Raw genomic sequence first — 57,671 nt, forward strand, 5'->3', positions numbered from 1 at the left:
GGACGGCGAGCCATATAAACCCCTAACTGGATAAGAGCTTACAGCTTAGCCGCCCTTCAACAGGCCAACAGAGTGGAATAATTACAAAAAATAAATCACGTTTTTAAAGAGCAACTCTGCTGAACTCTAAAAAACAAAACCCTAAACCGTGGTCTGACCCCTATTTCTTTCTTCAACAAGCCAACAGATTGGAATAATTACAAAAAATAAATCATGTTTTTAAAGAGCAACTCTGCTGAACTCTAAAAAACGAAAAACGTGGTCTGACCCCTATTTCCTTATATAAACCGAAGTTTCCAATAGTCATTGCCCGCCACTATCCAGTACCGCTCGCGAGCAGGGATCAAAAAGCTAAAATCAAAGCATTCAGCAGTCCAGTCCGAATAAGCTAGACTTTCATGAACACGCACGTCATCCATATGCATAAAAATTTTTCTGTCAAAATTTATGTAGAACTTGGGAAACCTGGAATGAATGATATTGGCCTTTTTAAATAGGGCCGGGGACAAACCCTCGCCGGTTAAAAAATAATGTTCAGTCTTTTCAAAAACTTCATAATCCGCTTCTATGAAATTTTTCAAATCGCTTGAAGTAAGAATTTTTTCACTTGAGTCATCTAGATACTGCGGAAAATTTTCCGAAGTCATTTTCAGAATACCGCCCCTGAAACTTTTGCAAGACTGCTCGTATTGCTCCTGGGTTATATCGCCATCTTCAAGATAGGCGCGATAGTCTTTTTCTGCGTCAAGAGAGAAATTATACTTCTCATCTATCACCCAATAACATCTTCCAGAGTGTACAAAAAAGCAGACACTTCTCTCTCCATTCCAAAGATCATCAAAAACTGTCTGGTTCACCTTCATTGCTTGAACTCCTTGAAAAATTCATCCTGTGTATAAACACGGGCGTTACTCGAGTTCTTTTCGAGTAGCGACTCCCAAATCTTGGGTAGCTCGAGGGAGTAACCGGGCTGGTCTTTGTCTACCCTCTTAGGTGCATCAGGATCCTTCGTCATACCAGCGACAGGCCGCTGAGGGACTACCCTGTCCATAATTTCCTTATGAAGGCCAGCATCAACGTCAAAAACCACTACAGAGCCATCAGGTCGCTTGTTCGTCAAGTAGTACGTAGCGTGATCAGCATTGCCAACACTTACACAAATTTGCCCTGCGCAACCTGGGTTGATGCTGATGGTTCCATCCTCATTGGCAGTAATACGGTTCTGACTGGTCTTAGTGCCAGATCCGCCGCCCTCAACCCTGAAATAGGTGGCAGTTTCTGGAGAACCGCCTTTTGCACCAGATAAATGCGCGCCTTTTCCACTTTTTTTAGGCTCAGCACGCTTTCATGCCTAATCCGATAGGGTGTAAGAAACATCTCCCGAGTCGCGCCAAACTCCATTCGCAAAGCTTATCGGCCGCTGCGGATAACATACCAACACCCCTTCGATGAACTGACGAAACGACAAGTCAAGTCGCGTTATCCAACGCATATTGTCGATTTCCAACAATCGCCAGTTGTCTCCACTGTCGAAACCGAAAGCAGTCCCGGTGCTATCCCAGCCGAACAGCCACACCTCGCCCTTAGCACCCGATTCATAGGGTCCGTCTTTATAAAACCCATCATCACCAAAGTAGTCTACCGCGGGACATAATGTGGGTTGAATCGTCAAAAGCGACAGCGCGCAGTCGTCCTCCTTTATCTCACCATGCCCCCGCTCCTGCATAAAAGCAAAGTACTCATCGGGAGCCGCTGGCCACTGCTGTCGCATCCCACTCACGTCACCAGAAGAAACAGGGTTCAGCCGCTCTAATAGCACGCATGCGAGTGCATTGAAGGCCTCTAATTTTTCGTACATGGTCATGGGCGCCTCGGAGGTTTCTGCGGAAATGCTGTAGTTGTTGGACTTGCTGGGGCATGAACGCCACCTTGGTGAGCACTTCCACCCGGCACCGGATGCAAATTCCACCATTGGTTAGGTCCACCATACTGCTGTGGTATCACATGGTGCGCTTGGAAATCCACACCACTCTCCGTCTTGTAGAAAATAGGGGTCAGACCACTATTCTTTTAAAAAATAAATCATGTTTTTAAAGAGCAACTCTGCTGAACTCTAAAAAACAAAACCGTGGTCTGCCCCCTATTTCTCTGAATAATATGCAACGGGATATCCGGCAGTAAAACCCTAGGACGGCGAGCCATATAAACCCCTAACTGGATAAGAGCTTACAGCTTAGCCGCCCTTCAACAGGCCAACAGAGTGGAATAATTACAAAAAATAAATCATGTTTTTAAAGAGCAACTCTGCTGAACTCTAAAAAACGAAAAACGTGGTCTGACCCCTATTTCGCCCCCAATCAGCACGAAAAATGGCTAACCCTTTGATCTACAAGGAAACACTTACCTCGGACGGGGGTGCGTGTTGTGTATTGAGATTTTGCTCCTGTTAAGGAGCGAAAAATCATGCTGAAAAAGAGCGTGTTGGACAGATAGACCGTAGGTCGTCAGGGTGGGTGCAAAAGGGGTGCAACTTGACTGCAGAAAGGATGCAAATAGGATGCAAATAGGATGCAAAAAGAGTGCAATCAGGGTGCAGATAGGGTGCAAAAACACCGGCGCAAGGCCGGTGTCAGCATAGAAATGGCCACCTAAAAACTAATGCAGCCAGAATGGAGGATCATTGGGGCCAAGATTATCATACTCATCTAATGGACGAAGTTTTTCCACCATGTAATCAGGCATATCACAAACAATCGTTCTGACAGGTTTGTATACTCCCCAGTCCTCATAGAATCCCTTAGCTGATTCAACGCAATATTCAAAGCCTTCGAAATACTTAATGAATACTTCCGCATAACTTAAGCATGTCGTATCTAAGCAACTATTATTTGAACTCCACCCCAAGCTTTCCAACTCAATAATGCAGTTAGAAATACCAGACAAGCACTCTTTGGACTTCAACATAAACATCGTCGCCCCCTTTAAATCCTCAAGGCGCAAATAGCGACGAAACAGTCGATCTAATATAAGAAGATCACTTCCTGACAGCTCAGTTTTTTCTCTAATCACAGAAAAAAAGCAAACCATATCCGAAGCCATGCCAAGCTCAAAAATTGAGCTACCACCTTGAAAACCTACACGCTTCATCAGTTCCTCTTAAATTCAATGGCTTCTGGCTTGATTGCTCCATTCGACTTCTGAACAATACCTTTAATTATATTTCTTTCTTGGTCTACAGTTATCATCTGGCCACGCACATCAATAACGACTTGCTGCTGCATTCCCTGCGGTAAGTTTTCAGCTCGCTGGATGGTTTGCTTGGAAACATTACTAATCAATCCGCTTTGATTTTTTTCAATGTTGTAGTTCTTCACTTCAACACTGCATACGTTACCTACACACCAGTCTGGACGAACACTACCCGAAGTGCCGTAAGGAACTTCTTGTCCATTTTTATAACTGACTTGTGGGCGAGCTCCAGCACCAAGATCAGCGCCGACATCAATTTCAGATTTTTGGGGTGTGGGACGAACAGGTGTCCCAGTAGAGGCAAGATCATCTACCTTTCCAGCAGCGCCACCAGTAGCTTTTGCACCTCTTAAATCGCAACCCTAACAATCAGCCCCCCGCACGCCGTTCAACTAAAGACTTAATATACTTCAGTTGTTCCAAGATAAAATCAGAAAAGCTTGACGCCAACACATCAACCCCATCCAACTCAGAACTAATCTCTACTACCTGCCAATTATTTTTTGCGTCGAAAGCATATAGCACATCGCTAGAATTTCCACCGAATACATAAATTCCCTCATAGCCCTCAATATCCCGGCCGCATATAGTCGAATATTTCTCCGGTCCATCATCAAGATGAAATGCCGCGTCTAACTCCCCGAAACCAAACTCGGTGAGAAATTCCAGATAGTCATCTGGAGCCTGCTGACGATGTGACTCATCAACATTGCTTAACGTCGCACTCGTGTCTGTTATGTGGTAGCCGTAATTACCCTCATAGTCATCTGAGGACGTCACAGCATCAATCAACGACTTTAACTCTTCTTTATTTTTCATAATCATTTACCAAATATTTTTTCCGCTGGCCCTTGGGCCCTGTGAATACCACCTTGGTGCTCCACACCTCTCATGGCAGGTGTAATATTCCACCATTCTGCCTTACCACCAAATTTATTCTCGATAACATGATGGGCATCGTAATTTCTTGTAGCCTGATTTCCATATTTATCGATGTACGTTTCTTTCGGCCAGCTCGCGCCCGTGTTTTTTTCCCACTCTACTCGCAGACTTGGCAACTTACTGTCAAACTCTGCCCTGTTCAACTTAACCTCTTCTTTAGATAGGCGTGAATAAGTGTTCTCTCGCAGGTCAGCTTTCAAAAGCTCCAATTGTTGGGGGGTGAACTGCCTGCCGGTCAAACTCTGGATATCCGTAAGATACGACTTTGCATCCTTGGCCAACTGAGTACTCAGAAGCCCTGTCGCGGCCTCGCCATTTTGAGCAGTGCTTCCTACAGTACTTGCAGTAGCTTTTGCACCCGCTAACTCTGCCCTAGCAACAACCTTAGCAGTGACTTTTTCGAGGATCAAGGCGCCGCCTTTTACTGCACCGCCAACCCCCGTCACAAGCGATGCCACGTCGCTTATCAACTTCCCAGTTTCACGTCCCGCATTAAAAGACCCGCCCGGCCCAGCCCTCTCATACTCCTCACTCAGCTTATTAATGCGATCAATGTACGACTGCTTGACGGACTCCGATACATTTCCCAGCACATCGCCACTATCAAACAAGGAGCTCAGCGAGCGATAGGTTTCTATGGGACTGCCGACAATATCGATGACGCCCTTCACCGTATCGACAAGCCCTTCTGGCACTCCTACCAGCGCTCCCGCCCTAAAACTGATGTCCTGACCCTTGTCGACGAGAAACCACTTCGCCTCAACGCCAGCTTCACATTTACCCGTCGGGCACGCCGCCCTTTCCTGAGCTTTCTGAGCTTCTTGTTGTTTGCTCAGATAGTTGTTCTGAACAGCATTAGTCCCCGCCTGCGCACCCGTCACTGCTCCGCTCAGGTCACCGCCAGCAATCCCACCCGCCAGCCCTGCGGCCAAACCAGACAACGCTGAAACCGTCTCTCTCTGCTCCTGCGTAAGATCCGCAGTTGCCGTGCCTGGGTAGAGTTGGTGGGCGATCAACTCGCCCGTCGCAGCCCCGGCACCGCCCGCCAAAGCCGAGTTGCCCTGGGCCTGCGCTATCACTGCACCGAGTACGGCGTGTGCCATGGTGTTGAGTGCAGCGTTATCTCCGGTGGTTTTCCTGATGACTTGCGCCAAGTACGGTGCTGATGCGCCCGCAATGGCTGAACCGATATCGCCCCCAACCAGCCCTTGCAATGCCGCTGTAACCGCCTGCGCTACACGCGGATAGTCACCGCCCACGCCGTAGTCAGCCATGACTTTTTTGTAGGCATCGCTGGCAGCGATCTGCTCCTTCGTCGGCTGATCATTGCCTTTGGCGGCGAGCTCTTTGCGACCCGCTTCTTTGGCGTTGAGCTCGCCTTGTGTGTGCACAATGTCTACTGCCTGAGTACCAATATCCGCAATCAACTGCACCTGGCGCAGGCGCTTCTGCTCTTTTTCCTTATCAAAGATCGGGCTGATGCTGCCGTTGGCGTGTTCAACATCGTGGCTCAGCGTTGCAACGTCCTGCTGCTGTTTAGCAGGGTCGCGGATGTCGAGGGTACCGTTGGAAATGGCCGATGAGGTGGTGCCGCTGTCACTGTCGCCGTGATTGAATGCGATCAAGCTGCCGGAGGGCATATTGCTGATGAACGCATTGGCGCCATCGCTGCCGCTACCGCTGCTCACACTGGCGCTCTGCAACTGGCTTGTGTACTCAGCCTTGTTCTTTAAAACGCTCCATCCCAGCGTGCCGGTGCTCAGGCGGTTTTTGTCCGGCGTGGCTGTGCTGCCGATAACGCTGCCATCGAGTTGCGTGTGGTTGCCTACGTCAATCTGGTAGCCGCCCTTACCGCCGAACAGGCCGGTTTGCTCCTGCACACTCTGGTAGTTGGAGTCGATCTTGCTTTTACTGATGCTCAGGTTTGCACTGCCACCGGTGCCGATGATGGCGAAGCTGACGCCCCCACTCACGTCCGTCTGCTTGGACTTGTAGTTATCGGTGTCTTGCAGACTTTGCAGCGTAAGGTCGCGCCCCACAGTAGCGGTAATTTTGTCTGCGCTGACCTGCGCGCCCTTCAGGGCGGTGTCTCGGCCGCTGATCAGGCTGACCTGTTTGCCCGCATCCAGGGTTGTTTCCGTCCAGGTGGTGCCGGTGCCCTTCTCGTTACCGGTGCCTTTGTTGGCATTGGCGAAAATGCTCAGGCCGCCGCCTTCGGAACCCACGCCTAGGCTGATACCTACCGCACCACCACTGCTGCTATTTTTGCCATCAAGTTTTTGGTTATTCGCCGCAGCTTCCAGGCGAATATCGCGCTCCGCCGCCAGCCGCATCTCATTACCGGCCTGAAGCTTGCTGCCTTGAACATGGATATCACCTGCGGCCCCAGGCGTACCGTTGCCGTCCGCCACGATGGTGAGGTTGTTGCCGGCCGTCAGGCTGCTGCCCTGGCTGAGTGTCTGCTCCTGGGTCTGTTTGGAATCGGATTTTTGCGAACCCAGGGAGATGCTGATCCCCACAAATTGCGAAGCGTTAGCACCGGTCATGCCGCCATTCTGCTGCGCCGCTTGCCACGCCTGCACGCCCGTCAACCCTGCCTTCACACCCTGCAGCGCCGAGAGGCGGCCGTCGTCCTCGTTCTTGGCTTGCTTGGCGGTCTTATAAGCGGAGTCCACCGCGCTACCCACGGTGCCGGACAACGCCAGGGTCAAACCACTGGTTTTGCTCTTGGAGGTCTGCTCGCTGCGGTTGTTGTTCTCGGAAGCCAGGATGCTGACATTTTGCCCAACCAGGCTGATGTCCTTACCGGCAACCACGTCAGAGCCGCGAATGGTCAGGTCTTTGCCAGCCTGAATATCCACGCTGCCCAACACACTGCCGATGTTGCTGGCCCGGGTGGTCTCGGTGCTGCTGGTGAAGGTGTTCTGGTTGCTGCTTGAACCCAACGTCACGCCGATGCCGCCGCTGCTCATCAAGCCCGATTTTTTGGTCGAGGACGAATGGCTTTGTTCAAAGGTTTCCGTCGCCCCATCAATCACCACATTGCGACCGGCAATCAGGCTGGTGGCGTTGGTGGAAACCACGTCGCTGGCGGTAGTGCCGATGTCACGGCCAGCACGCACGACCACGGTATCAGCGCTGATGGAAGAGCCCTGCTGGCTGATCTGGTTACTGCTGTCGATGCGCGTTTTCTGGCTGCTGGACAGCAACCCTTTGCTGGTTTTGGTTTTGCGGTAATAGCTGTAGTCGCTGTCTTGCGCGGCGTTCAGCGCCAGGTCATTGCCTGCGTACAGGTAGGCTTCCTTGCCGGCACTCGCACGGCTGGCGCTGACGACGAGGTCGTTGCCGGCACTCAGGGAGAGGTTCTCACCGGCCACCAACGATGTGCCCACTTGCTGGACGTGGTCTTCCTGGCTGGTGACCTTCTTGGAATTAAACGCCGAATGCTGTTCATTCGCCGCCGACGCCAGGTTCACATTGCCCTTGGCCACCAGCGCCAGATCACGCGTGGCATTGAGCTGGCTGCCGATGGCGCTGATATCCCGCGCAGCCACCACCTGGAAGTCGCGCCCGGCTTCGATCACGGTGCCGTACTGGTTTGCGCTGCTGCTGCGCATGTAGGTGCTGACGGTGTTGGCATTGCGCTGTTCGGCGGTGGCCAGGTTCACATCGCGCCCGGCTTGAACGCCCAGGTCGGCGCCGCTTTTGAAGGCGCCGCCGGTGCTGTTGACGTCGCGCCCGGCTTGCAGGGTGAGGGTGTTGGCGGCTTCGATGCGGGCGGCGTTGTCGACGAAGTCGGTGCGTTCGGTGCGGTAGCCGCTGCTGCTTTGGTGGCTGGTGACGGTGCGTTCGTTGAGCACATCGCCATTCACTGCGCTGACGCTGACGTCGCGCCCGGCGATGATGCCGCCGGCGCGGTTGGTGAGGTTGTTGCCGGCGAGCAGGTCGAGGCGGTTGCCCGCTTGCACGAGGCCGCTGTTGACCATGTTGCGCCCGGCGCTGGCCGCCAGGTTGTTGGTGGCGCGCAGGGTACCGACGTTGTTGAGGTCGGTGCCGCTGACCAGGTTAAGGTCGCTGCCGGTGATGAGTGCGCCGTTGGGCGCCAGGCGGTTGTTGGCCTGGGCCAGGTACAGCACGGGCACCAGCACTTGCTGGCCGGCGACGGTGGCGTTTTCCATCCACACGATGTCGTGGGTCAGGGCCGCGACTTGCTCGGCGGTGAGGCTCACGCCTACGGCCAGGTTAAGTGCCTGCTTGGTGCCAATGGCGTTGTCCATCAGGTACTTGAACATCGAGGCGTCGCTGGTCTGGCCATCAATGAAGCGCTGGCCGGTACGGGCGATGACCGCTTGCTGGATCAGGCGCTGTTCATACAGGCCGTCACCCAGGCGCTTTTGTGCCTGGTCCGGGTCGTAGCCCAGTTTGGACAGCATGTAATCGGAGCTTAAGAACTGGCTGAGGTTGGTCAGCAGCGGGTTGGTTTCGATCAGGTATTTCTGTGGGTTGGAGACGAACTGGCTGTCTGGCAGGCCTTGCACGCGGTTAATCACCACGCCGTCGGCCGAGGTGCCGCTGCCAGGTACGACCGGGCCGTTAACCGGCGTGCGGTCGACGCTGCCGCCGCCCAGGGTCCAGCCTTGCGGGCCGGTGCTGGCTGGCGCGCTGGCGCTTTGGCCACTGAGGCGGAACAGCCCGCCCTGGCCGGTGGGCAAGGTGAAGCCGGGCAGGCTCAGCGGGTTGATCTGCTGTTGGGCGAGGTCAGGCGGCAGTTGCTGGTTGAGGGTGACCCGGGTCGAGTAACCGGCTGCGCCACTGGCACCGGTGGCGCCGGTAGTGGTTTTGGCGCCCGCACCGATGTAGTTGTAGCCCAGGCGCACCACGCTGTTGTCGATACCGGCTTGCGCCTTGACGTCTACCGCGCCGGCGGCCTGAATCACCGCAGCGTAACGTTGGTCGTCACTGGCGATTTTGGTGACTTTGCCGAACTGGGTGTTCTCTTTCTCCATCAGGCCGACGAAGTTGGCCACGGTGGCTTCCAGGCCGCCGAGGTCATTGGGGTTGTAGCCGGCGCTTTGGTACCAGTATTTGTTGGTGAGTGCAGCGGCGGCGCTGAACCAGCCTTCCGGGTGTTTGGTGCGGGCGGAGGTAAAGAGCCGGTAGGTCTCGGTTTCGCCGGTTTCGATGCCGGTGTTGACCAGGTTGTTCAGGCGCGCGGTGAAGTTGCCACCGGCCGCAATCGAGCTGCTGCTGTTGAGCAGGTCGCCGCCCGCCAGGGTCATGTTACCGCCCGAGGTGATGCTCGAACCGGCGCTGGCGGCGGTCACTTCCAGTTTGTCGCGGGTCACAAGTTCCCACACGTAGTTGCGCGGTGTGCCACCGGCGTGGCAGTCACCGGCGTTGACGTACTCGATGCACGTGCCTAGGGTGGCGGAGGCGGTGTAGACACCTGCGTCGTTGACGGTGAGTACCGCCCGTTCATTTTTGATCGAATTGGCGGACAGGCTGAGGTTGCCGTCACTCTGGATCGTCGACGAACTGTTGAGGATGCTGCTGGCCAGGCCGCCCTTGCCGTCGCGGTCGACGCTCAGGTTGCCCATGCTGTAGAGGTCGGCATAGCTGTTGTTCAGCGCATCGACACGCAGGCTCATGTCGCCGCCGCTGAAGATCAGGCCGTGGTCGTTGAGCAAGGCGCCGGTGGTGGCGACCAGTCGTTGGCCACTGCCCAGGGTTGCGTAGTTGTTGAGCGTGCCCGCGTTGAGCAACAGGTCGGTGGCAGCGGTGATGCGCCCGCGGTTGTTGAGCGTGCCGCCGATGTTGGCGGTGGTGACGCCGCCGCCGGCAATGCTTGCCGTGTCGCTGAGGGTGGCTTGGGCCGCACTGAGGTTGAGGTTGCCCAGGCTGCTGATGCGCCCGGTACTGTTCAAAGCGCCGCTCAAGGTCAGGTCGAGTGTGCCGTCGCTGGCGATCAGGCCATGGGTGGTCCAGTTGGCGCCATTGCCGACAAAGCGTCGGGCGCCGAGCAATTGGCCGGTGGCGGTCTGGTCGAGGCTGTCGACATTGACCGTGAGTTGCCCGGCCTGGATCACGCTGCTGTTGGTCCAGTTGCCCTGGGTGATGGTCAAGTCGCCACGGGTGACCAGGCTGCCGCCCACGTCGTTAAGGTTGGCGGGTGCAATGCCGAAATTGCCGGTGCCCACGTGCAGTACATTGCCGCCCAGGTTCTGGAAGCTGCCGGCGTTGAGGGTCAGGTCGTTGTTGGCGGTTTCCACCACACCGTTGCGGTTGTCGAACAAGCCGCCGATGGCAAATTCGGTGGTGCCCGCCGTGCCCAGCGCACGCAGGCGCCCGGTCTGGTTATCGAGGCTGGCGGCGCGCACCTTGAGGGTGGTTTCGCTTTCGATGATGCCCAGGCGGTTGTTGAGCGCCCCGCTCAGGTCCAGGTCGATGTGTTGGCCGGCAATCTGGCCGTCGTTGTCGCCGCTGTTATCAAAGTCATGCCCGACCACACGCATCAGGCCTTTGGCATAGAGCCCGCCGTTGCGGTTGTCGAAATTGCCGGTCGTGACCAGCGCGTTGCCGCCCTGCGCCGCGATGCGCCCGCCATAGTTATCCACGCTGCCGGCTTGCAGGTTGAGGCTTTGCCCCTGCATCACGCCGCCCTGGCGGTTGTTGTTGAGGTCGTAACCGTTGCGCAGCACGCCGACCACTTGGGTTTGCAGTGCGGCCTTGAGGCTGGCGAGGGTGCCGCCACGGTTGTCGAGGCTGGCTGCGTTGACACTCAGGTCGCCCGCCTGGGCGATCAGTTTGCCGCTCTGGTTATCCAGCGTGTCGGCCACGTCGACGCTCATGCCGCCCTGGCTTTGCACGGTGCCTTTGCCATTGTCCACGCGGTTGGCCGTGAGGTTGAGGTCGGCGTTCTGGCTGTAGATCAAGCCATCGTTGCCGTTCTGCACCAGGCCGCTGGCGGTGAGGCTCAAGCGGTCGTTGGCGGCCAGCGTGCCACGGTTGCGGTTGTCCAGGCCGCCGGTCAGCAGGGTCAACAAACCTTGGCTGGCGATCTGGCCGCCCTGGTTGTTGATCTGCGCCGCGCGGCTGATCAGCAGCGGGCCGCCGCTGGCCAACTTGCCATTGGTGTTGGTCAGCGTCGCCAACAGGTCGAGGCTGGTGGCGGTGCCGCCGCTGATGCTGCCGGCGCTGTTGTCCAGGTTTTGCGCATTCAGGGTCAGGGCTGCGCCGCTGTCGATCACGCCGCCTTGGGCGTTATTCAGCAAACCGCCCACGGTGAGGCGCTGGCCCGCAGCGCTGGAGAGAACGCCTTTGTTGCTGTTGTCCAATTCGCCGGCGCTGACGTACAGCGCCTTTTGGCTGACCAGTGCACCGCCCGCGCTGTTGAGCAGGCTGGCGGTCAGCGTGGCATTGAGGTCGCCGTAACGGCTCGACAAGGTGCCGCTGTTGCGGTTGTCGAGGTTTGCGCCGCTGACGGTGAGGCTCTGCCAGCCGGACATCAGGCCATTCTGGTTGATCAGGTTTTCGGCATTGAGCACCAGCAGGTTATTGCTGATCAGCTTGCCGTTGCTGTTGTTCAACGTGCGACCGCTGAGGTTCAGGGTTTGCGCGCTGGAGAGTTCGCCGCCCTGGTTGCTGAGGTCGCGCAGGTGGTTGATGGTCAGGTTGCCGGCGGTGGTGATCAGGCCACCGGTGTTGTTCAGGTCGCCAGTGGCAGTGCCGAAGTCGAGGGCAATCGCGCTGCCCAGCAGTGAGCCGTTCTGGTTGTCCAGCTCGGCGCTGTTGAGCGTCAAGGCGTTGCTCGCGTTGAGCAGGCCCTGGTCGCGGTTGGCGAGGCGGCCAGCCACGTTGAGTACGGTGTCGCCACGGCTGGTGAGCGTGCCACCGCTGTTGTCGAGGTCGGTGGCCTGCGCATCGACCGAGGCGGCGGCAATCAGGCCTTTGACGTTGGCCAGGGCCTGGCCGATGCGCAGGGTCAGCGCGGCGTTGCTCAGCAATTTGCCGCGGCTGTTGTCGAGGTTGTCGGCGGTGAGTGTGAACGCCTGGTTGCTGGAAATCTCGCCGCCCTGGTTATGCACGTTCTTGAGGTTGTTGAGCATCAACAGCGGTGCGTTGATCAGGCCGTTCTGGTTGTTGAACTCGCCCCGGTTGAGGTCCAGGGTCAGGGCCTCGGCGCTGGTGATCTGGCCGCCTTGCTGGTTGTTCAGGTCGGCGGTGCCGAGGGACAGGGCCTGGCGCGCGCTCAGGGTGCCGTTCTGGCTGTTGTCGACGCTGGCGGCGTTGAGGATCAGGCTGCCGTCGGTGACCAGGCGCCCGCCTCGGTTGTCCAGCGCGCCAAGGGTGCTGAGGGTCAGCGGGCCGGCGCTGGACAGCGTACCGGCGTTGTTGGCCAGGGTGCGCGCCGAGATGCTCAGCAGCCCTTCGCTGCTGATCAGGCCCTGGTTGCGGTTGAGCAACTGATCGATATTCAGGGCTGCGCCGCCACCGGCAACCACCAGCCCGCCATCGCTGTTATCCAGTTGTGTAGCCGTCACCAGCACGCCCGAACGGCTGGACAGCTCGCCGTTGCGGTTGTCGATGCTGACGAGATTGGCCTGCACACCGCCGATACCGGCGACCAAGCCTTTCTGGCGGTTGTCGAGGCTGTTACCGGCCACGTTGACGACGCCCTGGCTGGTGACCAGGCCGCCCTGGTTGTTGAGGCTGCCGACGTTGAGGCTCAAGGCCTTGCCCGCCGTGATCAGGCCCGCAACGTTGTCGAGGGTGGCGACCGTCAGCGCTGCGGTGTCGAGGCTTGAGACTTCACCGCCCTGGTTGTGCAATTCACCGACCACCGCCGTCAGCGGCCCGTCGCTGGTGACCAGCCCACCTTGGGTGTTCTGAAGGCGATCTGCGGTAATAGCCAAGCCATTATTGCTGAGGATGCGACCTTTGTTCTGGTTGTCGACCGAGGCGGCGGTTATCTGGGTGCGCTGTTTGGCGCCCAGTGTGCCGCCCTGGTTATTCAGGGCTTGGGCATCCACGCTCAACGTGCGGCTGGCGATGACACTCGCGCCGGTGTTGTTGACGGCCTTGCCGCGCAGGCTCACATCGCCTGCTGCGTTGCGGGTGTTATCGGTGTTGACGCCGGCTTCGATGATGTCGCCGTTGGTCAAGGTGCCACCGGCGGACAGCGCAATGCGGTCACGGGCGGCCAGGCTTTGGCGATTGGTGAGATCGCCCTGGGTGTTCACGTTCAGGGCTGTACCGGCATATACCGGCCCTTTGGCGTCCAGGCTTGCGGCGTTGACGTTGACCGCACCGCTGGCGGCAGCTTGCGCCATGCTCAAATGCCCATTGGCATCGAGCTGGATATCGCCGCCACTGGCCGCCAGCGTGCCGTCGAGCTTCACGCCCACACCGGCTTCGGTGCCCACCAGTTTGATCGCGCCGGCGTACATGCCGCCCAGGGCGGTGGAGTCGATGGCCAGCTCGGGTTTGGTGCTGCCGTCGTCGGCGCGCGGGGTGGCGTTGAGGGTTTTTGCATCAACGTCGTTGCGCCCGGCGATCACCGCCAGTTCGCGGGCGTTGATCTGTGCGTTGATCTTGGCGGTACGGGTGATGATTTCGAAGCGGTCGACGTTGCTGGCGTTCAGGCCCTGGCCGTCGATGGTCACGGCGCCGCCGTCAACCTGGTAGCGCTGCAACTGGCCGCTCGCGTCGAGCACCGGTTTACCGGTGGTCAGGGTCACGTTGGGGGTGTTGATAAAGCCGCAGCCGCTGCAGGTGATGCCGTACGGGTTGGCGACGATGACTTTGGCCGACTGCCCCGCCACTTCGGTGTAACCGCGCAACTGGCTCGGGCTGCCGCCGTTGACTTCGTTGAGGATGACGCTGGCGGCGCCGCCCTTGAGGTTCGGGTTGCCGACGATGTAGCCGCCGAGCTGGGTGTTCTGCACCGCGCCGGTGGCGTTGTTGAGGATCACGCCGTTGGGGCCGACGTTGTAGTCCTTGAACTGGTTGTGGGACAAGCCACTGCCATTGGGCGCGGCGATGTTCACCACCGGCACGCCGTTGCCGGCCTGGCCGACGCTGGTGGCCGGGTTGCTCACCACAATGCCTTCGGCCTGGGCCAGCAACGGCTGCCAGAACAGCGCGTTGACCAGGATCAGCACCAGGCCGCGCTTGGGCAGGCCGAAGAACGCGTCGCGGCGCTTCAGGGCAGCAGAAGGTTGGCGGGCCAAAAAGGCAAAGTGGCGAACATCCATGGTCAAATTCTCGTTGCAGCTGGGCGTTGAATTACAGGAAGAAATCCATGCGGAAGTAGATCGGCGCTTCGCGCTCCGTTACGACCCCCGGTCTTTCTAACGAGTGGGCAAACGTCACGCTGGTGCTGACGTATTTGCCACGGGCGAACAGTTCCACGGAGTTGCTCGAGACGCGGCCGTGGTTGTCGCCGTTGTAACGGTCGTTGCGGATTACGCCCTGGTCGTAACCGAGGCTGGTGCCGTATTCGGCGAAGGCCGGGCGTAGCCATTCCAGGGTGACCGGGCGGGCCCAGCGCACTTCATTGCGCCAGTAGCCACCGCTGTCGCCGGACAGCTGCTGATCCTTGAAACCGCGTACCGACGACGAGCCGCCAAGGCTGATGCGTTGCGGCGAGAACAGCACGTCTTCACTGCGTTGCCCAGTGGCCAGGCTGGTGAAGCTGAACGACTCGCCCCACAGACGAAACGGCTGCAAATAGCTGACGGTGGCGGTGTATTTGCGGTAATCCGGGGTGGGCGTGAGGTTGCCGTACTGATCGCGATGCTGGTCGTCACGCTGGGCGTCAAAGGCGCCGATACCGTTCTGCACACCCAGGTCGACGTTGACGAAAGCACTGCCGATGCGCCGGCCGTGGTTGATGCCAAACTGTAGTTCGCTGATGCGATTACTGCTGACTTCGAGGTGGGCGTCGTTGACGTAGTTGTTGGTGCGCAGGTGAGCCACACCCACGTTGACCGAGGTCTTGCTGACGTCATCGCGGTGGATCACGCGTTCGGCGCGCAGTTGGTGGTTCTGGTTGTCGCCCGACTGTTTGAACTTGAAGGTGTCGGTATGGCCGAGGGCGCGGTAATCGCTCTCGCTGTAGGTGTACGTGAAGTTCCACCAGCCCCACGGCACGTTGTAGTAGAGCATGGTGTTTTTCGAGGTTTTCTGGTGGTCGCTGATGGCGTCGTGGCCGCCGCGCAGCACCAGTTGGTCGGCCAGGCCGAGCGGGCTGTCCCACTCCAGGCCCGCGCCCCATTGCTGTTCGCCGGTGCTGCGTTGCCCGTCGTTATTGCGCGACAGGCTGGCGCGCCAAGGCTTCTGTGGGGTGTTCTTGACCACCACGTCGCTGCCGCCAACCTGGCTGCCGGGGGTCAGTTCCATTTGCGCTTGCTTGGACGGCAGGCGGTTGAGCTGGTCCACCAGTTGCTCGACTTCACGCAGGTTCAGCGCCTCACCAACCTTGCCGGGAAACGCCATGGCCAGTTCGCGGTCGGTCACGGTGCTGCCTTCGGCGCTGCGCAACGCTTCGAGTTTGCCCTCGACCACCAGCACTTGCAGGTGGCCGCTGCCGAGGTCTTGTTGCGGCAAGTAGGCGCGGCTGGTGACGCGACCTTTGGCGATGTAATAGTCGGTGATGACCTTGAGCAGTTCATTGAGCTGCGAGACGCCCAGGCATTGGCCGACATAGGGTTTGAGCAAGAGCGTACGGTCGCCGGCGGGCAGGCTGTCGGCGCCTTTGAGTTCGATGTCTTTGATCGGGAAGCAACGGGTGTCGGCAGGCGTGGCCGGTGCCTGGGGCTTGGCCTCTTTGCCGGGCAAGTCCTGCAGTTCTTGCAGGCGACGGCTTTGCTCTTCGAGCAGACGGTTTTGCCGGTCGCGGATCAAGTCCTGATCCCCTGGTGTGGGAGCGGCCGTGGCAGTGTTCAGGCTCAAGCAGGTGAGCAGGAAAGTGCACAGCAAATACCGAGTCCGTGGCAATAACAAAGACATGTTCGATCCATCGAAAATCAAGGGGCGGCAAACTAACATCGAACTCGCGCTAGCCCAAGAAACCGGGGCAGTTGCACATTCGCCAACATTAGTTAGGCAACACTTTGATTAATAACAATAAAGAATTATCAAAAAGAGCTTGAGCCTGTCGTTGAAACTTTTTATTCCGACAAGCGGCAACTGTTTTGATAGTCATTCGGCAAAGAAGTGACAAGCGGCCATTATTTAGCCATCAACTGCTTTCCGAGTTAGCTTAGTGCGGGGGAATACAGAAAAGTTCGCGGGAGTTTTGTGAATTGGATCCCATTTATCGGAATTCCAAGCGACGCCGGTGGAATGTGGGAGCTGGCTTGCCTGCGATGGCGGCGTGTCAGGTATTTAGTGGTTGTTGGCCCACCGCTATCGCAGGCAAGCCAGCTCCCACAGGGGTCTTGGGTGCTTTGGAATTTCTAGCCCGCGCCTTTGTCTTTTTCTGCGCCGGGCACCAGGCTCAGGCCCGGGCGCTCCACGTCGCGCGAAACATGGGCCTTCACGTCCTCCACACCGCCGTCTTCGTCATTGTGGATCACCAGCACACCCGGCTTGCGAAACTGCTCCAGGTGGCCGTCGCCCAGGTTGAAACTTTCACTCAGGCTCTTGTCGCTGAGCGCATTCGCCTCGGCGCGACGCTGGGCGAACTTGCGCCCGCGACGTTGTTGATAGCGCGCCCAACTGATCAGGATCAACGCATTGAACAAGGCGATCCACAGGTAGATCTGCAAGGTGTTGAGCGCGGCAAAAATCGGCGCTTCGATGCGTGGGCCGCCATGGGTTTCCAGCATCGCGCTAATCCCGCGCGCCAACAGCCAAACCAGCCCGCCCCACGCCAATAGCGTGAGCAGCACATCGATGATCCACATCAGGGTGTTCTGGCGAGTTCTGACCAGTTTCATGATCACGCCTCCTCTTCACTGGGTTTGATGCCGCGATCCGGGCTGACCCAACGCGCACGCTTCTGATGCTGGTTAAACAGCACCTTGGGAAAGCTGACCAGGGTGGTGAGCAGGCTGATCAGCCAGAACACCATCGGGTACCACACGGTCCAGAACAGGCTTTTCCACAGGTCTTTCTCATAGCGCCGGTCGATCAGGATGCTCACCGCAAACTGCAGCAGGCAGACCATCGCCAGCACCAGGCCGGTAAAGGCCGGTGGCACCAGGGAGTCGACGGCGATCGCCTGTGGCAGCACCACGAATTTGCCCACGCCCCAGAAAATCACCGAGAGCAGGAAGGTGAAGGCCCAACCGGTGGACAGGCAGTATTCGAACAGCAGCGGCCACAGGTAGCGATGGCGCCATTGCCAGATGCCACGGATGTTCTTGAACAGCACCTCGGCACCGCCCTGGGCCCAGCGCAGGCGTTGTTTCCACAGGCCGCCGACGGTTTCGGGCATCAGGATCCAGCACAGGGCGCGGGGCTCGTAGAAGATCGCCCAGTGGTCGAGTTGCAGCTTCCAACTGACATCGATGTCCTCGGTGATCATGTCGGTGCTCCAGTAGTCGATGCGGTCCAGGGCTTTCTTGCGAAACGCCACCACCACACCGGACACCGTGAAGATCCGGCCGAACACGCGCTGGGTACGCTTGATCAAACCGATGATCGAAGAGAACTCGCCCACCTGCACCCGGCCGATTAAGGTTGAGCGCGTGCGGATGCGTGGGTTGCCGGTCACGGCGCCCAGGCGCGGGTTGTCGAGCATCGGAGCGACCATATACGCCGCCGCGTTTTTATCGAGCAAGGCATCGCCGTCGATGCACACCAGGTACTCACTGCGCGCGGCCACGGCGCCCATGCGCAAGGCCACCGCCTTGCCCTGGTTCTGCGCCAGGTGCAGCACCCGCAGGCGTGGGTGTTGCAAGGCCAGGGCGTCGAGCACCGCGGCGGTGTTGTCCTTGGAGCCGTCGTTGACGGCGATGACTTCGATATTCGGGTACAGTTGGTTCAGGGCCGCATGAATGGTGTCGGCGGCGTTATCGCCCTCGTTGTAGCAAGGGATGATGATCGAGATCAGCGGGTTGCCGGCCAGGGTTGGTGCTGGCGTGTCTTCCTTCCACGGCCAGTGACGCTCCCAGTGCAGCCAGAAATACAGGCCGCCGGCAATCCACAGTGCCGACATGAACAACGGGTAGAAAAACACGAAGTCCATCAGGAACTGCCCGGTGACCAGGAAAATCAGGCCAAGGGGCACGCCCAACACCAACGCCAACACGAATAAAGCCAGGATTCTGTCGAACATGGTCAAGGGTTCCATTGGTTGGAAAGGGCCGGACGTACTGTCTTCAGGTCCGGTGAGTTTTCCAGGAAGTTATCCGGGTAGTAGCCAAAGCTCCTGACCCCCTGGCGTTTGAGCACCCCCATCCATTCAGCCATCTGCGCGCCGCTGATATCGGGCGCCTCTTTGGTCCGCCAGTCTTTGGCTTGCAATTCGAACACGGTGCGCTGCAAGGCGTCGGGACGTGCCTTGACCGTGGCCACCAGCTTTTCCAGCCAGGCATTGGAGTTCTTCAGCGTCTCGCCTTCCATCAGCGGCATGGCCATCGGCGCGGTCCAGTCGTAGGTCTGGAGGAAGTCATCGAGGTTCTGCGCGAACCAGGCTTCGCTGCCAGGGTTGAGCATCGGCTCGGCGAAGATGTTGCGCGCGGTCTGCACCTGCGGCCCGCGAATGGCGCGGACTTTACCGGCCAGCTCCTGGGTGAAGTCGATCAGGTAGCGGCTCTTGAAGCGTGTCCAGCGCTGCATCACGGCCGGGTCGGCGCGCAATGCGCCAATGCTGCTCGGCAGGCCGTTGGCGGCATAGGCTTTGAGCGCGGCCGGGCTGGCGTCTTCGAAGTCCGAGAAGAGTGCGTCGTCGTGGAACAGCACGCCATCGATGGCGGTGTTGCGCGCCAGGTCTTCGTAGATCTCGCCGATCTGCTGGCGCACCTTGGGATCAAACGGTGACAGGCGCTTGTACTGGTCGGGGTCGATGCCGACCTGGCCGGTCTGCGGGTCCCAACGGGTAACGCGTGGCAACGCCGGGTCGAGGGCAAAGCTCAGCACCGGCATCCAGGCGAAGATGTTCACGTGGCCACGGGTGCGCAGTTGCCAGGTCACGCGGTTGAACAGGTCGCGGCGCACCGGCAGGTGGCGGTTGGGGAAGTACAGCGAGTGCACCAGGCCATCGCCCTTGGGGTCGGCGAAGGCTTGCAGGAACACGGTGCTGGCGCCCATGTCGACCACGCGCTGGATCAACTGGTCGAGGTTGCGCGCCTCTTGGGCCGGGTCGGGGTCATAGACATTATCCAGGTCGACGTGCAGCACGCGCATCGAGGTCTTGGCCTGGGTGCCGACAATCGCATTGGCGTAGTGCTCGCCATCCGGGTCGGACGCCACCAGGAAACGCGGGCTGCTCTTGAGGTTGGCGAGGTCGTCGAGGCCATCGTCCAGAGTCAGGGCCATCTGGTAGCCCTGTTCACCCACCACGGCCAACGAAGTGCCATCGGCCGCGCCGTAAGGCCACACCCACACGCGCGGAGCCTTGCCGGTAACGGCCCGCAGTTTGTTGGAAATGGCGGTTACGTCGGCGCGCATCCGCGCCTGGAACTGGGCTTCGGTTTCGTATTTGCCGGTGGCGGCATCGTATCGACGTGTCGCGGCGGCCGGCTCCAGGTTGCCCTGCGGGTTGGCCAGAATGCCCATGTGGCTGGCGTCGGTATGGGCGGCGATTTCCACCAGGTTCGATTTGGAAACTTCGCGCACTTGCTCCCAGGTCAGGAAGTCGGAACGGGCGCGCGGCGTGCCGGCAAAATCCACCGGTTTGTTCAAGGGCGTGTCGATCCAATACCCGACCGGCGCCAGGATTACCGGCCAGTTATAGGCACGCAAAATCGGCATCACACGGGTATAGAAGCTTGAGTAACCATCGTCGAAGCTGAGCATGATGGCTTTGGGCGGCAGCTCACGCCCACCGCTGCGTGCCGCCAGGATCTGGTCGACGCTGACCGCCTGGTAACCGTTTTCGCGCAGCCAGGCCAACTGGTCGATCAAACGCTCGGTGCGCACCGCCACCACGGCCTGATCGGGGTCGCGATCTTCGACGTCGTGGTAGGCGATGCCCAGGAAGTGGTTTTTCGGCCACGGCGCTTCGCGTGCCGGTATCGGCCGCTCGGCGGGGGGAGTATAGGGCGCGGGTTGCTGGGCGCAGGCACCGGCCAGCAATACACCCAGGACCAACAAGCAACGGCTGAGGACAGTCATGGTCAGACTCTTTTAGAAACGGTAAATGAGGTCGACGAGCAGGCGCAGATCGCGTTCGCGAACGCCGTCGTAAGGTCGGCTGATCAGGCTCAGGTTGGCGCCGGCTTCGAGTACGTCGTTCCAGCGAACGCGTTGGCCGTAGCCGATCAAACCAACGCCACCGGTGGAATAATCCCGCTGGCTGTACGTACCTGCACCGACCTGGAACTGCTGACTCCACTGGGTCTCGTAGCGGTGATAGAGCACATGGTTGACCGTGACGGTGGGCAACACGCTGAAGTCCGATTTCGGGTTGAAATACACCACGTCTTCCTTCGAGTTGCGGCTGGCACCGACCTCCAGGCCCAAGTCCACTTGCACGTGCGGCGAGCTGTAGATGCCCTCGCGCCCGGTCAGCAACGCTTCGAGCCGGTTGTTGCCGTCGCTGAAACGGGACGGGCTGAGGGACAGTTTCCATTCGCGGCTTTCATTCGCACGCCAGCGGATAAACCCGCTGCCGCCGTTGGCCGTGACATCGGCATTCAAGGCCCGCAGCGGCGTGCTGGCCAGGAGGTAGCCGAGGCTGCCGCCGTACTGCCAGTTGTCGTTGATATCGCGGGCAATCGACACGCTTGCGCCTTGTTTGGAGCCATAGCCGTAGGAGTGGTTGGAGACTTCGGCTTGCAGGGTCATGTCGCGGGTACGCTGCTCCACGCCGACGCGCTGCCAGCGGTGCTGGCCGGTACCTTCGGTAAAGTCGGCGGTGGCATAACCGGCTCCGGCGAAGACCCGCCAGTCTTCGTCGATGGGCGGGCTGTAGAGCACGCTTTCGATGCCCCAATCACGGCTACCGGCGACCGCGCCGACGTCGCCGTTATTGCCCCCGCCATAGCTTTTACCGGTGTAGGCCTCAACGCGCAGTTCAGCCATGTCGTGCACATCGCGCAGACGGCTGAGGCGCTGCACCTGGCGGCTGTCCGGGTTACGGGCCAGCACGTCATCGGTCAGCGCGTCCATTTGGCGCCATTCCTGAAGGTCCATGGCGGTGTAGGCCTGGGACACTTCCAGGCCGATATCACGCGGGACCTGGGTTTCGGTTTCCTTGAGGGCGCCTTCGGCCCGGCGTGGCCAATCACGGGCGCGGTACATGTCAGCCTGGGCCAGGCGCAGGCCGACGTTGCCCGGGGCTTTTTGCACCAGTGCCTCAAGGCCGGTTTCACTGCCCGGCAGGTCACCTCCGTAGGTGCCGGCCTGGGCCGCCAGCTGTTGCGCGTCCATCCAACTGTCGTTGGGGTTGCCGATGGGCAAGCCCTTGAGTTCGACGCGAGGTTTCTGAGTGGTGGCCAGGCTGTTGGCGACGTCGCGCGCTTCCATCACTTTGTCGCTTTCGAGCAGGGCGTAGAACAACGCGGTGCTGTCTTCAACGTGATCGCCAGGGTCGGCATCCGGCGCAGTCAGCACACTGCGATACAACGGCTCGGCTTTTTCCGGCTGGCGCTGGTCGAGGTAAGACGCGGCGACCCAACGCACGGCGTAGGTCGGCAATTGCACGCCTTCACCAGTGAGGGTTTCGTACTCGCGTATCACATCGGCGGTGCGTGCCCGCGCCTTGAGGGCGCCCAGGCGGTCGATGCGCCAGCGCACCACGTCGTCATGGGCGCTGGCGTCCGGGGTCCAGCGCGCGAGCAGTTTGTCGTAATCGTTGAGGGCGCGGTCGGCGACCACGTAGCGTTCTTTTTCGGTACGCGTGGCGAACTCGGCCATGCGCACACGCTCAGCGGCGAGGTCGCCTTCCAGGCGGCGCTGGGTGACCGCGTCCAGCACGCCCGGATGTTTGGCCGACAGGCGCAGAGCGGGCTCCGGCAAGCGAGCCTTTTGCAGGGCGACGATGTATTCGCGGACCACTTCGGGCTTATCACCGGCGCGGATGAAGGCTTGGTCGAATTCGAACAGCGCGTCGTAGTTCAAGCCCGCGCGCGTCAGTGCATAGCCCAGGGCCATGCGGCGGTTCGGATCATCGGGTTGCGCCGCCACCAGCGCGCGCAAGCGTTGCACCGCCTCGGTAGCTTGGCCACCGTCGGCCTGGGTCAGGGCCTGGCCCAGTTGCAGGTCGATATTTTTCGGTTCACGCAGCAATGCCTGCTGATAAACCGCCAAGGCCTGCGGCCACTGCTTTTGATTGCGATACGTGCGCGCGACCGTGGCAAGGGCTTGGGTGGTGAGGTTACGATTTTTGCCCTGAGCCTCGTACACCTTGAGCACTTCGGTGTCTTGACCGGCCCAACCGGCAATCACCAGGTGATCACTGATCTGGCCGGGTGTCTGGCGTTCGGCAGGCAGTTGGCGCAATTGGGTAAGGGCGGGCGTGAAGTTGCCGTTACGCGCCTGGATGATCAGGGCATCGTAGGCCGGGTCGGCCAACGCGAGGCTGGGCATCAGCAGTTGGCTGCACAAGGCGGCCCCGATGAGCAGTCGCAACCGGCCTGAAGCACTGATGGGTAGGTTTCGCAGCATATCGTGAGCTTCCTTACACAAGGAAAGCTGTAACGATAGGTGGTCCTGAGCAAAACGCATCAGGGTGCCGACGTCTAGTGACCCGGCCTAGCTTTCCTGTAGGAACTATCCCTCAGGAACGTAGGCAGAAGGCCAATTCAGAACAATTGTTCAGAATTGCAGGGCCTGCCGGAAATATGAATGTGGGGGCGGACTTGCCCGCGACGATAAGGTGTCAACCGGCATCAACGCCGGTCGTTTGACCCCTGTCGCGAGCCCTTCCGCCCCCACATTATTTATTTCTTACTGATGTAAGAAATCTTACTGCGCGCCGCTGACCGCACCCATTTTGGCCATGACAAAACCAATGAATTGCTCAACGGTCATCTTCTGGCCGTTGAACATCACTTCATTGTTGGCGTAGTGCAGTTTGGAGACCACGTCGGTGCCCACCAGGGTCGCCAGTTGCGTGCCGACCGCCATGCCGCTGACCATCTCGGCAGCCATCTGCGATTGCTGCTCGATGGCTTTAGGGTCGGTCACACCGCCCACTTCGGCTTGCAGGGCGGCAACATCACCAACCATTGGCTTGGACAGGGTCAGGTTGGCGTCCAGCATGGCGATAACTTGTTTGCCCAGCTCAACCGGCGGCAGTTCCATGGACGCAGGCTTGGTCAGGTCCAGCACCAGGTTGAATTTGCTTTCGCCATGGGTGGTTTTCAGCGACAGGTTTTCCACCGCCAGTTGCGGCTTGGCAGCCAGCACCTGGTTGACGTTCGCCTCTGCCAGGGTCTGCTCGGCTTCGGTCAGTTGCAGCTCAGGCACGGGCTGGCCGGCAGCGGCAGCGGCTTGCACCGGTTGCATCTTGTCCTGGTAAAGCTTGGTCAGCACCAGCATTGCCGGGATGTCGACGTTCTTCATGCTCAAGGCCATGGCCGCCGAGCCGACAGGTTTACCCTGGTAACCGATTTCGTCGATTTTGTAGTCGACGCGGCCGGCCAGGTTGTTGTCCTTGGTCTGGCTGGTGTCTTTTTGCTCGAAGCCCTTGAGGGTCAGCACCGCTTTCTGCGGGCCGAAGGTGACCTTGGTGTCGGTCAGCTCAACGGTGTTTTGCCCGGTGTAAAAACCGAAAGTGGATTTTTCCAGCTTACTGGCCACGGTCAGGCCAGCCAGTTCGGCTTCAAACGGCGCACCGTTGGCATCGATCGCGGCGACCTTGAGGCTGTTCATGTAGCCGTCGGCCTTGACCTTCTGGCCCTCGGCGGTGCTGTCGAAGTCCAGGTTGGCGCCGGAGAAACTCACCGAGGACTTGTCGTCCTTGAACTCCAGAGGCAGCAACTCGACGTTGCCGTTGACCGAACGGTTGTAGCCGATATTGGCCACGCCTTTGAGCGGCGACACGTCTTTGCTGGCGACGAACCACTTTTCGGTGGTGGCGTTTTTTTCCAGCGCGTAGTGACTGGTGGCCATGACCGGCAACCATTTCAGCGACACCAGGCGGGAAAACGGCAGCGGGCCGTGTTCGATATGGTCGACAAACAGCAGCTCAGGGTTCGGATTTTCTTCGCCGAAGACGCTGCCTTGGCCCTTGAGACGGTAATGGGCGGTGCTGCTGAACAGGCCACGATCCAGGGAGACCAGCTCCAGGTTCACGGTGCCATCGACGCCGGCCATGGAGGTTTGCAGTTCCTTGTTGGCGTTCTGGATCGCGGTTTGCAGCACCGGCTCCAGCTGCTTACCGGTGTACCAGGCGCCGCCTGCACTGACGACGCCGACGGCGACAACAAAACCCAAAAGAACAACTGCTGGCTTATTCATGAAGTGACCTGATCAAATCCTGTGAGAAGTGGGCTGTCTTCCTTGAACCCCGAGGGGGTTGGCTCAAGCCCGCCGAAACGGGGGGAAGATTAGCACTGGCGGCCGCGAACGGCCCAGCTTTTCAGAGGGGTCAGGTCAGTAGTTGGTTCACGAGTACTCCAATTCGACTTCATCGAGTTGGTGATCGAAACTCTTCAACCGGGCGGTCCAGGTGTACACCAACACCTCAAACTCGCGGTGTATGACGGCATTGCCGGGGGTGTCGGCCTTGGGGTCGCAGAAGTCCAATTGGTAACGTTCGCGGGCCATGGCGTTGGCCACATCGGACAATTCCCGTGCGTTATTCAGCCAATGCCTGCCATCAGCGACCTGCTGGTCGAGCAGCACGCATTGTTTTTTCAGGGCTTCGAGGCTTTTTTCCAGGGGGGTGCCGGTCAGTTCGCCCATGACCTCCTGGAAAGTGCGGCCGGGCTGCCAATAGCTGCCCCAGAAATAACGGTCGAACACGGTTTCAACGCGGCGTAGCGCAACCTTAGTGTCCCAGATCGCCACACGGGTCTTGCCTTGCTCAAGCAGCTTCTTCTTCACCCGTTGATTTTGATAAGACGCCCACGCCACCACACCAATAGACAACGTGCCGATCACCAGGCAGGCACTGTCGAGAAAGACCATGGCCTTGTCGATTTGGTGGGCGAGCATGACGCCGTAGAAATAGGCGGCCGATAACAGCACCAGTGCGAAGAACACGCACCAAAAAGCGGGAGCATAAGGGTTTTTCATTATTGGAATCCCCATGAGCAAACGCGAGCAGTGACAGGTAAGTCGGCCCTCATGCGAAGCGCATGGCGACTCACCTGTCAAAGCATAGCTTTTAGCTCAGGGTTTGCCGGATTGTGACGCTTGCGTTCGTCCGCTTTCCCAACCACCGCCCAACGCCAGGAACAGATCGATCTGGCTCATGGCAACCTGGGTGTTCGCCGCCGCCAGCTGCGCGCGTACATCCGTGTAGGTGCGGGTGGCTTGCAGGTCGGCCAGGAACGACGCGCGGCCGGCCTGGAAGAAGCGGTGCGTCTGCTCCGATGCCTCTTTGGCGGACTCGCCGGCATCGGCCAGCGCATCGCGGCGTTGCAACTGCGCGGTGTATTGCGCAAGGCCGGTCTGGGTTTCGCGGATGGCGTTGAGCACCACCCCGTCGAAGTGCGCCAGGGCGCCCTGGGTCGCGGCTTCAGCTTCGTGAATACGCGCACGGGCACCGTTGGTCGGCACTGACCAACTGATCAGCGGGCCAAAGCCCCAACGGTTAGTGGCCGGCGTGCCCAGGTCATCGAGAAGACCGACGGTGCCTACCGTGGCCCCAATGCTGATGTCCGGGTACAACGCGCCGGTGGCCACGCCGATACGCGCAGTGGCGGCGGCCAGTTGGCGTTCGGCCTGGCGCACGTCCGGGCGGCGTTTGAGCAACGCGGCGCCGTCGCCCACCGGCAGCAGTTGGGCGATGTGCGGCAGCTCGGCGCAGGTGTTGGTGCCTGCCGGCAGTTGGTTCACCGGCTTGGCGAGCAGCATCGACAAGCGGAACAAGCCCGCCTGGCGCGACGCTTCATAGCGCGGCATGTCGGCGCGCAAGGATTTGTATTGGGTCTGCGAGCGGGTCACCTGGGTTTCATCGCCACGCCCGGCGTCGCGCAGGCGTTGGGTCAGCTTGGTGCTCTGGCCTTGCAGGTCAAGGGATTGGTTGGCAATCGCCAGCTCTTCGTTGGCTGCGCACACTTGGGTGTAGGAACGCACCACGTCTGCCACCAGGGTGATTCGCGCGACATCGGCAGCCGCCTGCGCCGCGTCGGCGCTGGCCTGGGCGCTTTCAATGCCGCGTTGCAAGGTGCCGAACAGATCGAACTGATACGAGGTGCTGATACCAACGCTGCCGATATTCCCTACCGGGACTTTTTCCGTCAGCAAAAAGGCTTCACCGGATTCCTGCAGGCGCTGGGCTTCGGCCTTGACCCCGGCGCTCCAACCACCGGCGGATTCAGCCTGTTGCGTCTGGTAGCGTGCGCGTTGCAGGTTGGCAGCGGCCACGCGCAGGTCGGTGTTGGAGGCCATGGCCTGGCGCACCAACTCATCCAGGCGCGGGTCTTTGTACAGCTTCCACCAGTCAGCCGGCACCGGGGCCGACACGACGTTGCTGCCCTCACCCGCAATCTGCCCTTGCAGGTCGCCCCGGTTGATCGCCGACGTTTGCGGCAATTTATAATCCGGGCCTACCACCTGGCACGCCGACAGCAGCACACCCAAGCTGGCCGTGGCCAGCAACGCCGCCGGTTTCATGGTTGTTCTCCCTGCTGCGCGCGATCTTTGGCGGCGCCCCGGTCATCGATGATCGACACCGTGGCCGTGCGCCCGGCGATCATGCGAAAGTCCGCCGGCACATCATCAAAGGCGATCCGCACCGGAATCCGCTGGGCCAGGCGCACCCAACTGAACGCCGGGTTGACGTTGGGCAGCAGGTTGGAGCCGCTGGTGCGGTCACGGTCTTCAATACCGGCGACGATGCTCTGCACATGGCCCTGCAGGCGGGTATTGTCGCCGATCACGCGGATATCCACCGGCATACCGACGTGAATGCCGTCGAGCTTGGTCTCTTCGAAATAGCCGTCGATGTGGAAGGAATTGCTGTCCACCACCGAGAGCACCGGGCGCCCGGCCGTGACGAACTCCTGCGCACGCGGCGCACGGTCGTTGACGTAGCCGTCGACGGGGCTGCGGATCACCGAGCGGTCGAGGTTGAGTTGGGCGGCGTCCACGGTCACTTGCGCCTCGGCCAGGGCCGATTGGGCGCGGGCCACGCGGGACTGGCTTTCCTCCAGTTGCTCACTCGGCACCAAATTGCCGAGGCCACGGTTACGTTTGTTCTCGCGCTGGGCCTGGGCCAATGTTTCCTGACGGTCAGCCACGGCGGCCTGGGCTTGGCGCAGGGCCAGCTTGAAGCGGTCCTGGTCAACGGCGAACAGCACTTGGCCCTTGGCTACCAACTGGTTATCGCGCACGTCCACCTGCTGGATCAACCCGGAGACGTCCGGGGCGATCTGCACAATGTCGGCACGGATATGCCCGTCACGGGTCCAGGGCGCAAACATGTAGTACATGACCATGCGCCACACAACGACGACCGCGAACGTCACGATCAACAGCGTGAGGACGACACGGCCGATGGTCAAAAAAGGTTTTTTCATGTCATCAGGTATCGACTGAGTGAGTCCACCGCGCCCAGCAACAGCGCGTAGAGCCCCACATTGAACAATGCCCGGTGCCAGACCAGGCGATAGAAGTGAATGCGCGTCAACAGCCCGTGCACCACCAGAAACAACACATACGTAATGCCCATCAGCACCAACAGCGTGGGCAGGAACACCCCGCTGATATCCAGATCACCGATCATAAAGGCGCTCCATCAGGTAACGGCGCTTCCCGCTCGGTGCCGTCAATAAATTCCACGCCAGGCAGCAACGACAAGCGCAGGCCAGCCAATGCGTGCAACAGATGCAGGCGGGTGTCTTCTTCATTTTGCAGGCCCTGGCCATTGAGGGCGCGGCGTGTGCGGTCGAGGGTCATCAGCAGACCACCGGGCGCAGGCAAGCGTTCACCGGCCTTGAGGCAGGCCTTGAAGTAACCGCCGACGCCTTCGACCACCTGGTTGAGCAACACCCGTGGCACGCCGTAGATGCGTGGCGAATAGGCCAACAGGTCGAGCAGGTTCAGCGCCACACGCAAATCGCGCAGGGCACTGCCGGTGTCCTGGCCGATGAGGGCCAGGCGCGGCAGGTGCTGCATCAGGCGGTCAAGCATTTGCACGGCCATGTGCCGGTGCTCGGCCAGGGTTGCGGGCTCGGTCAGGCTGACAATGTCGCGCCAGCTGAAACGGGTCAGGCGCTTGGCCGCCAGTTCGGCGCCGAACGGCCGTGCGATCAGCGTCCACACAAAGGCAAACAACAGGCCCACCGGCCCGGCCAGGTTGACGTTGGCGAAGTTCAGGAAGTCCGCGTCGTAGGCGCCCTGAATGCTGATGAACGATGAGGTGTTGACCAGCGTCAGCAGCATGCCCAAGTAAAACCGTGGCTGCACCGTGAGCGTGCCGATGCAGATAAACGGCACCGCAAACGCCAGCACCAGCATCGGAAAATCGTGCAGGTTGGGCAGCACCAGAAACAGATACAGGCTGGCGAACAGCACCGACATCGCGGTCCAGAAAAAGAACCGATAGATCTGCGGCGCCGGGTCGTCCATTGAGGCGAAAAAGCTGCACGCCACGGCGGCCAGAATCACTGCGCTGCCGCCGTCGGTCCAGCCCAGCAGAATCCACAGCACCGAGGCGACGATGATCGCAGTGACGGTGGAAAACGCTGAATAGAACATCAGGCCATGATCGAGAAATGGCTTGAGCCGACCCAGGCGCCAATGGCGGTAGACGGCGCGCCAGGTGTCCTGGCTTTCGCACTGGATGGCGGCTTGCAGGCTGCGGCAGTCTTGCCACAGATCGACCCATTCGCCGAGGCGATACAGCGCGTTGGAAAACAGCAGCGTGTGGCGGTCGTCCAGTGCTTCGCCCTGGGGTTGGGCGGCGTCGATCTTGTCACGCAGTACGCGCCAACGCTCCAGGGGCGCCTCGTCGGTGGTGCTGTCCAGCCAGGCGCTGGCCGCTTGCAGCAAGGGTGTGAACTGATCAAGAAACTCCGGGGCGCGGTGTTCGATGGCGTAGATCGCATCGTCCAGGGCATCGATCACCGGCAGCAGGTGAATCATGCGCCCGCGCAGTTCCTTGGTATTACGCACCGTCTGCGGCCGCGCGCCCTCGTGGGGCAACTGGCCGATCATCAATTCCAGGGTGTTGAAGGTGGCGACCATGCCGCCGCGCAAGGTGCTGATTTCTTCAGGCGCCACGTTGCGCGTCAGAAAGCGCTGGCTATAGACCTGAGCGTCGGCAAACCACTTGGCCACCGAGCCATCAAACACCGGCATCAGGCGCCGCGGCCAGAACATTGCGCCAACTACGGCGGCTACAGCGATGCCGAGGAAAATCTCTTCGGTACGCGCCTCGGCCACATCCCACACCGCCAGTGGGTTATCCACCACCGGCAAGGCAATCAGCGGCAAGGTGTAGCCGGCCAACATCAACGCGTAGTTGTTCGCGGTACGCAGGTGCATGGACAGGAACAGCAAAATGCCCGTCCACAACGCAATCACCACCACCAGCACATACGGCGACTGCACAAACATCGGCACAAAAATCACCGCTGCTGCGGCGCCCATAAAGGTGCCGATAGCGCGATACAGCGCCTTGGAGCTGGTAGGGCCGACAAACGGGCTGGAGACGATATACACGGTGGCCATCGCCCAATACGGACGCGGCATTTGCATGAGCATGGCGATGTACAGGGCGATCATCGACGCCGCAAACGTACGCACACCATAGAACCAGTCGCGGGCCGGCGGGAAACCGGCAAAAAATCCGTTCAAGGCGTTGCAACCTCAGCCGCTTCAAACGCGCGCAGTACGCGCAGCGCGGCCTCAAGATCGCCGTGGGCGATATCTGCCAACACGTCCTTACGCAACCGAACCAGTTGCACTTCCACCGCCTGCACCAGCTCACGGCCACGCTCGGTAAGGCTCAAGGCCTTGGCGCGGCGGTCGTGCACGTCTTCGGTACGGCACACGTAACCGCCACTGCACAGTTGGTCGAGCAGGCGCACCAGCGACGGGCTTTCCATCCCGGACGCCTGGGCGACTTTTACCTGGTGCACACCGTCGCCCAAGCGGCCGATCATCAAGAGCGGCACGGCGCAGGCTTCGGAAATACCGTAGCTCACCAGCGTGGTCTGGCAGATTTTGCGCCAGTTACGGGCGCCCACCACCATGCTGCTGCTGAGGTTCATCTGGAGTTGTTCGAGGGTTTGAGGCACTGGATTGTTCGCATACAGTTAGTTTGCTAACTATCAATATGGTGGATGCATCCAAAGCCGTCAAGTTTTGAAACAAATTTATGGATGGGTGGCGAGAAGGTGAAGGTAAGTAAAGCGGGTTTGAGCGCGAGCGTCGGGTTTTCAGCGACACGACTTCGATGTCTGCAACACCGACGACTACCAGTGGGAGCGGGCTTGCCCGCGATGACGGTGGTTCAGTCAATGCAGATGTCGACTGTCACTGCGCTATCGCGGGCAAGCCCGCTCCCACAGTTGGATCAGCGTTGGCATCCGGCCTGCCGTTCGGCCTGAGCATTGAGGCGGCGCTGGATTTCCTCGGCCCGGAGGAAAGGTTTTTTATAGCCCGCGCCCTTTACGCAACAACACATTCAACTCATCCACCACCTCTGCCCAATCCGCATCGTCCAGAATTTCCTCGCGTAAAAACGCGCTCTGGCTGGGCGTCCAGAAAAACGCATCCGCCAGATGCAGTTCAGGCTTGAGCGGCGAATGCACGGCCACAAACTTCTCAATACTGACCGGGTCATCCGGCAGCCCAAGCTGTTTGAACAGTGACGGCAAGCTGTGCACCGGCAATTCCATGGCGAACTCCTGGGAAGACGTTTCCCAGGAGTCTAGTCCACGCGCCAGCCAGACTGACGACGAGTGAGGCTCGCCGTCAGTGCTGCCTGGCTATTTGGCGACAGCGTGCGGCGCAGGCGTGGTGATGTTGCCGGCGGCCCATGCCGATTCGCGGCTCGCCAACGCCGTGGCGATAGCTTGCACGCGGTCGGAATCCAACTGCTCGGGCAGCGGGTCGAGACCCGCGCTGGCAAAAATCTGGCCGTAGGCGTTGCGCAGGTCGGCGTAGGCCAGGTCGCGCCGCAGGTCGGCCTGCAGCGTATTGAGTTCGCCCTGGATCAGGTCAAGTTCGCCGAGGCCAGCCGCTTCATGACGGTTGCGCAGTTGGGTGAGGATCTGCCCGTCGATGTTGGCCAACTGGTCGTTGGTCTTGAACTGACGCACGGCGTCCTGGTAGTTGGCGTTGGCCACGTAGATTTGTGCCAGCACAGCGATGGACATCGCCTGGCGGCGTGCGGTGGCGACTTCCTCACCGGCCTTGGCAACGTCGATGGCAGCGGGTGCGGAAATCACGTTGAACAGGTTCCAGGTGATCTTGGCGCCGTAGTCGGCCCAGCGATTGTCGGTCAGGAACGAGTTACTGTCGTAGTGCCCGCCGGCCGAGAACTCCAGGCCTGGCAACAGGCGCAGCATGGCTTTGCGGGTCTCGGCGGCACTGATGCGGGTCTGGTAGTCCTGCTCGCGCAATTCCGGGCGGTTAGCCAGGGCTTCCTGTTCCAGGCTGGCCAGGTCGACCTTAAGCTCGGGCACGCTGTAGTTGTCCGGCGTGGCCAGCTTGAGGTCGGTGCCCATAGGCAGGTTGATCAAGGTTGCGAGCTCGGTCTTGGCCAGGGACAACGCGCGGCGCTGTTCCTGCAATTGGCGTGTGGCTTCGATCAGCGCGCGCTGGTAACCGAGGGCCTGCACCGGGTCGCCGATACGCTGCTCGCTCATGCTCTGGCTGTTGGTCTGAGCCTGGTCGACACGCGCCATCAGGCTGTCGATCTGGGTCAGTAAACGTTCGGCCGCCACCGCTCGCCAATAGGCCGAGCGCACGTCCTGGACGATGGTGTTGATCACCTTGCGCCGACGTTCCTGGATGATCAGTCGCTGGTCGCCTTGCTGCTTGGCGCTGATGTAGCTGACGCCGAAGTCGAGCACGTTCCACACCATGGTCAGGTCGGCCACGCGGCGGTCGCGATCCTGGGAGGTCGACGGTTCCAGGGATTGGGTGCCGGTGCGTACGCTTTGGCTGCTGGAGGCGTTGGTGTTGTTGCGCCCGGCGTAACCCGCCGAGAGTGCCATTCGCGGCAGCATGTCAAAACTCGAGAGGTCCGACTGGCGTTTGGCCAGGGCCTCTTCCATCACTTTCAAACGGCCTTCGAGGTTGTATTTGACGGCACGGGCCATGGCCTGGTGCAGCGTCAGCGGGCCGTTCAACGGCTCCTGGTCCTTATACATGCCTTGCAGATCGCTGCGGGCTCGCTGCTCACTGACACTGCGCTCAATCGGCTCACTGGTGACCGCACAACCGCTGATCGCCAGCGCCAGCAAGCTGGCGCCGAACAACTTATGACCTGTTTTCATCCTTGGACTGCCCCTGTTACTGCGCCTTGAATTAAGTGTGTTCAAGCCTGCATTTCGCTGATGCCGACTTGTTGCAGTGCCTGTGCCAGGTCCATCACCTGGCGTTGTTCGGTGTCTTTGAGCTGCTGCAATTGTTGGCCGAGCGTCGGCGCCCCAAATACCCCGCGCAGCGCTTGGGTCGGGTCGCCCTGGCCTTTGATCGATTTGCTGTCGAAGGCCTTGAGTGAGCTACCGTCGCCGCCGGTTTCACGGTTAAACAGGCTGGAGAGAGTGCTTGTACCAAACACCCCGCCATCGCCGCCGCCAAAACCGAGGAAGCCCTTGCCGGAACCGTCTCCGACGTTATCGGTGCTGGTAAACACCTGAGCGATAAAGCTCGGGCTGGTGGCGCCGTTGTTGATAAAAATGTCCCCCAACGGGCGAACACCGTCGCCCAGTACGCGCTGCTCAAACAGCGGCGCAAACGTCAGCGGTGAACCCAGGTTGCCGATAGGCGGGGCGAAGACACCCGGTTGCAGCGGCAGGTGCGGCATGTCAGTCACCGGCCTTGCGATACCGCCGGTGAGGGTCAGAGGGTCGGCCGTGACCGTGACGCTATTGATCGCGTAGGCGTTGGACTGGCTGATGCCTTCGCCGACGTTACCGGCCAGGTCACGAATCGTGCTGTTGTCGACCGTGATGATGTTGGCGCTGACATTGACGTTGTTGTTCGGCGTCAGGGTCGCGGTCCAGTAATAGCCGCCCTCGCCACTTTGCAGGTTGGACAGCGTGCCGTTCGGCACTTTCAGGCTGGACAGGTCAAAGCCGCGCACGGGTTCGCTGAACCAGATAAACACCTGCGTGCCCTGCCCGGCCTTGAGCTGGGTATCCGATACCTCGATGTACACCTGCGGGCCTTGGGTATCGACGGCAAAATAACTCGAGTAGGCATACGTGTTGGCTGACGAGTTGCCTGCCGCATCCGTTACCCCTTTGCCATCCAGTACTACCGTGTCATACCAGTTCTGCAGATGATCTTTAGGCGTAAGCGTGGCGGTCCAGGTGATGCCGCCATCGACACTTTTCAAGTTGCTCAACACGCCACTGGCGACACTCAGGTTGTCCAGTTTAAGGCCCGACACCGCCTCGTTGAAGGTGATCGTGACGTTGGCCGTTTCGCCGCTGGCAAGCTCGGCCTTGTCGACCACAATCGTGGCAGTGGCCGGGCGGGTATCTATCGCGTAGCTGTTCGACGTACTGGTCCCCAGGCCCGCGTTGCCGCTGAGGTCATGCACCTGGGTATTGTCCAGGCTCACCACGTTGCTGGTGTCTTCGATGTAGCGCTGCGGCGTGAGCGTGGCGGTCCAGGTGATGCCGCCGTCCACACTTTTCAGGCTGCTCAGCCAGGCGTTCTGCGCCTGTGGGCTGTTGTAGAACTCAACCGCTTCACTGAAGGTAATGGTCACTATGGCCTTCTCGCTGCCACCCAGGCTGGTCTTGTCGACCACAATGGTGGAGGTCGGGCGTTGGGTATCGACCGTGTAGTTGCGCGAAGTGGTGATACCGGCGCCGGTGCTGCCGCCGTAGTAGGTCACGCCGGCGTTGTTGAGCCGCACCACATTCTGGGCACTGGTGGTATTGGCAAATGGCGTCAGTGTTGCCTGCCAGCTGATACCACCATCACTGGTGCGCAGGTTGGACAGCACGCCGTTGTCGGCACTGAGGTCGCTCAGGTCAAAGTTGCTGACCGCCTTGTTGAAGTAGATAGACACCGTGCTCGTTGCGCCGACTGCCAAACGCTCGGAGCTCAGGTAAACATTGGAACTCAGCGGTGTGTGGTCGACCGTGTAGGTGATCATTGAGCCGGCATCGAACGCGTAGTTGGTATTGCCGGCCCTGTCTTTGACGTAAGCCAGGGACAAACCAATGAGGTAGCTGCCCGAGGAACCCGCGCCCGGCGTCGGCGTCAGTGTCGCCTGCCAGGTCCTGCCACCGTCGAGGCTGTAGAACGGACTCAATGTGGCCGCTTGCAGGTTGACGATTGCGCGGTTGTCGAACCCGGTGACCCACTCGGAGAAGGTGACGGTGACGGTGGCGGTCTCGCCCGGTTCCAGCAACTTATCGGACAGCGTCCAGGTCGCCGTGGGTATAACCGTATCGATTGCAAAAACCGGCGACAGCGCATTCACAACGCCTCTATTACCGAAAGCGTTTTGAACGCTGCTGGTGTCCAGCGTGATCAAATTGGCGGGGGCCGTCACGTTTGCATTCGGCGTGAACACCGCCGTGTAAAGCGTGTCGCTGTAGCGGGTGAGTTGGCTGAAAGTGCCGTCCGGGGCATGCAGACTGCTAAGGTTGAAGCCCTGCACCGCCTCGGAGAAACGCACCGTTACGATCTGTATTTCGTCCTTATTGATAACCGTGTCGGAGATATCGAGGGTCGCGGTAGGGTGTGAGGTCTGGACGTTGAACGCATTGGAGTTGATCCAACCCCAACCGCTGTTGCCTGCAAGATCGCTCACACCGACGTTGTTCAGCGAAATGGTACTGCTGCTGGCCTGAATGCCATCGGCGGGCGTGAATATCCCAGTCCAGGTGCGCCCGCCATCGCTGGACGTCATTCTGCTGATTCTGCCGGTGGCAACGATCAGGTCGCTGTTGTCGAAATTCGTCACAGGCTCCGAGAACGTTACCGTAAGGAGGCTGGTGCTGCCGGCCGTCAGGAGCGGGTTGGCAATCACGACGGTGGCAGTCGGCGGCTGGGTGTCGATGCTGAAAGTGTTGGAGTCTGTGGTACCCGTGCCCGCGTTGCCCGCCAGGTCGTAGACACCCGTGTTGTTCAACGTGATCAGGTTGCGGGTCGCCGTGATACCGGCATCCGGTTTGAACATTGCGGTCCAGGTGATACCGACATCGACGTTGCGCACCGCGGTCAAGGTGCCGTTGGCGATGGTCAGGTCGGCATTGGTAAAGCCTGTGACCGCCTCGGAGAACTTCACCGTTACCTGAGTCCACTGGCCGACTGTAATCGTCGGTCCGGCGACCACAATAGTGGCGGTTGGGCGCTGGGTATCAATCGCGTAGTTGTTAGAGTCGGTGTTGCCGGCACCGCTATTGCCCGCGGCGTTTTGTACGCCGCGGTTATCCAGGGTGATCAAGTTGGTGCTGTCGGTGATATTGCTGGTCGGAGTGAAGCTGGCCGTCCAGGTGATACCGCCGTCGCGGCTGCTGACCGCGCTCAATGTGCCGTTGGCAATGGTCAGGTCGGCGTTGTTGAAGCCGGTGACCGCTTCGCTGAAGGTGATGGTCACCAGGGATGTCTCGCCGACCTTGAGGGCGTTATCGGCAACCACGATGCTGGCGGTCGGCAACACCGTATCGATGGTGTAGTTGCCGGAATTGGTCGTGCCGGTGCCGGCGTTACCCGCAATGTCGCTGATGCCGCTGTTGTTCAAGGTGATCAGGTTGGTGGTGTCCCGGACGCCGACCGTCGGCGTGAAGGTCGCGATCCAGGTGATGCCGCCATCGCTGCTGCTGACTGCACTTAAAGTACCGTTGGCGACGCTCAGGTCGCTGTTGTCGAAACCCGAAATCGCTTCGGAGAAGGTCACCGTGACCAAGGTGGTTTCGCCAGCGCTCAAGGACGGGTCGGCAATCACGATGGTCGCGGTGGGCCGCTGGCTGTCGATTGCATAGTTGTTGGAGTCGGTGGTGCCCGTGCCGGTGTTGCCGGCCAGGTCTTGCACGCCGGTATTATCCAGGCGCACGACGTTGCTGGTGTCGGTGATGCCGGCGTTCGGCGTGAGGGTCGCGGTCCAGGTCACGCCGCCATCGCTGCTGCTGACTGCGCTCAAGGTGCCATTGGCGACCGTCAGGTCGGCGTTGGTGAAACCGGTGACCGCCTCAGAGAAAGTAATGGTCACCAGCGAGGTCTGGCCGACGCCGAGGGCCACATCCGCGACCACGAGGGTGGCGGTCGGGCGCGCCGTATCGATGGCGTAATTGTTGGAGTTGGTGGTGCCGACGCCCGCATTGCCCGAGGCGTTTTGTACGCCGCTGTTATCCAGCGTGATCAGGTTGGTGGTGTCAGTGACATTGCTGGTCGGCGTGAAAGTCGCCGTCCAGGTAATGCCACCATCGCTGCTGCTGACCGCGCTCAAGGTGCCGTTGGCGATGGTCAGGTCGGCGTTGTTGAAGCCGGTGACCGCTTCGCTGAAGGTGATGGTCACCAAGGATGTCTCGCCGGCGTTGAGCGCGTTATCGGCAACCACGATGCTGGCGGTCGGCAAGAGGGTATCGATGGTGTAGTTGCCGGAGTTGGTCGTGCCGGTGCCGGTGTTACCGGCAATGTCGCTGACGCCGCTGTTGTTCAAAATGATCAGGTTGGTGGTGTCCCGGACGCCAACCGTCGGCGTGAAGGTCGCGGTCCAGGTGATGCCGCCATCGCTGCTGCTGACTGCACTCAACGTGCCATTGGCAACGCTCAGGTCGCTGTTGTCGAAACCCGTCACCGCTTCGGAGAAGGTCACCGTGACCAGGGTGGTTTCGCCGGCCTTCAGGGTCGGGTCGGCAATCACGACGGTCGCGGTGGGCCGCTGGCTGTCGATTGCATAGTTGTTGGAGTCGGTGGTGCCGCTGCCGGCGTTGCCCGCCTGGTCGGTGACGCCGGTGTTGTCCAGGGTGATCAGGTTGGTGCTGTCGGTGACGTTGCTGGTCGGCGTAAAGGTCGCGGTCCAGGTGAGGCCGCCATTGCTGCTGCTCACCGCGCTCAGGGTGCCGTTGGCGATGGTCAGGTCGGCGTTGGTGAAACCAGTGACCGCCTCGGAGAAGGTGATGGTCACCTGTGAGGTCTCGCCAATCGCCAATGCGCTGTCGGAGACCACGATGGTGGCCGTGGGTCGCTGGGTATCGATCGCGTAATTATTAGAGTTGGTGGTGCCGACGCCAGTGTTACCCGAGCCGTTTTGTACGCCGCTGTTGTCCAGCGTGATCAGGTTGGTGGTGTCGGTGATGGCATTGGTCGGTGTCAGCGTCGCGGTCCAGGTGATACCGCCGTCAGCGCTGCTCACTGCCGTCAAGGTGCCATTGGCGACGGTCAGGTCGGCGTTGCTGAAACCGGTGACAGCCTCGGAGAAGGTGATGGTCACCAGCGAGGTCTCGCCTATGGTCAGCGAATTGTCCGCGACCACGATGGTTGCAGTCGGCGCCCTGGTATCGATCACGTAGTTGCCGGAGTTAGATGTGCCAAAACCATCGTTACCCGCCAGGTCACTCACGCCGGTATTCTGCAGCGTGATGATATTGGTGGCGCTACGGATATTCGCCGTCGGCGTGAAGGTCGCGGTCCAGGTGATGCCGCCGTCGGCGCTGCTGACCGCGCTCAAGTTGCCGTTGGCAACGGCCAGGTCGGCGTTAGTGAACCCAGTGACCGCTTCGGAAAAGGTAATGGTCACCAACGAGGTTTCGCCCGCGCTCAGCGTCGGGTCGGCCAAAATAATGGTCGCGGTCGGGCGCTGGGTATCGATGGCGTAATTGTTGGAATCGGTCGTGCCGCTGCCGGCGTTGCCAGCCTGGTCAGCAATGCCGGTGTTGTCCAGGGTGATCAGGTTGGTGCTGTCGGTGATGTTGCTGTTTGGCGTAAAGGTCGCGGTCCAGGTGACGCCGCCGTCGGCAGTGCTCACAGCGGTCAAGGTGCCGTTAGCGATGGTCAGGTCGGCGTTGGTGAGGCCGGTGACTGCTTCGCTGAAGGTGATGGTCACCAGCGAGGTTCCGCCGATTTTCAGCGCGTTTTCGGCCAGCACAATCGTTGCCGTTGGCCGTTGCGTGTCGACCGCATAGTTGTTGGAGTTGGTGCTGCCGGTGCCGGTGTTGCCGGCCCCGTCGCTGACGCCGGTGTTATCCAGGGTGATCAGGTTGGTGGTATCGGTAATGTTGCTGGTCGGCGTGAAAGTCGCGGTCCAGGTGACGCCGCCGTCGGCAGTGCTCACAGCGGTCAAGGTGCCGTTAGCGATGGTCAGGTCGGCGTTGGTGAGGCCGGTGACTGCTTCGCTGAAGGTAATGGTCACCAGCGAGGTTTCGCCAAGCTTCAATGCGTTGTCGGCGACCACAATGGTTGCGGTCGGCCGCTGCGTGTCGATGACGTAGTTGTTGGAGTCGGTGGTGCCAGTGCCGGTGTTGCCCGCCGCATCGCTGACGCCGTTGTTGGCCAGGGTAATCACGTTGGTGGTGTCGGTGATGCCGGCGGTGGCCGCGAGTGTGCCGGTCCAGGTCACGCCGCCATCGCTGCTGCTGAGCCCGCTGACGGTGCCGTTGGCAACGGTCAAATCAGCCGAGGTAAAGCCGGTGACGGCCTCGCTGAAGGTGATGGTCACCAGGGAGGTACCGCCGATGTTTAGCGCGGTAGTGGCCACCACGATACTGGCGGTCGGCCGCAGCGTGTCGATGCCATAGGTATTGGAGGGGGTAGTGCCGGTGCCTGCGTTGGTTGCAACGTCGGTATAGAGAGCGTTGTCCAGCGTCACCACGTTGCCACTGCTGGTGTTGCTGGCGTTCGGCGTCAGGGTGGCGGTCCAGTGAATATTGTCGCTGGTGGCCAGGTTGCTCAGGGTACCGTTGGACGCCGTCATGTCAGACAGGCTGAAACCGGCCACGGCTTCGCTGAAGGTAATAGTCACCGTGCCGTTGGCCGTGGTGCTCAGCGTAGGAGCGCTGACCGAGAGGGTCGCGGTCGGCCGCACGGTATCGATGGCATAGTTGTTGGACGTGGTGGTGCCAACCCCCGCGGTGCTCGTCGAAACGCTGCTGACACCGGTATTGTCCAGGACGATGTGGTTGGTAGCACTGGTGGTATCCGCGCTCGGGGTAAAGGTCGCGTTCCAGGTGACGCCGCCGTCGAGGGAGTTGACCGCGCTCAGGGTGCCGTTGGCAATCGTCAGGTCGGCGTTGGTGAACCCCGTTACGGCCTGGTTGAAGGTAATCGTCACCGGTGACGTGCTGCCGATATGTTGGGCAACGGTGCCGATCACGATGGTCGCGGTCGGCGCCGGGCTGTAAGCGGTGTTCGCCGTTGCGCCGATATCGTTGAACAGCCCGTTGACGGCTGTCGGCTTGTTGCCTGCCGAGGCGGCGGTGGCCAAGCCACCGTTGCCACTGGCACCGGTGTTGGACGTACCACCCAAGGTCGCGAAGTTGGCCGCCGTGATCAATACCGAGCCTTTGTTCCAAATGGCACCGACACCCAGGCCACCGTCACCACCATTGAGCGTAGTGCCGCTGCCAGCCGCCGAACCGCCACCACCACCGCCGCCCGCACCGATGTTACCGGTAATCGAGCTGGTGCCCACGATGGTCAGGGTGGCGCCGCTGGCGTTGTAGATACCGCCGGCCGCTGCGCCGCCCTTGCCACCGGCAGCATTCCAGCCGGAACCACCGCCGCCGCCGCCGATCGACAAGGCGCCAGAGGCCGCTGTGCCGCCAGCGGAACCGTTGGTATAGCCATAGATGCCGGTCGAACCGGCACCGCCGCTGCTCGAACCGCCGATGCCGCCCATGGTGCGGTAGCCACCGCCCGTGCCACCCTGGTTGGCGGTGCCCGCTGTGCCGGCATAGATACCGCTCCCGTCGCCGGTAATGCCGCCATGCCCACCGGTGCCGCCGCCCACTGCGCCGCCCCCGCCGCCAGCACCGCCGACATCCCCACCGGCCACGCCACCACCGCCACCGCCACCCGAGGCTGCGTTGGCAGTCACACTGACGTTATTCAACGTCAGGTGGCCGAAGTTACTGATCCCGGCCCCGAGCAAATTGGCCGCGGTAGTCGCGCTACCGCCACTGCCGCCGTTGCCAGCCATCAGGCCCTTGGTAATGACCAGTCCGTCCAGGGTCGCGGTAACTCCGGAATTGACCGTGAGCACTTGAGTCTTGTACTGCCCGCTGATGGTCACATCCGGCGTGCCATTGTGGTCGAGGTCGCCTTCGACGGTGAGGTTTTTGGTGATCACCAACTGCGAGTTGAGATTGACCGTCATACCTGGCGTGTTGAAGGTGACGGTATCGCCCGCCACCGCACTGCTAAGGGCCGCACGCAGCGAACCGACGCCGCTGTCAGCTCCGCTGGTCACCGTGATCGTCGCCAGGCCGTACTGATACGCCGACATCGCCTGATACGACAACGCTGTGTGGCTCTCTATAGAGCCCGTGGCAATCTCCAGCGTCCAGTCGCCGCCCGCGCCGGTGCGGTTGCTGGACGCGGCAATATCACGCCCGGTCAGGCTGGCCAGGGAGTCGACAAAGCTGATGCCCTTGTCGCCCTCTGCCGTGTTGCAGGCATAGATCAGGATATCGCCACCGACATTCATGTCCTGACCGATCTGCGCCAGCACCGCGCTGCGGGCCGCGACGTTATCGGCCGACAGGTAAGTGCTGCCCAACCACAAGTCACCCGAATTACCGTGAGCGATTATCTGCACCGAACTCACGCCCTGGTGGCTGCCCAGGTAGTCGGCAATCTGTTGCAGACCCTCTTTACTGGCATCCAGTTGCACCACCTGAGTGCCGGGAGCGACGCCTTTGAGCAGGTCGGCGGAGTCCTTCACGCGCGCATCGACGAACACCACCGCCTGCCCCGGCACGGCAACCGGTGCCGGTGTGGCCGGCGCGTCGGTTTGCGCGTGGGTGTCTTTGCTGGCAGTCGCGTGATCAGCCGTCGACGCCTTGGCCGCCGCATCCGCAGTGGCATGGCTGTCCGCCTGGGCGGCATCGACCACTGTGGCCGCGACCGCGCCGTCAAACAACATGCGGGGTTCAAGGAACATAATCATCGGCGATGCCGGGCTGGTGGCGCCTGTTGTTGCCTGCCGTGCCTTACCTTTGCTCCACCACATGCTGCTCACCCGCTTGTCGAAGACTGTTACTCGTAACGAAAAAAGCCGCACTCAACTGATCGCGGCGTCGGTTTTGATGCGAATGACATTGGCCGCGCTCAACGATCCATCGCGCCAGAATTCCATGTGCGCATACTGCTCGAAGAGGTCAGGCGGCAGGATGGTGCGCCGAGGCTGCAACGCGACCTTGGATTTGACCCGATGCAACCCGCTGACGCCCAAGGCGTCATCAAAGTCCGGCGCGTCATAGCTGAGGTTGTCGAAATCATGCTCGAACCACGGCTCGCCGATAAATTCGTAGACCAGCCGCATCACCCGCTCAGGCGCCTGGGACAGCAAGTCGTAGTCGACGACCAGCATGGAGTCGGCGTTTTCCCCGTAGTACGCCTCTTTGAGCGCCGACCAGGCATAGCCCACAAGGCGATTGCGCTGGCCCAGCGTTTCAACGCGGCTGTAGACCGTGTTGCGCTCGACGTCATCGTTGAACAGCTTGGTGTTCTCGAACGGGTTGGCGCGATACAGCCGCTCAAGGCTGTCCATGATCCAGGCCACATTGCGCACGCAGGCGATCACTTTGGCCTGGGGGAACAGGTCATGGAGCGCGGGCATGCGCGCGCACCATTGGCGATTGGTATCGAAGACTATCGGGAGAGAGGTCTTGTCGGCGTAGTAGGAATCGAACAGGCCTCGCAGCAAACGGCGACGGGTGTCGGCGTCAATCACCGAGCCAAACTCACTGCCGGCGCTGCATTGCCCCAGCACGCCGTTGAACAGGGTGCCTACAGGGCTGCTCATGCCGGCGTGAAAACGCGGGTTCTGCAACAGGATCGCAGAGAGCAAAGTGGAACCGGAACGCGGTAATCCGGAGATAAAGTGATACTGCAATCCGTTCACCACTTTGTAGGACGAAAATCCATTTATCCGCCAAGCGTAGCTGAGGATTGCAGTGCCGACTAGTGGTCATTTGCCACTATTTTGGCATTCGCCCAATGCCGATTTGAAATTAGCGGCAACCCTCTGGTTGCAAAGGTTCTGGGCCGCGGCACAGTACGAACAACCGCGCGCGCGCCCCGCCGCCATCCTGACGCAGAAGCTCTCGCCAACCTTCAGGAATCGGTGCGAAATCATCCGGCGGCTCGGTGCTGCTGATCAGCCACGCACGCCGCGTATCGGCGGGTAATGCCGACAGGCGGTCAAGGTAAATACGCCCACCGTTCTGGTCCACCAGCGTGCCGAACCCGTACGCGTTGGGTCTGGTCGAGCTGCCATCAGGTTTAGGCGGTGTGTAAAGCTGCAATTGGGCGTCGGTCTGGTCGTAATACACGTAGCTGAGGTACCACATCATGTCGCTGAGGACGATGCGGTCGTCTTCCTGGTAATTACGGTTGACGAACTCCACCGGGACATTGAACTGGTCATGCACGTCCACCGTGGCGTTGTTCTTCAGCCCCAACAATTCCACGCCTGCGAACAACACGAACAGCGCCGCCCCCAGCCACGACAGGCGCTTCGGCAGGCGGTCGATGGCCACTGCCACGAGGATCGGCAAACCGAGTGCGTACACCGTGAGGTAGCGCTCGATAAAGACCGGTGAGATGAACGAAACACCGTACACCAGCAGCATCGGCAGCAGAAAGAACGAGGCCAGCAGGCAAGTCGGGCGATAACGCTCGCGGTCACGCCACACGGTGAGACCCACCACGGCGATCAACAACAGTGGGAACAGCCAGAACAACGGCGGCCAGAAACCGATGCCTTCGTCCTGAAGCACGAACTGCCAGATCATCGACGGCACCGAAATCAGTGAAACCGGATCTTCCCAGCCGATATCACCGCCGACCTTGAGCTGCTCGACGTGCCGGATCAGGTCCAGCAGGTTCGGCAGCCAGGGCAGGTACAACACCACAATCAATGCGTTGGCGCACCACCACGACGGACGAAGTACCAGGCGTTGGCCGCGCGCTTGAGACGTACACAACACGCCCAGCCACGCCCAATGCACCAACACGCACAAAGCGGTGAAGTAGTGGGTGTAGAAACCGGCCGCCATCAGCAGCAAATAGGCCACCAGGTAGCGCGTGCGCTCAGGCTGACGTACCCAATACACCAGCGCCAGCGTGGCGCCCAGCAGCCACACGGCCAGCAACGAGTACATGCGCACTTCCTGGCTGTAACGCACTGCCGTCGGAAACAGCGCCAGCAAGACGCCCGCCAGCACGGCCGCGCGATGGGTAGACAACTGTCGTGTTAGCGCGATGCCAAGGCCGACCGCCACCACGCCGGGAATGGCACTCATACCGCGAATCGACCAGATGCCGTCGCCAAACAAGCCGATCCAACCGCGTAGCATGAAAAAGTACAGCGGCGGGTGCACGTCATGGGCCGCGTGAAACCACAGGTCATCCATGGCGTATTCACTGAGCAACAGGCTCGAGCCTTCATCGCCCCAGATCGCCGAGGCGGTCAGGCCATAGAAACGCACGGCCATGGCCAGCGCCAGGATCGGCACCCACCATAAGCGGCTCAGCCAGCCGGCACCCTCCCAGGCGGCCGAGAGGCGATTGACTGCGGGAAATGCCCCAACTTTGTCGTCTTGCTCTACCACAGACCGTCGCACCTCAAATCCCCTCATACCGCCCGTTAACCGGGGCGAAACCTGCACTCGCGCAAACAAGCGCCACTCTAGGACAAAAGCCCCGTTTTCGCTCGCTGTTTTGCAACCGCCAGGCGGCGTGCAAAACCGCCGACTACGCTCTGCGATGACACCAGATCGATTGGCGTCACACCCTCGCAAATCCCACCACAAGGATGAAAGAGCATGGAAGTATTCCTCGGCACCATTCAACCCTTTGCGTTTAACTTTGCCCCACAAGGCTGGGCTTTGTGCGAAGGTCAGATCCTCTCGCTCAATCAATACCAGGCGCTGTTCGCCCTGATTGGCACCACTTACGGCGGCAACGGCACCCAAAATTTCGGGTTGCCGAACCTGCAAGGCCGCTTACCCATCGGCCAGGGCAACGGCGTAAACTTGTCACCGCGTGTTGTCGGTGAGTTTTCAGGCACCGAAAGCGTCACCGCCACCCTGGCCAACCTGCCCACCCATACCCACGGCACCGCAACCCTCGCGGCCAGCACCGCAGTGCAACTGACCAGCGCCGTCAGCAATCCGGTGACAACGCCGACCGCCACCAACGCCTATATCGGTGCTTCCGGCACCGGCCCCGGCAGTGCTTCGATCTACTCCGACCAACAAGGCGCCAACCCGGTGACGCTCAAAGGCGTCAACACCACGTTGACCGGCACGATTGCACCAGCGGGCCAAGGCTTGCCCATGGGCACGATGAATCCGTTCCTGGTGATCAACTTCAGCATTGCCCTGACCGGACTCTTTCCGTCACGCGGCTAAAAAACCGGCCGGGGCTCACGGCCTCGGCGCTTCTGAACTGGAGCCTTTTATGTTGAACCTGGTCACCTCTGAGCATTTTCGACCGTTGCTCAATTGCAACAGCATGCTGTACCTGCCCGATGGCTCGGCGCTGCCGATCCAGATCCAGCACCTGACCGAAGCCCCTAAAGCCACCCTGCCGGGCAGCCCACGCGGGGCATTCAGTGTGTTGTTCGAAAGCCTTGGGCCCACGGATTTCATTGACGGTTTATGCCGTTTGCCGCTGGTGGACACCTGCCTGGAAGAGGTGTTTGTATCCCGCGAGCCCGCCATGGGCCGTGATGAGCAACGCGGTTACTTCTGCATCGTGTTCAACTGAGATGGGTACCACACCAACCGCTGCGCGGCGGGCGTTTCTTCTTCCACACGAAACCCCAGCGCCAGGTAATGCTGGCGCGCATGGGGGTTGCTCGCCCAGACCACCGTGGCCACCGGGCAAAACACCTGGGTGGCCGCCCGCTGCACACCTTGCAGCACCGCACGGCCAAAGCCTTGGCCGCGCGCGGCGGGGATCAATGCCAGGTACAACACGCGGATTTCATTGGGGCCGAAATCAGCACTCAAGGCGCCGATGGGCGTGTCCAACTTCTCGATAACGTAATGCAGGGCACCGGGGAAATGCTCGTCCAGGCCCTTTTCCTGCACGTGGAACTGCTGGGCTATCACGTCCTCCACCAGCGCCTGCTCGCCGTCGATCCACTGCAAATCCGCACGCGCCGAGCGGTAGAGGCGCTGCAAAAACGGCCCGTCGCTGCTGCGGGACGGGCGCACTACCAAGCCCTGCGCCAAGGCGCCATCCTTGTTCAACATTGCGTTCAACTCCTGTCAGAACCCGCTTTCCCTCACACCCAACGCGGCGGCGCGTCGCCAGGCCACGCCCAGCAACGACTCACTGCGGCCTTGCAACACCACCACACCGCGCAACGGCTGATGGGGCGTATCGATCGGTTGCTGGCTTTTCAAGCGCGCCCCGTACTGGGCCTGTAACGGCTGCGGGCGTTGATTTTCATCGCGGCGCACGGCAATCGGCCCGTGGTGGTCGGACGTCAGTGCCTCTTGATCCAGATAGGCCACACCGTTAGCGTCGATGTCGGTCAACTCCACCGGGATCGCCGCGTGCATGGGGTCATCGGCGATAAAGCGCCCGGTCGCGCCCGGCGCCACCCGCCACAGTTCGGCTTCTGCCAGGTAACCACGCAGCCGCGCGCCCTCTTCCACCACTTGCGCCAACGGGTCTTTGGGCGACAGCCAGCGGCCCACGCTCAATTGCGGCAGTAAATCGCGTACCGTGCCGGCGTGAGGCGCACGTAACAGCAGGCGCTCGCGCTGCGCGGCCAAACCTCGGTATTCGGCCAAGGCCTGGGACAGGCGCTGATCATTGATCCCGGCGTCCGCCGCTGTTTCGCTGCGCCCGGCCTGGCGGCGCATCTGCAGCTGCAGGATGTCCACTTCACGGCGCACGATGCTTTGCCGCGCATCCAGGTCCGGTGATTCCAGCTCAATCAGCACCTGGCCTTGGGTCACCACCTGCCCGTCCACCACAGCCAAGGCCTTGACCCGCGCCGCCACCGGCGCATGCAGCGCACTGGAGCGCCCGGCCTCAAGCATGGCCGGCAACTCCACGGCGCTGCGCCACGGCAGCAACAGCGCCAGCACGATCAGCAGCAGGGCCAGGCCGCTGAGCAGCACGCGGGGAGCATGGGCCTGGGTGCGGCGGCTCCACCACTCGCGCCACTCCTTGAAAATCGGCAGGAAGATGAACCACACCAGCTCAACCAGCATCAGGAAGATCCCGAGCAGCTTGAAGAACAGGTGATACACCGCCAGGGCGATCCCCAAAAACAGCGCCGCCCGCCACAACCACGCCAGGTAGCCCCAGCCCAGCAGTCGCCGTTGCATCTTCGGTGACCACGGCTCCGGCGCCGGTTCGCCATAGCCGAACAACAGCTCACGCAGGCGCCAGCGGCACAGCGCAAAGGCACGGCCTTGCAAGTTATCGACACCCCACAAATCACTGATCAAAAAGTAACCATCAAAGCGCATAAAGGGGTTGAGGTTGATTGCCAGCGTGGTCAGCCACGTGGCACTGGCCAGCATGAACGCCGCCGTGCGCACCGGGCCATCGGGCAGCAGCGACCAGGCCAGCAAGGCAATGCACGCCAGCAGCAACTCGGCCATCACCCCACCGGCGCCGATCATTAAACGTGCGCGGCGATCATTGACCCGCCAGGCATCACTCACGTCGGTGTAGAACATCGGCAGCAACACCATGAACGCCACACCCATGCTCTGCACCCGGCAGCCAGCGCGCTTGGCCATAAAGGCATGGCCGAACTCATGGCACAGCTTGGCAAAGAACAGCGCCACGCCAAACGCCAGGGCGCCGCCGAGGCTGAACAGGTGCGGGAAGGTCGCCAGAAAACGCTGCCAGTCGCGCGCTACCAAAAACACGCCCAGCACCAGGATGATCGGCAGGCCGTAACGCAACAGCCCCGGCCCGAAACGCGCCAGCCAAGGCCACGCACGGTTGAGAAACGCGTCCGGACGCCACAGCGGAATACGGAAAAACAGATACTGATGCAGCAACACCTGCCACAGGCTGTGCTTTTGCGCGGCGGCTTTGTAGAGGTAACTGGCGCGCTGCTGCGGGTCGAGGGCGGCGATCAAGTCATGGGCGCGCAGAAAACTCAGCAGCTCCTCCACTTCGCTGCCGCCCAACGGCAAACCCGGCTCACGGTTGGCCGCCTGCAGGACTTTTTCCGGATCGCCCAGGGACCAGTGGCGCAGCAGGCGAATGGCGGTCGCGCCGAGTTTGAAATAGCGCCCGCGTACCGGGTCGGCCAGGGTCCAGCGCGGCGAGCCGTCCAGGGCCGCGCCGGCACTGGACAGTTGCAGGTCTTCACGCAGTTTGGGCAGGCTCATCAGAGGCCAACGCTCTGGCGCAGGCCCGCCAGCGGCCTGCGTAACAAATACAGGGCCAGCGGCGCACGATCACCATAGATTTTTGCCGTGCCGCGCAGGCCGATGCGCGGCGGCGCTTGATCAAACTGCGCATCGAGTCGATAAGCAAGCTGGCCGCCTGGCGTGGGCTGCGCTTCATACGCCGCTCGTTGCAGGGTCGCCAGATGGCGTTGCAACGGGTCGCTGTCGAGGAACAGCGCCACTGGGGCGTTGGGCGCCAGAGCAATCGCGTCACCCACGGCCAGCTCGATACGCAGCTCGGCTTGAGCCGGGTCGGCGATCTGCAACAGGCGTTCGCCGGTTTGCACGGGTTTGCCGGTCCAGCGTTCGGCGTCGGCAAACACTGCGATGCCGTCGCGCTCGGCGCGCACCTCGCTGCGTTTGAGCAGTTCGCGGGCGTAGTCGCGTTCGGCGCGTTTTTGCTCGACCCGGGCCGCCAGCAGGTCGATGCGCGAGCTTGATTCGGCATCGGCAAACGCTCGCTGGGAATTGGCCTTGAGCTCAGCCTTCGCCACGCCCAGGGCGCGCGCCGCCACATCCGCCTGGGCGGTGAGCGTGGTGCTTTCGAAACGCAGCAGCAGGTCGCCAGTTTTCACCGCCTGGTTGGGTTTGACCAGAAACTCGGCGATCACCCCATCCAGTGGCGCCGCCACCACTTGCCCGGCCAACGGCACCACTTCGGCAGGCGCCAGCACCGATTGGCGCACGGGAATCAGCAGCATCAACAGCAAGGCGACCACCACCAGCACCTGGCGTTTGCGCGTGAGGCGCAACCGCCACGGCTGACGCGGTTGCAGCGCGTGCCAGGCGTGGCTGTAGGTATCGCCCAATTGCGCCAGCAACACCTGCTCGGCCGGGTTCCACGGCGTATCTCGCGCCAACCACAAGCCGCCGAACACACGGCCATGGGGATCGATCAACGGCAGCCAGAACACATGCCCGGCGGACAGACTTTGCCAGTCGGCCTGCACCGCGCCGCTCAATTGTTCGGCGGGTACGACACGTGCGGTCTGGCCCAGCGCCTGCTTGTGCAACTGCGCCACTGCTTGCTCGACGAAAGCCACAAACGGCGCGTTCGGGTCGACGCTGCTCACCGCCGTCACAGCCTGTATCTTGCCGGCGATCAATAGCGCGGCATGGCGATAACCGAATAGAGGCTGTCCGTCATTGACCAAGCTGTAGGCCAGTTGCTCGGTAGTGCGTGCGGCGCGGGTCTGGCGTTCCAGCTCCAGAAATTGCGCGAACACCCGCTCGATGTGCCCCGGCATCGGTGCGTTCATTGCAGTTGCGCAAAGTGAGCGGTGCCGCTCATACCAGCCATCAAGCCAGTGGCGCTGGGCAAGGTGGCGACCAGCAGCAGGGTTTGGCTGCCCTCGTCGATTCGGGCGCCAAGGCGTTTGACGGTGGCGCTGAACGCCTGGCCGGTTTCGTCCGGGGTGAAGTCGAAGGTCTGGCCGGGCTTGAGTTTGCCCATCCAGCGCGACGGTACAAGCAAGTGGATTTCAAGGCTGTGGTTGTCGACGATTTCCAGCAGCGGCGCCCCAGCCGACACGCTTTCATAGCGCTGCACCTTGCGTTGCACCACTTGGCCGTCAAACGGCGCCAGCACGCTGCAGCGTTTAACCTGCACCTGGTAGACCTGGGACTGGGCCTGGGTTTCGGTGAGCTTGGCTTCGGCGCGCGCCACTTCAAACCGGCCGACCGAATTGAGCGCCGCCAATTGTTTGTTGTGGGCCAACTCTTCACTGGCGCCACGGCTGGCAGCCTGGGCGGCATTCAGTTGGGCCTGGTAAGCCGAACAATCGAAACGCGCCAGGGTGTCACCTTTCTTGAACGACTCGCCCTCGCTGAACGGCAGTTCGACGATACGCCCGGACAACTCGCTGGCCAGCATCGCCTGGTCGCGGGCCCGCAACACGCCGCGTGCTTCACTGCCGTTGCCGGCGGTAACCTCGAGTGGGTGATCCAACAGCGGATCGTCCGCCATCGCCAGTTGCGCTACGCCAATCAGACACGAAATCCCTAACACCCAGCTACGCAACTGCACCATACGTTTACCACTCCCTGACGATGCCCGCAGTCTAGGGCAGCAAGATCAAATTGCCACTACCTCACAGCCGACAAATCTGAATTTATTGTAGGGCGCTGCCGACGTATTTGCAGGTGTGCGTTATTATTGCGACCTTCCAAGGACTCAGGATCAAGGACTCGCTCATGCGCATCGGTTTTCTGTCACCTCTGGCCCTGGCATTGCTCGCCGGCCTTTCATCCCAAGCCCAGGCCAGCGGCGATGACTCGTGTTACCCCGATTGGCGGGTCTCGCGCGACAGCCTTGAAGGGTGCAGCAACCTGCCCTTCCTGAGCCCGGGCAATGACAGCCGGGTCAACCTGCGCCTGTTGCTGGCAGACAAACAAGTCGCGCCACTGACGCCGAATGCACTGAGCGAAACCGACCTTGAGGAAGGCTTCGGCCCGGTGCCGTTCCCGGTGTATCGCCTCACCCCGATGACCGACGCCGCCGTCGAAAAACCTGACGCTGCGCCCACGCCCAGCAAACTCGATGAGCTGCTCGCACCGCTGGGCATTCAGCGTGAAAACGACAAAGCGGCGGGTGACGCGTTCCTGACCGGCGAAGGCAGTCGCTGCCGCAGCAACGACGAAAGCAGCGCCACGGCGTTTATCAGCCAAGTGGTCAACGCCGATCTGCCTGAAGCGGAACGCCGGCTGTTGGTCACAGGCCGTCTGAGTCTGCTGGGCGCCTGTACCTGGGAGGGTGCAAGCCTGGGTGACCCGGAGCAAATCCAGTCAGCCGCAGGCCGCGAGCTGCGCACGTACCTTCAAGCCGCTGGCGATTTTTACAGCGGCCGTTTTGGCGACGCGCAACGCGGCTTTGTCGCCGCCGCCACCGGCAGCCTGCCCTGGGTCAAGGAAACGGCGCTCTACATGATCGCCCGTACCGAGTTGAACCAGGCCCAGGAAAACGCCTTCGACGAATACGGCATGCCGCAATTGGAGCATGTGGATAAGTCCGTGTTGGCCGATGCGGATACCGGCTTCAACCTGTACCTGAAAACTTATCCACAGGGCGAATACGCTGCTTCCGCCCAAGGCCTGTTGCGCCGAGTGCATTGGCTGGCGGGCGATACCGACAAGCTGGCGAATGACCTGGCCGCGCAATTGAGCACCGAGCAGCGCAACGTGTCGTTGGACGACCTGGTGCAGGAAACCGACAACAAGCTGCTGAGCGCCATCAACAAACCTGCGGCCAACCCGCTGATGCTGGCCCTCAACGACTTGATGTGGATGCGTGCCGGTAACCCGCCCAAACTGACCCGCGAAGCATTGGCCGCACAGAAGCCGATCTTCGCCGAGGAGCCAGCGCTATACGACTACGTGCAAGCGGCGTTTGCGCTGTACGTCGAGCATCAACCCGACAACACCTTGAAACTGCTGCCTCAGGACGTACCCGCCAACCTCGGCTACTTGGCTTTCAGCCAGCAGACCCTGCGCGGCCTGGCCCTGGAAGCCAAGAATGACTGGAAAGGCGCCGAAGCCCTGTGGCTGAAACTGTTGCCTCTGGCCAAGCAGCCCTTGCAGCGCGATCAGTTGGAACTGGCCCTGGCGATGAATTACGAGCGCAGCGGGCAACTGGCCAACGTGTTCGCGACCGACTCGCCAATCAGCTTCAAACAGGTGCGCTACATCTTGCTGCGCAACATCGCAGGCCAGGATTTGCTGCGCCAGCAGATCACCCAGGCCAGTGACCCGGCCGAGCGTGAAACCGCGCAGTTTGTGTTGCTGTACAAAGACCTGATGCGCGGCCAGTACGCCACGTTCGCCGAAGACCTCAAACAACTGCCGACCCCGGTGCCAGAGAACAAGCTCGGCACCAGCCTGGGTTATGTCTACACCGACGGTCGATCGCTGCGGTTGTTCCAGTGGAGCGGCGATAAAGCGGAATCCGGCTACACCTGCCCGAGCATTGCGCAAATCGCGAGCGCCCTGCAGGCCGATCCGAAAAACCCCAAGGGCCTGAATTGCCTGGGTGAGTTCATCCTGCGCAACAATCTGGACGGCATGCCGCTGGACCAGGCGCGCGCCGCCGGCAGCCTGGGCAGCACGGCCTCGCTGTTCAAAGGCGAAACCTTCTCGCGACTCGACGGCTACCGGCAGGTCATCGCCAACCCCAAGGCGCCGCATAACGACAAGGCCTACGCGCTGTTCCGTGCGATCAACTGCTATGCGCGGGCCGGCTATAACAACTGCGGCGGTGTAGATGTCGACAAGTCCGTGCGCAAAGATTGGTTCCGCCAGCTGAAAACCGGGTTTGCCGACACTGAGTGGGCCGAGTCCCTGAAGTATTACTGGTGAAACACCTGTGGCTAGGCTTGCTGTTGCTGGCAAGCCCGGCCTTTGGCGCTGTTGACGCCCGCGACTATGACGCCTTCTGGCTGTGGAGCGGCGTCACGCCGCAGCCGGTACTCAAACAGGCAAAAACCCTGTACATCCTCCAGGGCCAAATCAACTCCACCCGCCGCGCGCCCCAGCTTGGCGTGCAGTTTATCGCCCAAGGCATCAGCGTCCCGCGCATCACCCAAGGCGACGTCTGGGTGGTGTACCGCGCCCACACCCTGCACTGGCCGGAACAGGTCTACACCCAGCTGCTCGGCCAGGTGCAACGCTGGCGCGAGGCGGGCAACCCGGTGGTCGGCATCCAGATTGATTTCGACGCCCGTACCCAATACCTGAACGAATACACACGCTTCCTGCGCGACCTGCGCCAGCGCCTGCCCGCCGACCTGCTTCTCAGCATCACCGGCCTGATGGACTGGGGCAGCAACGCCGACCCGACCGCCATCGCCCAGCTCAAGGGCGTGGTGGATGAGGTGGTGGTGCAGACCTATCAAGGGCGCCACAGCATCCCGGATTACGCGGCGTATTTGCCCCGGATGAACCGGCTGGGGCTGCCGTTCAAGGTCGGGTTGATTCAGGGTGGCGTGTGGGAAGAGCCGGGGTATTTGAAGGGCAGTGAGTGGTTTCGCGGGTATGTGGTGTTTTTGCAAAACCCGTGATCACGCAGTACTCCCTGTGGGAGTAGGCTTGCCCGCGATAGCCATAGGTATCCACACATCTTTTTTTACGGGTTGAGTGCTCTGCTGTTGATCTGCTGTTGATCTTGATCTGACAGGCCCCGTTAACCACGATGGCCAAATGCAGGCTTGAATCCGTGGGTAACCCGGCAGGACGCCGGGTTAGCCGCACTGGGCCAAGGATGGCCCATTGCGGCGGCCCACGGATTCAAGCCGGAGTGAGGGCATGCCGAGCCCAGGCGAGGCACCAAGTGGTGGGGCAAAGCGTTTTTTGGTTACTTTTTTAGGCGCTTTGTAAAAAAGTGACCCGCCGTAAGGGCGGAACCCTAAGCCGCCGTTACCGCAGCAACGGATATGTACTCAACCAACCCGATCAGCCCGACTGCTTCTCAACCCATTTCCCATAAGCATCAATAAACGCCTGCAAGAACGGCTTGGTCTTCTCCGACACCTTACCCGCCTCATCAAACACACTGCCCGCCCCACCCAGGTACGCTTCCGGCTGCTGCATGCACGGCACATCGAGGAACACCAGGGACTGGCGCAGATGATGGTTGGCACCAAAGCCTCCAATCGCCCCCGGCGACACACTGATGATCGCCCCAGGCTTGCCGCTGTAGACGCTTTGCCCGTACGGTCGCGAACCAACGTCGATGGCATTCTTCAACGGCGCAGGCACGGAACGGTTGTATTCCGGGGTCACGAACAGCACCGCGTCGGATGAACGTACCTGCTGACGGAAAGTACTGTAGGCTGCGGGCGGTGATGCCCCGTCGATGTCCTCGTTGTAGAGCGGCAAATCGCCAATTTCAACAATGTTCAATTTGAGATTGGCAGGGGCCAGTTCGGCCAACGCCAGGGCGACCTTGCGGTTGATCGACTCTTTTCTCAAGCTGCCGACCAGGACGGCAATCGTGTAGACCTTGCTCATTGAGGTTTTCCCGACGTCTGACTAAAGGAGCTTGTAGTTATAGAGTCTTCGCGACGGGTTCACCAGAAGGTTTTGATAATCCCCAAGACGTTTGACTCGCCGTAGCTCGCGTAGGAAGCGCCTGAAAACATCAACGAATAGTATTTTTTTTCCATAGGTAAACTACCCCGCTCCATGACGGTCTACAGAACCGCAAATCGAGTGTTTATCTCCAGAGGTTCTAAACAGATGGCTGCAGTACTTGTCGGACAGTTCCATGCCAGAGACGCGGAAGGACGCGTGTATTCGGTGCATGAGTTCCAGGAATCCAACCCGGTGCAAGGCGACCCGGCTGGCTCGGCGCCCACCACTACTTACAAGCTGGCCATTGGCGATCGTGTAGAGAAACTGGACGGCGAAGAATTCAGATTGATCCAGTCGGGGACCGTTATCACCCGCGAATCGCCAACGGTTCTCGCTTCATAAGATCCCGCCTTTTCGACCTGCTCAGTCCTGGCCATTGATGGCGTTGACTGGGCTGGGTGATCAGGGTCGGCGTATCTCCGTCACCTCGACGCCCTGCTCACCATCCATTTGCCTGAGCGTCACCATCAATTGCCCCCGCTCCCCTTCGACGGCATACAGCGATCGCTTGTAGCCCGACGTGCCGTAACCGGGATAGGCGACCACCTGCCTGACCAATGCAATTTCCAGCACCGCGCCCACCTGCTCGCCCACCTGTTCCTGGGAACGGATAAACGCCTCAAGGGCGAGATTTTCCGGCGTGTGTTCATCGTGATTATTGAAGAGATAAGCAGCCACGCCCCCAACGGTCACCAGGACCAGAAGTTGCTTGGCCGTTACCCCGAGGAATATCGAGGGTTTAGACATGTGAGACCGGACCTGTTTTTGTTTTAAGTGCCGAGTAACCGGCATTGGTCGTTGATGATCAGATGCGCCATTCTAATCAGGTCGATGGGTAATGCCAGATGAATCAGTTGTCGCCGTAGGTAATATCCCTGTTCTCCCCGACACCGCCCAGCGTGCGGTCCTTGCCAAACGAGAACAGGTCGAACGGCGTTTTGGATTGAGTGGGCGGATAGTGGTACTGATAGGCAATGCCCCAAGGGTCGGCCAGCAGGTCTTCGCTCACATAAGGCCCCTTCCATTTCGCCTCGCCGTCGGGTGCTGTGGTCAGTGCCTCCAAGCCTTCTTCATCAGTGGGGTAACGGCCAATGTCTTGATGGAACTGCTCGAGCGCCTTCCCCAGTTCGGCCACCTGGGCTTTCGCCGTGGCAATTTCCGTTATGGTTACCTCACCGAGTAAACGTGGCCCTACCGCAAAGGCCAGCAAGCCAATGATGATCAACACCACCAGCACCGCCCAACGCGTAAAGCCACGCTGGCCGGGGATCTTTTCGATTGTGATACGTCCTGGCATTGTGAGGCTCCCCATTGTTCCTCGGCTGATACGTTCTTATATGACCTGATCGTTGCAGTTGTATACACGCTAACGGTAGCCGACACCCGGCCATGCTCGTGCTCTTTTTTCCCCAGCCATTGAAACCCCACCGCACTGAACATAGACTCCGGCGATGCGTTTACGTCATATCGAAGTGATTCAGGCCATCTTGCAGACCGGACACCTCGGCACGGCCGCCGAATGGTTGCAACTCCCCGTGGGCGATGTGGAGGCAACGCTCAAGGATGCCGAGCTCCAATTGGGTTTCATGCTATTTGCCAGTGTGCGCGGGCGTTTGCAAGCGACGCGAGAGACCTTGGAGCTGCAGGCACAAATCGCCCCTCTCTATGAAGCACTGGAACCGGTACAACGCCTGGCCAGCCGCTTGAAACACCATCACGCGCCGACCCTGCGTGCCCTGTGCACCCAGCCCCTGGCCAATCAACTGTTACCGCAAAGCATCGCCGTACTGCGCCGGCGCTTCCAGGACACGCCGTGCAACCTGTCGAGCCAGCCAACCCGGGAGATTGTCAGGAGCCTGCTGCTGCACGAAGCCGATGTCGGCCTGAGCCTGCAGGACCCGCAACACCCGCAAATCCACAGCACCGTACTGGCCCAAGGCAAGCTGCAATTGCTCGCGCCCCATGGCTGGCTGAAACCCAAGCAAAAGTACATTGCGCTGCAGGACCTGGCCGGGCAGTCGTTGATCGGGCTTGAAGGGCATGACCCGCTCAGCCGTCAGTTGGACGCCAAACTGCAAGCCCTGCGCCCGCTGCCAGTGGTGCAAACGCGTGTGCAGACCTACCAGATGATGCGCAGCATGGTGGAAGCCGGCGAAGGCCTGGCGATTGTCGATCCGTTCACCGCCTTTGGCGCTCCAGAGGCTGGGCTGGATGCGTGCCCGGTGTCGCCGCCGATCATGGTTAATCTGTACGCGCTGACCCTCAAAGAGGGCGTGACGTCACCCGCGCTGAATGCGTTGCTGGAGATTGTCACGCAAAAGGCAGAAAGCCTGTTGGCAAGCTAAGCCTGTTCGAGTTCCATCTTGAACAACCGATACCAGAAAATCGCCACTTCGCGGGTTTGCGGATCAATCCCGCGATAACGCAGTTGATCAATCCCGCCCATCACATACCCGCAACGCTCATACAGGCGGCAGGCGCCGAGGTTGTTGTTCTGGGTTTCGAGCATCATGCCCGGCAGGTTTTTCTTGCGCGCCCAGAACTGCGCCACATCCAGCAGCGCCTTGGCCACACCATGCCGCCGCGCAGGCAAGGCCACCGCCAGTTCGTCAACGTGGGCAAAACCGTTCCAGTTGGTGCTGACCACGACATGCCCTACCGCACGGTCATCCAGGTAAGCCATAAAAATCGCGCTGTCGGGTGCGTCGCGAAAACTGGCGAACTCTTCCGGGTCGATGCCATAACACTTGCGGTACGGCAGGATGCGCTCCACGGCCCATTGGTCGACACGCCTGCCCATTTCCGGCACACCATAGCCGCTGACCTCAAAGCTGAAATCATTGCCCCACACGTAGGCATCAAAACCTTCGTCGGCGACCCGAACACTGAGCCCTGGATACTTCGGGTTCATTACAGCTTGCATAAACATTCTTAACCCTTGATGCAATCGACGGTGTAACAACGGCCATTGCCGTCATCTTCGTGTTGCAACCCATGAACATCCGCGACAAAACCGGGGAAACTGCTATCGAACGTGCGGGCAAACGCCAGGTAGTCGATGATCGACCGCGTCGCCTCGGTAAAGCGCTCGCCCGGCATGATCAACGGAATGCCCGGCGGATAAGGCACCAGCATCACGGCTGCGATGCGCCCTGACAAGGCATCAATGGAAACAGCTTCGACTTCACCCCGCACCAACTGATCGTAGGCGTCGGCGGGTTTCATCGCAATTTCCGGTAATACCGTGTACATGCGCTTGAGGTGCCTGGCCGTGGCATTGCTGCGGTAACAACTGTGCAATTGATCGCACAGGTCGCGCAAGCCCAGGCCTTG

At 60.5% G+C, this 57,671-nt stretch carries 38 protein-coding genes (1 of these 38 running past the window's edge); 6 read left to right on the forward strand and 32 right to left on the reverse strand.

Annotation, left to right across the window (positions count from 1 at the left end; translation table 11 throughout):
* Positions 1 to 278 precede the first annotated feature (278 nt).
* The 23 genes from ACLBW8_RS25165 to ACLBW8_RS25275 all read right to left on the reverse strand — a co-directional run bounded on the left by ACLBW8_RS25165 (position 279) and on the right by ACLBW8_RS25275 (position 44,405).
* Positions 279 to 863 carry a hypothetical protein gene (locus ACLBW8_RS25165; protein ID WP_064450126.1) on the reverse strand — a complete coding sequence of 195 codons (585 nt, stop codon included), beginning with the start codon at positions 861 to 863 and terminating at the stop codon, positions 279 to 281.
* Between the two features lie 488 nt (positions 864 to 1,351).
* The gene (locus ACLBW8_RS25170; protein WP_262666714.1) at positions 1,352 to 1,864 is read right to left on the reverse strand and encodes a hypothetical protein; all 513 of its coding nucleotides are present in this window, start codon (positions 1,862 to 1,864) and stop codon (positions 1,352 to 1,354) included.
* A 791-nt stretch (positions 1,865 to 2,655) separates the two neighbouring features.
* Positions 2,656 to 3,147, reverse strand: a complete 492-nt coding sequence (locus ACLBW8_RS25175; protein ID WP_262666713.1) for a hypothetical protein — start codon at positions 3,145 to 3,147, stop codon at positions 2,656 to 2,658.
* Complete coding sequence (locus ACLBW8_RS25180; protein ID WP_262666712.1) at positions 3,147 to 3,374, reverse strand: hypothetical protein; 228 nt, start codon at positions 3,372 to 3,374, stop codon at positions 3,147 to 3,149. Before ACLBW8_RS25180 ends, ACLBW8_RS25175 begins: the two co-directional genes overlap by 1 nt.
* Before the next feature lie 244 nt (positions 3,375 to 3,618).
* Positions 3,619 to 4,068 (reverse strand): SMI1/KNR4 family protein, encoded by a 450-nt coding sequence (locus ACLBW8_RS25185; RefSeq protein ID WP_169367947.1) that lies wholly within the window; start codon positions 4,066 to 4,068, stop codon positions 3,619 to 3,621.
* Between the two features lie 2 nt (positions 4,069 to 4,070).
* Positions 4,071 to 14,444 carry a hemagglutinin repeat-containing protein gene (locus tag ACLBW8_RS25190; RefSeq protein WP_447806567.1) on the reverse strand — a complete coding sequence of 3,458 codons (10,374 nt, stop codon included), beginning with the start codon at positions 14,442 to 14,444 and terminating at the stop codon, positions 4,071 to 4,073.
* Positions 14,445 to 14,475: 31 nt separating this feature from the next.
* A complete protein-coding gene (locus ACLBW8_RS25195) occupies positions 14,476 to 16,200 on the reverse strand; it encodes a ShlB/FhaC/HecB family hemolysin secretion/activation protein (protein ID WP_447806568.1) in 1,725 nt (574 codons plus the stop codon).
* Positions 16,201 to 16,649: 449 nt separating this feature from the next.
* A complete protein-coding gene (gene pgaD, locus ACLBW8_RS25200; protein WP_447806569.1) occupies positions 16,650 to 17,132 on the reverse strand; it encodes a poly-beta-1,6-N-acetyl-D-glucosamine biosynthesis protein PgaD in 483 nt (160 codons plus the stop codon).
* Between the two features lie 2 nt (positions 17,133 to 17,134).
* Positions 17,135 to 18,475 (reverse strand): poly-beta-1,6-N-acetyl-D-glucosamine synthase, encoded by a 1,341-nt coding sequence (gene pgaC, locus ACLBW8_RS25205; protein ID WP_064450120.1) that lies wholly within the window; start codon positions 18,473 to 18,475, stop codon positions 17,135 to 17,137.
* Between the two features lie 2 nt (positions 18,476 to 18,477).
* A complete protein-coding gene (gene pgaB, locus ACLBW8_RS25210) occupies positions 18,478 to 20,475 on the reverse strand; it encodes a poly-beta-1,6-N-acetyl-D-glucosamine N-deacetylase PgaB (protein ID WP_262666707.1) in 1,998 nt (665 codons plus the stop codon).
* A 12-nt stretch (positions 20,476 to 20,487) separates the two neighbouring features.
* Entirely contained in the window at positions 20,488 to 22,968 is a 2,481-nt protein-coding gene (gene pgaA / locus ACLBW8_RS25215) for a poly-beta-1,6 N-acetyl-D-glucosamine export porin PgaA (protein WP_064450118.1), read from the reverse strand.
* A gap of 300 nt (positions 22,969 to 23,268) precedes the next feature.
* Positions 23,269 to 24,765: a YdgA family protein gene (locus tag ACLBW8_RS25220; RefSeq protein WP_447806570.1), complete on the reverse strand. Its 1,497-nt coding sequence runs from the start codon at positions 24,763 to 24,765 to the stop codon at positions 23,269 to 23,271.
* 147 nt (positions 24,766 to 24,912) lie between these two features.
* Entirely contained in the window at positions 24,913 to 25,545 is a 633-nt protein-coding gene (locus tag ACLBW8_RS25225) for a hypothetical protein (RefSeq protein WP_064450116.1), read from the reverse strand.
* 96 nt (positions 25,546 to 25,641) lie between these two features.
* On the reverse strand, positions 25,642 to 27,090 hold the full coding sequence (locus ACLBW8_RS25230) for an efflux transporter outer membrane subunit (protein WP_064450115.1): 1,449 nt from the start codon (positions 27,088 to 27,090) through the stop codon (positions 25,642 to 25,644).
* Positions 27,087 to 27,995: an efflux RND transporter periplasmic adaptor subunit gene (locus ACLBW8_RS25235; protein ID WP_128591899.1), complete on the reverse strand. Its 909-nt coding sequence runs from the start codon at positions 27,993 to 27,995 to the stop codon at positions 27,087 to 27,089. Before ACLBW8_RS25235 ends, ACLBW8_RS25230 begins: the two co-directional genes overlap by 4 nt.
* Entirely contained in the window at positions 27,992 to 28,201 is a 210-nt protein-coding gene (locus ACLBW8_RS25240) for a DUF1656 domain-containing protein (RefSeq protein WP_016969155.1), read from the reverse strand. Before ACLBW8_RS25240 ends, ACLBW8_RS25235 begins: the two co-directional genes overlap by 4 nt.
* A complete protein-coding gene (locus ACLBW8_RS25245) occupies positions 28,198 to 30,276 on the reverse strand; it encodes an FUSC family protein (protein WP_064450113.1) in 2,079 nt (692 codons plus the stop codon). The genes ACLBW8_RS25240 and ACLBW8_RS25245 overlap by 4 nt, the downstream gene beginning before the upstream one ends.
* On the reverse strand, positions 30,273 to 30,692 hold the full coding sequence (locus tag ACLBW8_RS25250) for a MarR family winged helix-turn-helix transcriptional regulator (protein ID WP_064450112.1): 420 nt from the start codon (positions 30,690 to 30,692) through the stop codon (positions 30,273 to 30,275). Before ACLBW8_RS25250 ends, ACLBW8_RS25245 begins: the two co-directional genes overlap by 4 nt.
* Positions 30,693 to 31,076: 384 nt before the next feature.
* A complete protein-coding gene (locus ACLBW8_RS25255; RefSeq protein WP_221293607.1) occupies positions 31,077 to 31,322 on the reverse strand; it encodes a DUF2789 domain-containing protein in 246 nt (81 codons plus the stop codon).
* Positions 31,323 to 31,412: 90 nt separating this feature from the next.
* Entirely contained in the window at positions 31,413 to 32,927 is a 1,515-nt protein-coding gene (locus ACLBW8_RS25260; protein ID WP_064450110.1) for a TolC family protein, read from the reverse strand.
* 41 nt (positions 32,928 to 32,968) lie between these two features.
* A complete protein-coding gene (locus ACLBW8_RS25265) occupies positions 32,969 to 41,701 on the reverse strand; it encodes an Ig-like domain-containing protein (RefSeq protein WP_447806651.1) in 8,733 nt (2,910 codons plus the stop codon).
* A gap of 138 nt (positions 41,702 to 41,839) precedes the next feature.
* Complete coding sequence (locus ACLBW8_RS25270) at positions 41,840 to 42,682, reverse strand: sulfotransferase family protein (protein ID WP_064454833.1); 843 nt, start codon at positions 42,680 to 42,682, stop codon at positions 41,840 to 41,842.
* Positions 42,683 to 42,791: 109 nt separating this feature from the next.
* Entirely contained in the window at positions 42,792 to 44,405 is a 1,614-nt protein-coding gene (locus ACLBW8_RS25275) for a glycosyltransferase family 39 protein (protein WP_447806571.1), read from the reverse strand.
* Between the two features lie 201 nt (positions 44,406 to 44,606).
* Here ACLBW8_RS25275 and ACLBW8_RS25280 point away from each other — a divergent pair, with 201 nt between their 5' ends.
* Together ACLBW8_RS25280 and ACLBW8_RS25285 are read left to right on the forward strand one after the other, a co-directional pair.
* A complete protein-coding gene (locus tag ACLBW8_RS25280) occupies positions 44,607 to 45,194 on the forward strand; it encodes a phage tail protein (protein ID WP_447806572.1) in 588 nt (195 codons plus the stop codon).
* Positions 45,195 to 45,243: 49 nt separating this feature from the next.
* Positions 45,244 to 45,552 carry a hypothetical protein gene (locus ACLBW8_RS25285; RefSeq protein ID WP_064450107.1) on the forward strand — a complete coding sequence of 103 codons (309 nt, stop codon included), beginning with the start codon at positions 45,244 to 45,246 and terminating at the stop codon, positions 45,550 to 45,552.
* Here ACLBW8_RS25285 and ACLBW8_RS25290 read toward each other — a convergent pair.
* Genes ACLBW8_RS25290 through ACLBW8_RS25305 form a run of 4 tightly spaced genes read right to left on the reverse strand, consistent with a single transcriptional unit; the run spans position 45,528 to position 50,244 of the window.
* Positions 45,528 to 46,043 carry a GNAT family N-acetyltransferase gene (locus ACLBW8_RS25290; protein WP_447806573.1) on the reverse strand — a complete coding sequence of 172 codons (516 nt, stop codon included), beginning with the start codon at positions 46,041 to 46,043 and terminating at the stop codon, positions 45,528 to 45,530. The two genes, ACLBW8_RS25285 and ACLBW8_RS25290, sit on opposite strands and share 25 nt — an antisense overlap.
* A 15-nt stretch (positions 46,044 to 46,058) precedes the next feature.
* Positions 46,059 to 48,155 (reverse strand): HlyD family efflux transporter periplasmic adaptor subunit, encoded by a 2,097-nt coding sequence (locus tag ACLBW8_RS25295; protein ID WP_447806574.1) that lies wholly within the window; start codon positions 48,153 to 48,155, stop codon positions 46,059 to 46,061.
* Positions 48,155 to 49,474 (reverse strand): efflux RND transporter periplasmic adaptor subunit, encoded by a 1,320-nt coding sequence (locus ACLBW8_RS25300; protein ID WP_447806575.1) that lies wholly within the window; start codon positions 49,472 to 49,474, stop codon positions 48,155 to 48,157. The genes ACLBW8_RS25295 and ACLBW8_RS25300 overlap by 1 nt, the downstream gene beginning before the upstream one ends.
* Positions 49,471 to 50,244 (reverse strand): efflux RND transporter periplasmic adaptor subunit, encoded by a 774-nt coding sequence (locus ACLBW8_RS25305; protein ID WP_447806576.1) that lies wholly within the window; start codon positions 50,242 to 50,244, stop codon positions 49,471 to 49,473. Before ACLBW8_RS25305 ends, ACLBW8_RS25300 begins: the two co-directional genes overlap by 4 nt.
* A 164-nt stretch (positions 50,245 to 50,408) precedes the next feature.
* Here ACLBW8_RS25305 and ACLBW8_RS25310 point away from each other — a divergent pair, with 164 nt between their 5' ends.
* Both ACLBW8_RS25310 and ACLBW8_RS25315 read left to right on the forward strand, forming a co-directional pair.
* Entirely contained in the window at positions 50,409 to 52,565 is a 2,157-nt protein-coding gene (locus ACLBW8_RS25310; protein ID WP_447806577.1) for an outer membrane assembly lipoprotein YfiO, read from the forward strand.
* The gene (locus ACLBW8_RS25315) at positions 52,562 to 53,266 is read left to right on the forward strand and encodes a DUF3142 domain-containing protein (RefSeq protein WP_447806578.1); all 705 of its coding nucleotides are present in this window, start codon (positions 52,562 to 52,564) and stop codon (positions 53,264 to 53,266) included. The genes ACLBW8_RS25310 and ACLBW8_RS25315 overlap by 4 nt, the downstream gene beginning before the upstream one ends.
* Positions 53,267 to 53,657: 391 nt before the next feature.
* Here ACLBW8_RS25315 and ACLBW8_RS25320 read toward each other — a convergent pair whose 3' ends face one another.
* Positions 53,658 to 54,215, reverse strand: coding sequence for an NADPH-dependent FMN reductase (locus ACLBW8_RS25320; protein WP_064451995.1), 558 nt, complete (start codon positions 54,213 to 54,215; stop codon positions 53,658 to 53,660).
* A gap of 228 nt (positions 54,216 to 54,443) precedes the next feature.
* Here ACLBW8_RS25320 and ACLBW8_RS25325 point away from each other — a divergent pair, with 228 nt between their 5' ends.
* Positions 54,444 to 54,680 (forward strand): hypothetical protein, encoded by a 237-nt coding sequence (locus tag ACLBW8_RS25325; RefSeq protein WP_447806579.1) that lies wholly within the window; start codon positions 54,444 to 54,446, stop codon positions 54,678 to 54,680.
* A gap of 60 nt (positions 54,681 to 54,740) precedes the next feature.
* Here ACLBW8_RS25325 and ACLBW8_RS25330 read toward each other — a convergent pair whose 3' ends face one another.
* Positions 54,741 to 55,085: a hypothetical protein gene (locus ACLBW8_RS25330; protein ID WP_447806580.1), complete on the reverse strand. Its 345-nt coding sequence runs from the start codon at positions 55,083 to 55,085 to the stop codon at positions 54,741 to 54,743.
* A gap of 103 nt (positions 55,086 to 55,188) precedes the next feature.
* A complete protein-coding gene (gene gspG / locus ACLBW8_RS25335; RefSeq protein WP_447806581.1) occupies positions 55,189 to 55,635 on the reverse strand; it encodes a type II secretion system major pseudopilin GspG in 447 nt (148 codons plus the stop codon).
* Positions 55,636 to 55,789: 154 nt separating this feature from the next.
* On the opposite strand from gspG, the gene ACLBW8_RS25340 reads away from it, so the two are divergent.
* Positions 55,790 to 56,683: a LysR substrate-binding domain-containing protein gene (locus ACLBW8_RS25340; protein WP_447806582.1), complete on the forward strand. Its 894-nt coding sequence runs from the start codon at positions 55,790 to 55,792 to the stop codon at positions 56,681 to 56,683.
* Here ACLBW8_RS25340 and ACLBW8_RS25345 read toward each other — a convergent pair.
* Positions 56,680 to 57,261, reverse strand: coding sequence for a GNAT family N-acetyltransferase (locus tag ACLBW8_RS25345; protein ID WP_447806583.1), 582 nt, complete (start codon positions 57,259 to 57,261; stop codon positions 56,680 to 56,682). The two genes, ACLBW8_RS25340 and ACLBW8_RS25345, sit on opposite strands and share 4 nt — an antisense overlap.
* Before the next feature lie 8 nt (positions 57,262 to 57,269).
* Positions 57,270 to 57,671: the 3' portion of an Orn/Lys/Arg family decarboxylase gene (locus tag ACLBW8_RS25350; RefSeq protein WP_447806584.1), read on the reverse strand. 1,854 nt of this gene lie beyond the right edge of the window; 402 of the gene's 2,256 nt are visible here — the last part of the coding sequence; its start codon lies off the right edge, out of view — the gene reads right to left on this strand; it ends in the stop codon at positions 57,270 to 57,272.

It is taken from the genome of Pseudomonas sp. M5A4_2d (assembly GCF_053345295.1).

Excerpts from the sequence above, each read along its gene's own strand:
- ACLBW8_RS25310 (WP_447806577.1), top strand. The coding sequence starts at position 50,409 with ATGCGCATCGGTTTTCTGTCACCTCTGGCCCTGGCATTGCTCGCCGGC.
- gspG (WP_447806581.1), bottom strand. The coding sequence starts at position 55,635 with ATGCCAGGACGTATCACAATCGAAAAGATCCCCGGCCAGCGTGGCTTT.
- ACLBW8_RS25225 (WP_064450116.1), bottom strand. The coding sequence starts at position 25,545 with ATGAAAAACCCTTATGCTCCCGCTTTTTGGTGCGTGTTCTTCGCACTG.
- ACLBW8_RS25345 (WP_447806583.1), bottom strand. The coding sequence starts at position 57,261 with ATGCAAGCTGTAATGAACCCGAAGTATCCAGGGCTCAGTGTTCGGGTC.
- ACLBW8_RS25165 (WP_064450126.1), bottom strand. The coding sequence starts at position 863 with ATGAAGGTGAACCAGACAGTTTTTGATGATCTTTGGAATGGAGAGAGA.
- ACLBW8_RS25255 (WP_221293607.1), bottom strand. The coding sequence starts at position 31,322 with ATGGAATTGCCGGTGCACAGCTTGCCGTCACTGTTCAAACAGCTTGGG.
- ACLBW8_RS25185 (WP_169367947.1), bottom strand. The coding sequence starts at position 4,068 with ATGAAAAATAAAGAAGAGTTAAAGTCGTTGATTGATGCTGTGACGTCC.
- ACLBW8_RS25190 (WP_447806567.1), bottom strand. The coding sequence starts at position 14,444 with ATGGATGTTCGCCACTTTGCCTTTTTGGCCCGCCAACCTTCTGCTGCC.
- ACLBW8_RS25305 (WP_447806576.1), bottom strand. The coding sequence starts at position 50,244 with ATGGTGCAGTTGCGTAGCTGGGTGTTAGGGATTTCGTGTCTGATTGGC.
- ACLBW8_RS25220 (WP_447806570.1), bottom strand. The coding sequence starts at position 24,765 with ATGAATAAGCCAGCAGTTGTTCTTTTGGGTTTTGTTGTCGCCGTCGGC.
- ACLBW8_RS25320 (WP_064451995.1), bottom strand. The coding sequence starts at position 54,215 with ATGAGCAAGGTCTACACGATTGCCGTCCTGGTCGGCAGCTTGAGAAAA.
- ACLBW8_RS25175 (WP_262666713.1), bottom strand. The coding sequence starts at position 3,147 with ATGAAGCGTGTAGGTTTTCAAGGTGGTAGCTCAATTTTTGAGCTTGGC.
- ACLBW8_RS25260 (WP_064450110.1), bottom strand. The coding sequence starts at position 32,927 with ATGAAAACAGGTCATAAGTTGTTCGGCGCCAGCTTGCTGGCGCTGGCG.
- pgaC (WP_064450120.1), bottom strand. The coding sequence starts at position 18,475 with ATGTTCGACAGAATCCTGGCTTTATTCGTGTTGGCGTTGGTGTTGGGC.
- ACLBW8_RS25235 (WP_128591899.1), bottom strand. The coding sequence starts at position 27,995 with ATGAAAAAACCTTTTTTGACCATCGGCCGTGTCGTCCTCACGCTGTTG.
- ACLBW8_RS25240 (WP_016969155.1), bottom strand. The coding sequence starts at position 28,201 with ATGATCGGTGATCTGGATATCAGCGGGGTGTTCCTGCCCACGCTGTTG.
- ACLBW8_RS25300 (WP_447806575.1), bottom strand. The coding sequence starts at position 49,474 with ATGAACGCACCGATGCCGGGGCACATCGAGCGGGTGTTCGCGCAATTT.
- ACLBW8_RS25280 (WP_447806572.1), top strand. The coding sequence starts at position 44,607 with ATGGAAGTATTCCTCGGCACCATTCAACCCTTTGCGTTTAACTTTGCC.
- ACLBW8_RS25290 (WP_447806573.1), bottom strand. The coding sequence starts at position 46,043 with ATGTTGAACAAGGATGGCGCCTTGGCGCAGGGCTTGGTAGTGCGCCCG.
- pgaB (WP_262666707.1), bottom strand. The coding sequence starts at position 20,475 with ATGACTGTCCTCAGCCGTTGCTTGTTGGTCCTGGGTGTATTGCTGGCC.
- ACLBW8_RS25170 (WP_262666714.1), bottom strand. The coding sequence starts at position 1,864 with ATGACCATGTACGAAAAATTAGAGGCCTTCAATGCACTCGCATGCGTG.
- ACLBW8_RS25265 (WP_447806651.1), bottom strand. The coding sequence starts at position 41,701 with ATGTTGTTTGACGGCGCGGTCGCGGCCACAGTGGTCGATGCCGCCCAG.
- pgaD (WP_447806569.1), bottom strand. The coding sequence starts at position 17,132 with ATGAAACTGGTCAGAACTCGCCAGAACACCCTGATGTGGATCATCGAT.
- ACLBW8_RS25250 (WP_064450112.1), bottom strand. The coding sequence starts at position 30,692 with ATGAACCTCAGCAGCAGCATGGTGGTGGGCGCCCGTAACTGGCGCAAA.
- ACLBW8_RS25285 (WP_064450107.1), top strand. The coding sequence starts at position 45,244 with ATGTTGAACCTGGTCACCTCTGAGCATTTTCGACCGTTGCTCAATTGC.
- pgaA (WP_064450118.1), bottom strand. The coding sequence starts at position 22,968 with ATGCTGCGAAACCTACCCATCAGTGCTTCAGGCCGGTTGCGACTGCTC.
- ACLBW8_RS25325 (WP_447806579.1), top strand. The coding sequence starts at position 54,444 with ATGGCTGCAGTACTTGTCGGACAGTTCCATGCCAGAGACGCGGAAGGA.
- ACLBW8_RS25295 (WP_447806574.1), bottom strand. The coding sequence starts at position 48,155 with ATGAGCCTGCCCAAACTGCGTGAAGACCTGCAACTGTCCAGTGCCGGC.
- ACLBW8_RS25340 (WP_447806582.1), top strand. The coding sequence starts at position 55,790 with ATGCGTTTACGTCATATCGAAGTGATTCAGGCCATCTTGCAGACCGGA.
- ACLBW8_RS25330 (WP_447806580.1), bottom strand. The coding sequence starts at position 55,085 with ATGTCTAAACCCTCGATATTCCTCGGGGTAACGGCCAAGCAACTTCTG.
- ACLBW8_RS25230 (WP_064450115.1), bottom strand. The coding sequence starts at position 27,090 with ATGAAACCGGCGGCGTTGCTGGCCACGGCCAGCTTGGGTGTGCTGCTG.
- ACLBW8_RS25195 (WP_447806568.1), bottom strand. The coding sequence starts at position 16,200 with ATGTCTTTGTTATTGCCACGGACTCGGTATTTGCTGTGCACTTTCCTG.